50 protein-coding genes, 2 pseudogenes and 1 riboswitch (1 of these 53 running past the window's edge) are annotated in these 55,767 nt (G+C 72.9%); of the genes and pseudogenes, 14 read left to right on the forward strand and 38 right to left on the reverse strand.

Translation table 11 applies throughout. The annotated features are described in order from the left end of the window. Nucleotides 1-74: 74 nt before the first annotated feature. Nucleotides 75-1,022, reverse strand: coding sequence for a peptidoglycan DD-metalloendopeptidase family protein (locus tag ACGF1Z_RS04915; protein WP_392999921.1), 948 nt, complete (start codon nt 1,020-1,022; stop codon nt 75-77). Nucleotides 1,023-1,026: 4 nt separating this feature from the next. Then, nucleotides 1,027-1,178: riboswitch (cyclic di-AMP (ydaO/yuaA leader) on the reverse strand. Nucleotides 1,179-1,550: 372 nt separating this feature from the next. Here ACGF1Z_RS04915 and ACGF1Z_RS04920 point away from each other — a divergent pair. Next, complete coding sequence (locus ACGF1Z_RS04920; RefSeq protein WP_392999923.1) at nt 1,551-2,348, forward strand: tyrosine-protein phosphatase; 798 nt, start codon at nt 1,551-1,553, stop codon at nt 2,346-2,348. Nucleotides 2,349-2,364: 16 nt separating this feature from the next. On the opposite strand, the gene ACGF1Z_RS04925 is transcribed toward ACGF1Z_RS04920, so the two are convergent. The 18 genes from ACGF1Z_RS04925 to ACGF1Z_RS05010 all read right to left on the reverse strand — a co-directional run bounded on the left by ACGF1Z_RS04925 (nt 2,365) and on the right by ACGF1Z_RS05010 (nt 21,175). Continuing rightward, nucleotides 2,365-2,520: a DUF6126 family protein gene (locus ACGF1Z_RS04925; protein ID WP_382482696.1), complete on the reverse strand. Its 156-nt coding sequence runs from the start codon at nt 2,518-2,520 to the stop codon at nt 2,365-2,367. Nucleotides 2,521-2,539: 19 nt separating this feature from the next. After that, entirely contained in the window at nt 2,540-3,178 is a 639-nt protein-coding gene (locus ACGF1Z_RS04930; RefSeq protein WP_392999926.1) for a helix-turn-helix domain-containing protein, read from the reverse strand. A gap of 85 nt (nt 3,179-3,263) precedes the next feature. Continuing rightward, nucleotides 3,264-4,649 (reverse strand): aspartate aminotransferase family protein, encoded by a 1,386-nt coding sequence (locus ACGF1Z_RS04935; protein WP_392999928.1) that lies wholly within the window; start codon nt 4,647-4,649, stop codon nt 3,264-3,266. Nucleotides 4,650-4,658: 9 nt separating this feature from the next. Then, a complete protein-coding gene (hpnH, locus tag ACGF1Z_RS04940) occupies nt 4,659-5,681 on the reverse strand; it encodes an adenosyl-hopene transferase HpnH (RefSeq protein ID WP_376631195.1) in 1,023 nt (340 codons plus the stop codon). 7 nt (nt 5,682-5,688) lie between these two features. Continuing rightward, nucleotides 5,689-6,342 (reverse strand): 1-hydroxy-2-methyl-2-butenyl 4-diphosphate reductase, encoded by a 654-nt coding sequence (locus ACGF1Z_RS04945; RefSeq protein WP_392999930.1) that lies wholly within the window; start codon nt 6,340-6,342, stop codon nt 5,689-5,691. Further along, a complete protein-coding gene (shc, locus tag ACGF1Z_RS04950; RefSeq protein WP_392999932.1) occupies nt 6,342-8,327 on the reverse strand; it encodes a squalene--hopene cyclase in 1,986 nt (661 codons plus the stop codon). The genes ACGF1Z_RS04945 and shc overlap by 1 nt, the downstream gene beginning before the upstream one ends. 108 nt (nt 8,328-8,435) lie before the next feature. Further along, nucleotides 8,436-9,536, reverse strand: coding sequence for a polyprenyl synthetase family protein (locus tag ACGF1Z_RS04955; RefSeq protein WP_392999935.1), 1,101 nt, complete (start codon nt 9,534-9,536; stop codon nt 8,436-8,438). Next, the gene (gene hpnE, locus ACGF1Z_RS04960; protein ID WP_392999937.1) at nt 9,533-10,960 is read right to left on the reverse strand and encodes a hydroxysqualene dehydroxylase HpnE; all 1,428 of its coding nucleotides are present in this window, start codon (nt 10,958-10,960) and stop codon (nt 9,533-9,535) included. Before hpnE ends, ACGF1Z_RS04955 begins: the two co-directional genes overlap by 4 nt. Nucleotides 10,961-11,081: 121 nt before the next feature. Further along, nucleotides 11,082-12,032, reverse strand: a complete 951-nt coding sequence (hpnD, locus tag ACGF1Z_RS04965) for a presqualene diphosphate synthase HpnD (RefSeq protein WP_392999939.1) — start codon at nt 12,030-12,032, stop codon at nt 11,082-11,084. Continuing rightward, the gene (hpnC, locus tag ACGF1Z_RS04970) at nt 12,029-12,949 is read right to left on the reverse strand and encodes a squalene synthase HpnC (protein ID WP_392999941.1); all 921 of its coding nucleotides are present in this window, start codon (nt 12,947-12,949) and stop codon (nt 12,029-12,031) included. Before hpnC ends, hpnD begins: the two co-directional genes overlap by 4 nt. Before the next feature lie 346 nt (nt 12,950-13,295). After that, entirely contained in the window at nt 13,296-13,940 is a 645-nt protein-coding gene (locus ACGF1Z_RS04975; protein WP_392999943.1) for a TetR/AcrR family transcriptional regulator, read from the reverse strand. Nucleotides 13,941-14,079: 139 nt separating this feature from the next. Then, nucleotides 14,080-14,868: an ABC transporter ATP-binding protein gene (locus ACGF1Z_RS04980; protein ID WP_392999945.1), complete on the reverse strand. Its 789-nt coding sequence runs from the start codon at nt 14,866-14,868 to the stop codon at nt 14,080-14,082. Next, on the reverse strand, nt 14,861-15,790 hold the full coding sequence (locus ACGF1Z_RS04985) for an ABC transporter permease (RefSeq protein WP_392999947.1): 930 nt from the start codon (nt 15,788-15,790) through the stop codon (nt 14,861-14,863). Before ACGF1Z_RS04985 ends, ACGF1Z_RS04980 begins: the two co-directional genes overlap by 8 nt. 50 nt (nt 15,791-15,840) lie before the next feature. Further along, nucleotides 15,841-16,725, reverse strand: a complete 885-nt coding sequence (locus ACGF1Z_RS04990) for a glycosyltransferase family 2 protein (protein WP_392999949.1) — start codon at nt 16,723-16,725, stop codon at nt 15,841-15,843. Nucleotides 16,726-16,736: 11 nt separating this feature from the next. Further along, on the reverse strand, nt 16,737-17,552 hold the full coding sequence (locus ACGF1Z_RS04995) for a CDP-alcohol phosphatidyltransferase family protein (protein WP_392999951.1): 816 nt from the start codon (nt 17,550-17,552) through the stop codon (nt 16,737-16,739). Next, entirely contained in the window at nt 17,530-18,591 is a 1,062-nt protein-coding gene (locus ACGF1Z_RS05000) for an iron-containing alcohol dehydrogenase family protein (RefSeq protein WP_392999953.1), read from the reverse strand. Before ACGF1Z_RS05000 ends, ACGF1Z_RS04995 begins: the two co-directional genes overlap by 23 nt. Beyond that, nucleotides 18,579-19,328, reverse strand: a complete 750-nt coding sequence (locus tag ACGF1Z_RS05005) for a sugar phosphate nucleotidyltransferase (RefSeq protein WP_392999955.1) — start codon at nt 19,326-19,328, stop codon at nt 18,579-18,581. The genes ACGF1Z_RS05000 and ACGF1Z_RS05005 overlap by 13 nt, the downstream gene beginning before the upstream one ends. Continuing rightward, nucleotides 19,325-21,175 carry a DUF5941 domain-containing protein gene (locus ACGF1Z_RS05010; protein WP_393000332.1) on the reverse strand — a complete coding sequence of 617 codons (1,851 nt, stop codon included), beginning with the start codon at nt 21,173-21,175 and terminating at the stop codon, nt 19,325-19,327. The genes ACGF1Z_RS05005 and ACGF1Z_RS05010 overlap by 4 nt, the downstream gene beginning before the upstream one ends. A 415-nt stretch (nt 21,176-21,590) precedes the next feature. On the opposite strand from ACGF1Z_RS05010, the gene ACGF1Z_RS05015 reads away from it, so the two are divergent. The 3 genes from ACGF1Z_RS05015 to idi all read left to right on the forward strand — a co-directional run bounded on the left by ACGF1Z_RS05015 (nt 21,591) and on the right by idi (nt 24,725). Then, nucleotides 21,591-22,532 (forward strand): cation diffusion facilitator family transporter, encoded by a 942-nt coding sequence (locus ACGF1Z_RS05015; RefSeq protein ID WP_392999957.1) that lies wholly within the window; start codon nt 21,591-21,593, stop codon nt 22,530-22,532. Nucleotides 22,533-22,722: 190 nt separating this feature from the next. After that, nucleotides 22,723-23,976: a GNAT family N-acetyltransferase gene (locus ACGF1Z_RS05020; RefSeq protein ID WP_392999959.1), complete on the forward strand. Its 1,254-nt coding sequence runs from the start codon at nt 22,723-22,725 to the stop codon at nt 23,974-23,976. 140 nt (nt 23,977-24,116) lie between these two features. Next, nucleotides 24,117-24,725, forward strand: a complete 609-nt coding sequence (gene idi, locus ACGF1Z_RS05025) for an isopentenyl-diphosphate Delta-isomerase (protein ID WP_392999960.1) — start codon at nt 24,117-24,119, stop codon at nt 24,723-24,725. Between the two features lie 79 nt (nt 24,726-24,804). Here the strand turns inward: idi and ACGF1Z_RS05030 are convergent. Further along, nucleotides 24,805-25,251: pseudogene (locus tag ACGF1Z_RS05030) on the reverse strand (ATP-binding protein); the annotation flags it as partial. A 332-nt stretch (nt 25,252-25,583) separates the two neighbouring features. Here ACGF1Z_RS05030 and ACGF1Z_RS05035 point away from each other — a divergent pair. Next, nucleotides 25,584-26,327: an enoyl-CoA hydratase/isomerase family protein gene (locus ACGF1Z_RS05035; protein WP_392999962.1), complete on the forward strand. Its 744-nt coding sequence runs from the start codon at nt 25,584-25,586 to the stop codon at nt 26,325-26,327. 12 nt (nt 26,328-26,339) lie between these two features. Here the strand turns inward: ACGF1Z_RS05035 and ACGF1Z_RS05040 are convergent, their stop codons facing one another. Both ACGF1Z_RS05040 and ACGF1Z_RS05045 read right to left on the reverse strand, forming a co-directional pair. Further along, nucleotides 26,340-26,981, reverse strand: coding sequence for a DJ-1/PfpI family protein (locus tag ACGF1Z_RS05040; protein ID WP_392999964.1), 642 nt, complete (start codon nt 26,979-26,981; stop codon nt 26,340-26,342). 56 nt (nt 26,982-27,037) lie between these two features. Then, nucleotides 27,038-28,009, reverse strand: a complete 972-nt coding sequence (locus ACGF1Z_RS05045; RefSeq protein ID WP_392999966.1) for a GlxA family transcriptional regulator — start codon at nt 28,007-28,009, stop codon at nt 27,038-27,040. 274 nt (nt 28,010-28,283) lie between these two features. Here ACGF1Z_RS05045 and ACGF1Z_RS05050 point away from each other — a divergent pair, with 274 nt between their 5' ends. Further along, nucleotides 28,284-29,147, forward strand: coding sequence for a hypothetical protein (locus ACGF1Z_RS05050; protein ID WP_392999968.1), 864 nt, complete (start codon nt 28,284-28,286; stop codon nt 29,145-29,147). 125 nt (nt 29,148-29,272) lie between these two features. Beyond that, a complete protein-coding gene (locus ACGF1Z_RS05055) occupies nt 29,273-31,696 on the forward strand; it encodes a Tex family protein (RefSeq protein WP_392999970.1) in 2,424 nt (807 codons plus the stop codon). Between the two features lie 173 nt (nt 31,697-31,869). Here ACGF1Z_RS05055 and ACGF1Z_RS05060 read toward each other — a convergent pair whose 3' ends face one another. The 3 genes from ACGF1Z_RS05060 to ACGF1Z_RS05070 are packed head-to-tail and all read right to left on the reverse strand — an operon-like array spanning nt 31,870 to nt 34,371. Further along, nucleotides 31,870-32,274: a hypothetical protein gene (locus tag ACGF1Z_RS05060; RefSeq protein ID WP_392999972.1), complete on the reverse strand. Its 405-nt coding sequence runs from the start codon at nt 32,272-32,274 to the stop codon at nt 31,870-31,872. Further along, nucleotides 32,271-32,717 carry a 2-phosphosulfolactate phosphatase gene (locus ACGF1Z_RS05065; protein ID WP_392999974.1) on the reverse strand — a complete coding sequence of 149 codons (447 nt, stop codon included), beginning with the start codon at nt 32,715-32,717 and terminating at the stop codon, nt 32,271-32,273. The genes ACGF1Z_RS05060 and ACGF1Z_RS05065 overlap by 4 nt, the downstream gene beginning before the upstream one ends. A 16-nt stretch (nt 32,718-32,733) precedes the next feature. After that, on the reverse strand, nt 32,734-34,371 hold the full coding sequence (locus ACGF1Z_RS05070) for an ABC-F family ATP-binding cassette domain-containing protein (RefSeq protein WP_392999976.1): 1,638 nt from the start codon (nt 34,369-34,371) through the stop codon (nt 32,734-32,736). Between the two features lie 102 nt (nt 34,372-34,473). On the opposite strand from ACGF1Z_RS05070, the gene ACGF1Z_RS05075 reads away from it, so the two are divergent. Further along, a complete protein-coding gene (locus ACGF1Z_RS05075) occupies nt 34,474-35,475 on the forward strand; it encodes an FAD-dependent oxidoreductase (protein WP_393000334.1) in 1,002 nt (333 codons plus the stop codon). 296 nt (nt 35,476-35,771) lie between these two features. On the opposite strand, the gene ACGF1Z_RS05080 is transcribed toward ACGF1Z_RS05075, so the two are convergent. The 3 genes from ACGF1Z_RS05080 to ACGF1Z_RS05090 all read right to left on the reverse strand — a co-directional run bounded on the left by ACGF1Z_RS05080 (nt 35,772) and on the right by ACGF1Z_RS05090 (nt 39,515). Then, entirely contained in the window at nt 35,772-36,083 is a 312-nt protein-coding gene (locus ACGF1Z_RS05080; RefSeq protein WP_392999977.1) for a hypothetical protein, read from the reverse strand. Between the two features lie 118 nt (nt 36,084-36,201). After that, on the reverse strand, nt 36,202-37,518 hold the full coding sequence (locus ACGF1Z_RS05085) for a M14 family metallocarboxypeptidase (RefSeq protein ID WP_392999979.1): 1,317 nt from the start codon (nt 37,516-37,518) through the stop codon (nt 36,202-36,204). Next, entirely contained in the window at nt 37,515-39,515 is a 2,001-nt protein-coding gene (locus ACGF1Z_RS05090; protein ID WP_392999981.1) for a Xaa-Pro dipeptidyl-peptidase, read from the reverse strand. Before ACGF1Z_RS05090 ends, ACGF1Z_RS05085 begins: the two co-directional genes overlap by 4 nt. Before the next feature lie 200 nt (nt 39,516-39,715). Here ACGF1Z_RS05090 and ACGF1Z_RS05095 point away from each other — a divergent pair, with 200 nt between their 5' ends. Continuing rightward, nucleotides 39,716-41,254: a M1 family metallopeptidase gene (locus tag ACGF1Z_RS05095; protein ID WP_392999983.1), complete on the forward strand. Its 1,539-nt coding sequence runs from the start codon at nt 39,716-39,718 to the stop codon at nt 41,252-41,254. Nucleotides 41,255-41,626: 372 nt separating this feature from the next. Here ACGF1Z_RS05095 and ACGF1Z_RS05100 read toward each other — a convergent pair whose 3' ends face one another. Beyond that, on the reverse strand, nt 41,627-42,178 hold the full coding sequence (locus ACGF1Z_RS05100) for a GNAT family N-acetyltransferase (protein WP_392999985.1): 552 nt from the start codon (nt 42,176-42,178) through the stop codon (nt 41,627-41,629). A gap of 46 nt (nt 42,179-42,224) precedes the next feature. On the opposite strand from ACGF1Z_RS05100, the gene ACGF1Z_RS05105 reads away from it, so the two are divergent. Next, nucleotides 42,225-42,809 (forward strand): TetR/AcrR family transcriptional regulator, encoded by a 585-nt coding sequence (locus ACGF1Z_RS05105; RefSeq protein WP_392999987.1) that lies wholly within the window; start codon nt 42,225-42,227, stop codon nt 42,807-42,809. 144 nt (nt 42,810-42,953) lie between these two features. On the opposite strand, the gene ACGF1Z_RS05110 is transcribed toward ACGF1Z_RS05105, so the two are convergent. After that, nucleotides 42,954-44,045 (reverse strand): oxygenase MpaB family protein, encoded by a 1,092-nt coding sequence (locus ACGF1Z_RS05110; protein ID WP_392999989.1) that lies wholly within the window; start codon nt 44,043-44,045, stop codon nt 42,954-42,956. Between the two features lie 140 nt (nt 44,046-44,185). Next, a complete protein-coding gene (locus ACGF1Z_RS05115) occupies nt 44,186-44,674 on the reverse strand; it encodes a hypothetical protein (protein ID WP_392999991.1) in 489 nt (162 codons plus the stop codon). A 172-nt stretch (nt 44,675-44,846) separates the two neighbouring features. On the opposite strand from ACGF1Z_RS05115, the gene sph reads away from it, so the two are divergent. Together sph and ACGF1Z_RS05125 are read left to right on the forward strand one after the other, a co-directional pair. Beyond that, nucleotides 44,847-45,857 (forward strand): sphingomyelin phosphodiesterase, encoded by a 1,011-nt coding sequence (gene sph / locus ACGF1Z_RS05120; RefSeq protein ID WP_392999993.1) that lies wholly within the window; start codon nt 44,847-44,849, stop codon nt 45,855-45,857. Between the two features lie 548 nt (nt 45,858-46,405). Then, entirely contained in the window at nt 46,406-46,942 is a 537-nt protein-coding gene (locus ACGF1Z_RS05125) for an NUDIX hydrolase (protein ID WP_392999995.1), read from the forward strand. Here the strand turns inward: ACGF1Z_RS05125 and ACGF1Z_RS05130 are convergent. Beyond that, complete coding sequence (locus ACGF1Z_RS05130) at nt 46,905-48,293, reverse strand: helix-turn-helix domain-containing protein (RefSeq protein WP_392999997.1); 1,389 nt, start codon at nt 48,291-48,293, stop codon at nt 46,905-46,907. The genes ACGF1Z_RS05125 and ACGF1Z_RS05130 overlap by 38 nt on opposite strands. Nucleotides 48,294-48,509: 216 nt before the next feature. Between ACGF1Z_RS05130 and ACGF1Z_RS05135 the strand changes: the two genes are divergently transcribed. Continuing rightward, on the forward strand, nt 48,510-48,974 hold the full coding sequence (locus ACGF1Z_RS05135) for a DUF6415 family natural product biosynthesis protein (RefSeq protein WP_392999999.1): 465 nt from the start codon (nt 48,510-48,512) through the stop codon (nt 48,972-48,974). Nucleotides 48,975-49,578: 604 nt separating this feature from the next. On the opposite strand, the gene ACGF1Z_RS05140 is transcribed toward ACGF1Z_RS05135, so the two are convergent. From ACGF1Z_RS05140 to ACGF1Z_RS05160, 5 genes and pseudogenes are all read right to left on the reverse strand, one after another. Further along, nucleotides 49,579-49,968 (reverse strand): hypothetical protein, encoded by a 390-nt coding sequence (locus tag ACGF1Z_RS05140; protein WP_393000001.1) that lies wholly within the window; start codon nt 49,966-49,968, stop codon nt 49,579-49,581. Between the two features lie 464 nt (nt 49,969-50,432). Beyond that, nucleotides 50,433-51,362 (reverse strand): annotated as a pseudogene (locus tag ACGF1Z_RS05145) (IS5 family transposase). A gap of 52 nt (nt 51,363-51,414) precedes the next feature. Beyond that, nucleotides 51,415-51,873, reverse strand: a complete 459-nt coding sequence (locus ACGF1Z_RS05150; protein ID WP_393000003.1) for a hypothetical protein — start codon at nt 51,871-51,873, stop codon at nt 51,415-51,417. Nucleotides 51,874-51,984: 111 nt separating this feature from the next. Continuing rightward, complete coding sequence (locus tag ACGF1Z_RS05155; protein ID WP_393000005.1) at nt 51,985-52,467, reverse strand: macro domain-containing protein; 483 nt, start codon at nt 52,465-52,467, stop codon at nt 51,985-51,987. 89 nt (nt 52,468-52,556) lie between these two features. After that, nucleotides 52,557-53,717, reverse strand: a complete 1,161-nt coding sequence (locus ACGF1Z_RS05160) for a PP2C family protein-serine/threonine phosphatase (protein ID WP_393000007.1) — start codon at nt 53,715-53,717, stop codon at nt 52,557-52,559. A gap of 123 nt (nt 53,718-53,840) precedes the next feature. On the opposite strand from ACGF1Z_RS05160, the gene ACGF1Z_RS05165 reads away from it, so the two are divergent. Further along, entirely contained in the window at nt 53,841-54,629 is a 789-nt protein-coding gene (locus ACGF1Z_RS05165; RefSeq protein ID WP_393000009.1) for a MerR family transcriptional regulator, read from the forward strand. Here the strand turns inward: ACGF1Z_RS05165 and ACGF1Z_RS05170 are convergent. Continuing rightward, nucleotides 54,613-55,767, reverse strand: the 3' portion of a protein-coding gene (locus ACGF1Z_RS05170; protein WP_393000011.1) for a 3-hydroxyacyl-CoA dehydrogenase NAD-binding domain-containing protein. Its footprint extends 1,035 nt past the window's final position; the window shows 1,155 of its 2,190 coding nt (coding positions 1,036-2,190); its start codon lies off the right edge, out of view; it ends in the stop codon at nt 54,613-54,615. The two genes, ACGF1Z_RS05165 and ACGF1Z_RS05170, sit on opposite strands and share 17 nt — an antisense overlap.

The raw sequence follows: 55,767 nt of genomic DNA on the forward strand, positions 1-55,767 counted from the left end.
ATACGCCGGAGGTCCGGCACAGGGGTACCGGGCCTCCGGGGTGTCGGCGTCACCGACGCGGTACTGACGTGATGTCAGATGCTCACGCCGTGCTGGCGCAGGGCGGCCACCGGGTCGATGTCGGAGCCGTAGTCCGGACCGGTCCGCATCTCGAAGTGCAGGTGCGGGCCGGTGACGTTGCCGGTCGCGCCGGAGAGGCCGATCTCCTGGCCGCCGGTGACGGTCTGGCCGGCGGAGACGGAGATCGAGGAGAGGTGGGCGTACTGCGAGAAGGTGCCGTCGGCGTGCTGGATGACGACCTGGTTGCCGTACGCGCCGCCGTCGCCGGCGGAGTAGACGGTGCCGGGGCCGACCGCGTGGACGGTGGTGCCGGTGGAGGCGACGAAGTCGATGCCGGTGTGGTAGCCGGAGGACCACATCGCGCCGGCGGTCTTGTAGGCGGTGCCGACGCCGGCGCCCGCGATCGGGGCGACCCAGCCGGAGGAGGAGGGCGTACCGGCCGAGGAGGACGACGACGAGGAGCTCGCGGCCGGGGCCGGGGCCGAGCTGCGCTCGCTGCTGCGCGAGGCGCGGGTCGCGTCGCCGGAACCCTTCTGGGCGTGCTCGGCGGCCGCCTTCGGGTGGTGCGTGGCCTTGGCGGTGTTCTTGGCGCCGAGGGTGAGCTTCATGCCCGGCAGGATCAGCGACGGGTCGCCGCCGACGACCTGGCGGTTGTCGCGGTAGAGCTTCTGCCAGCCGCCGGCGAGGTGGTGCTCGGTGGCGATCTTGGACAGGTAGTCGCCGCGGACGACGGTGTACGACTTGGGGGCCGAGGCCGGGGCCTTGGCCGGGGTCACGGCGGCGGGCGCCACGACGGCGACGGCCTGCTGCGGAGTGACGGCCGGGGCGGCCTGCTCGGCGGCGTGCGCGCCGGTGGCGCCGATGAGCGGGAGGGCGACGACGGCCCCTCCGGCTCCGGCGGCCACGAACCCGCGGGTGATCGGGTTGGCCTTGGGGCGGCGGTGCTTACCCTTCACGGGCATGGCGAATTCCTCTCCGTCGCCTGCGAGGTGAGCTGTCGGGTTCGGACGGGAGATGTCCGGCCGCTGTTCGCGACTTCACCCCGAGCCGTCCTTCATCGAGGGATCGGCGTGGTACCTGGGTCCCCCGCTCCTGCCGCGTACGGGTGGGTGCGGACTCCGGTCGGCGGCAGGATTAGGCGGTCCGTCCGGATTGAGCGCGACGCTAGACGAGCGGGGCCGACGGGAACAAGCCACCGTTTTTCCGCCAGTGCCGATCCCGGGAATTGCGGCCGGAATCACGGTCACCCTCCGTGGATGACGGTCCCTCGATTTCCCTTTCCGGAAGGGAATTTGGAAAAGACGATCAGGCACGGTCCGTCACGTCTATGACGCTGCTCACGCCCCGGAGCTCATCTCCCAAGGAATCAGGGCGCGTTACCGCTAAACCCTCAATTCGGACAGAACACCCATTCCCTCCCGAGGGGGTGCGTGCGGGGCCTCCCACCTGGATGATTGCCCCAGGAACCGATCTCGAGACCAGGAGCAACCGTGACGCAAGCGACGACCGAGCCCGAGCTCACCGGCGTACGCAACTTCCGCGATGTGGGCGGGCTGCCGACCGTGGACGGCCGGTCCGTGCGCCCCGGACGCCTCTTCCGCAGCGGCCACCTGGCGCACGCCACGCCCGAGGACGCCTCGTTCCTCGCCTCCCTCGGCCTGCACACCGTCTTCGACTTCCGCAACGACGCCGACCGGATCTTCGAGGGGGACGACGTCGCCCTGCCGGGCGTCCGGAACGTGAACATACCCCTGAGCGATCCCGCCGACGGGAAGGAGTTCTGGCAGATGGTGCGCCAGGGCGACCTGACGCAGCTGCGCGGGCTCCTCGCCGACGGCAAGGCCGCCGCCCGCATGTCCGCTTCGTACCGGAAGATGATGGTCGAGCGCACGGCGGAGCACAGCCGGGTGCTGCACGCGATGGCCGGGGAGAGCGTCCCCGCCCTGATGCACTGCGCCGCCGGAAAGGACCGGGCCGGCCTGTCCGTCGCGATCTCCCTGCTGGCCGTCGGCGTCGAGCGCGAGGCCATCGAGGCCGACTACCTGAAGTCGAACGCCCCGCACCGCCGCTACAAGGTGCAGCGCAGCTCCACCGCCCCTGACGGCATGTCGCCCGAGGTGATGGAGCTGCTGAGCCCGCTGTTCGACGCGCGGGTGGAGTACCTGCGGGCCGCCTTCGACACCATCGACACGACCTGGGGATCGGTGGACGCCTACCTCGTCCAGGGCCTCGGGGTCACCCCCGAGACCCGGGAGCGCCTGCGCGAGCAGTTGCTCTCGGAGGCCTGATCACGGCCGGTCCCCGCTACTGATTCTGCCCGCCGAGCATGAAGAGCAGGTAGAGGAAGCCGGCGAAGAGGTGCCCCGCGACCAGGTACGCGAAGAGACGGAGCACCAGCCCCTTGGGGAACTTGCCGGCACCGCGCTCCTCGCCGGTGACCGGTGCGGACTTCTCGGACATAACACGACCTTTCGGATTGTCAGCGCCGGTGCGGGGTTCCGTCGCCGAGACACAGCTCGGCGACGGGACTCTGCAGGAGGGTGTGGACGAAGAGCAGTTCGGCTCCGGCACGGGTGGCGGCGCCGATCCGGTGCGGGGTGAGCGAGTCGAAGTGCGCGCTGTCCCCCGGGTCGAGGACGTGCACGGCCTCGCCGAGCGCGAGGCGCACCCGCCCCTCGATCACGTGGATCCACTCCTCGCCGGGATGGACCCGCACGATGTCGGCGCGGGTGGCGTAGGGCACGTGCACGCGCAGGCACTGCATCGCGCGTCCGGCGCCGCCGGCCTGGCGGTAGATCCAGCCGTCGGCCTCGACCGGCTCGGAGCGGCCGGCCCGGACGACGGGGTCGCGCTCGGGAGGCACCTCGCCGAGGAGCTCGGACACCGTCGTACCGTAGATGCGGGCGAGGGCGAGCAGCATCGGCAGCGAGGGCTGCCGGTTCCCCGTCTCCAGCCGGGACAGATGGGCGGGCGAGAGGCCGGCCCGCTGCGCGGCGGCCTCCAGGGTGAGCCCCCTGCGGCGGCGCAGGGCCCGCAGCTGCGGGGCGACGTCCGGCAGGACGTCCGGCGCGGCGCGGTCGGCGGGTTCCGGGGCGGTGTCCCCGGGGACGTGGTCCATGTGTCCATTCCGCCAGGATCGTGCCTCAGAGGCAAGTTTCTTGCCTCTGAGGCAAAGCCCAGGGGGCGGTTCCGGACGTCCTCCGTCAGCGCTGGGCGACGGCCTGCCTGACCAGCGTCCTCCCGAAGTCCCACATCAGTCCGCCGCCCCCGTGGGCGTCGTCCATCACCGCCGTGAAGGCGGTGACGAAGCGGTCCACGTCCGCCTCGTCGATGACCAGCGGGGGGATCAGTTTGATCACCTCCAGATGGTCTCCCGACACCTGGGTCAGGATGCGGTGGCGCTGGAGCAGCGGCACCACGACCATCTGGGCGAAGAGCCCCTTGCGGGCCGCCTGGAGCATCGTCCAGCGGCTGCGCAGGCCGAGCGAGGAGGGGCGGCCGAACTCGATGCCGATCATCAGGCCCCGGCCCCGGATCTCCTTCAGCAGCTCGTAGCGCGGTACGAGCTCGCGCAGCCGCCCCGCGAGCAGATCGCCGATGCGCCGGACGTGCGCGACCGTGCCCTCGGACTCCATCACCGACAGCACCGCGAGCCCGGCCGCCATGGCCTGTGCGTTCGACCCGAAGCTGGCCGAGTGGACGAGCACCCGGTCCATCGACGAGTAGACCTTCTTGAAGATCCAGTCCTTCCCGAGGGTCGCCCCCACCGGCACATAGCCGCCGGAGAGCGCCTTGGCGACGCAGACCAGGTCCGGCTCGACGCCCTCCTCGTGCTGGTACGCGTAGAAGTCGCCGGTCCGCCCGAGGCCGGTCTGCACCTCGTCCGCGATGAGCAGGGCGCCGTGCCGGTGCAGCAGGTCCTGGGCGGCACGCAGGAAGCCGGGCGGGGCCTCGTGGACCCCCTTGCCCTGGACGGGTTCGACGACGAAGCCGGCGACGTCGCCCTTGCGCAGCTCGCGTTCCAGGGCGTCGAGGTCGCCGAGCCCGATCGGTGTGTCGGGCAGCAGCGGTGCGAAGCCCTCCCGGAAGCCCTCCTCGCCGTTGACCGAGAGGGAGCCGGTGGTGAGGCCGTGGAAGGCGTGGGAGCAGTAGACGATCCTCGGCCGTCCGGTGGCGTACCGGGCGAACTTCAGCGCGGTCTCGACGGCCTCGGTGCCGCTGTTGCCGAAGAACACCCGGTCGAGGTGCGGGCTGTGCGCGAGCAGCCGTTCGGCGAGCAGGCCCGGCAGCGGCTGGCAGTCGAAGCGGGTGAGGTCGGCGAGCTGGGCGTCGAGGACGTCGTGCAGCGCCTTGCGCACGACGGGATGGTGCCGGCCGAGGCCCATGACGCCGAAGCCGGCGAGCATGTCGAGGTAGTCGGCGCCGTCGGCGTCCCAGAAGTGGGCGCCCTCGGCCCGCTCGTACACCTTGTCGAAGCCGATGGTGCGGAGCATCCGGGGCAGCTGGTGGTTGAGGTGGCGGGCGTGCAGTTCGTAGCGCTCGCCACCCCGTTCGGCGAGCAGCGCCCGCAGGTCGAACTCACCGGTCATGGCGCTCGCTCACCCGTTGTTCCCGTTGACGGTCTCGCGGACCGCGCGCAGGGATTCCTTGAGCGAGCCCATGGTGGCGAGGACGGCGGTGGGCTCGTAGCCGCAGTGCGCCATGCAGTTGGCGCAGCGCGGGTCCTTGCCGCGGCCGTACTTGTCCCAGTCCGTCTCCTCGATGAGCTCGCGGTACGTCGGGACGTAGCCGTCGCTCATCAGATAGCAGGGGCGCTGCCACCCGAAGAGGGAGTAGTTGGGGATCGCCCACGCGGTGCACGGGAAATCGGCCTTGCCTTCGAGGAAGTCGAGGAACAGCGGCGAATGGTTGAGGCGCCAGCGCCGTCGGTTTCCGCCTGCGAACGCCTTCTTGAAGAGTTCCCTGGTCTGCTCGACACCGAGGAAGTGCTCCTGGTCGGGAGCCTTCTCGTAGGCATAGGCGGGCGAGATCATCATTTCGTCGACCTGGAGGTCGTCGTTGAGGAAGTTGAGCACCTCGATGATCGTCTGCGGGGTGTCGGTGTTGAAGAAGGTCGAATTGGTCGTGACCCGGAATCCGCGCCGCTTGGCCTCCTTGATCGCCGCGACGGCCTCGTCGAAGACGCCTTCCTTGGCGACCGATTCGTCGTGCCGTTCACGCAGGCCGTCGATGTGCACGGCGAAGGCGAAATACGGGGAGGGGGTGAAGTCGTCGAGCTTCTTGCGCAGCAGCATGGCGTTGGTGCACAGGAAGACGTACTTGCGCTTGGCGACGAGCTGGCGCACGATCTCGTCGATCTGCGGGTGCATCAACGGTTCGCCGCCGGCGATGGAGACCATCGGCGCCCCGGACTCCAGGACGGCACCGACCGCCTGGGCGACCGGCATGCGCTGCTTGAGCACGCCCGCGGGGTGCTGGATCTTGCCGCAGCCCTCGCACTTGAGATTGCAGGCGAACAGCGGCTCCAGTTCGACGATGAGCGGGAACTTGTCCCGCTTGCGGAGCTTCTGTTCGAAGAGGTAGGTCCCGACCCGGATGGACTGACGGAGCGGCATGGCCATAACTCGCTCACCTCCTGGGGAGCAGCAAAGAACGGTGCCATTCGAAGAATGCGGGAAGGACGGCACGAAGGACGCGGAAGGCCGATATTCCCCCGCGTACCGTGCCGATCCGTACCAGTTCGTGTTCCGGAGCGTCCACGACCACCCGGACGGCCGCAACCGGACGGGGCCCGGCGGCGGTGGCGGTCCGCAGCGTGGCGGCGGACTCCATGTCGACGGCGATCGCGCCGCCGGCCAGCAGCGCGGCCCGCTCGGGCCCGCGCACCACGTGGTCGGAACCGGTCAGCGGGCCGGTGTGCACGGTCCTCCCGGGCAGTGCCCGGGTGAGCGCCTTGACCAGCAGTTCGGCGCCCACGCAGGGGATGGTGCCCTCGGAGTCGCGGGTCTCCCCGGCGACGATCAGGTCGCCGGGGTGCATCCCCGGTGCGAGGCCCGCGCAGAAGCCGGAGGCGACGACGGCCGCGTCCCGCCAGGGCTCGCGGTCGAGGGCGCGGGAGACGGCCTGGCGCGCGTGCGCCGGGCCCATCCCGGTCCGGACCACGGTCACGGGCGCGGGCGCCCCGCCGCGGTCGCCGCTGCGCAGGGCGAACTTCTCGATGCCGAGCGCGCAGGCGACCAGCAGCGGGGGGACGGCGGCCGCTCTGGCCGGCTCCCGGGCCATCAGCCGGTCCCCCGGCCGTGGAGCACCGGCTCGCCGTTCACGTAGCGGCCGAGCGCGGTGAGCGGGAAGACCTGGCGGTAGAGGTGGTAGTTGATGGAGAAGTCCCAGGGGAAGCCGGTGCCCGTGAAGTACGGCTCGTCCCAGGAGCCGTCCTCCCGCTGGGTCGCCACGAGCCACCCGACACCCCGGCGGACCGACGCGGACTCCCGCTCGCCGGCCGCGAGCAGGGCGATCAGCGCCCAAGCGGTCTGGGAGGCGGTGGAGGCCCCGCGCCCCATTCCCGGGTACTTGCGGTAGGAGCGCAGGTCCTCGCCCCAGCCGCCGTCCTCGTTCTGTACGGACTCCAGCCAGCTGACGGCCCGCCGGATCGCCGGGTGGTCGCGGCCGATCCCGGCGGCGGTGAGGGCCGGGACCACCGAGCCCGTGCCGTACACGTAGTTGACGCCCCAGCGACCGAACCAGGCGCCGCTGGGCTCCTGTTCGGCGAGGAGCCAGTCGATGCCGCGGCGGGTGCGGGGGTGGTCGGCCTTGCCCTCGTAGGCGAGCATCTCCACCACGTGGGCGGTGACGTCGGCCGACGGCGGATCGATGACCTCCCCGAAGTCGCAGAACGGCAGCCGGTTGGGCAGACGGCTGGTGTTGTCGGCGTCGAAGGCTCCCCAGGCACCGTTGCGGGACTGCATGCCGACGGTCCACCGGGCGCCACGGCGGACGGCCGCCTCGACCCGCTCGGGTTCGGGGTGCCTCACCCGGCGCAGGGCGAGGATGACCTCCGCCGTGTCGTCGATGTCGGGGTAGTTGTCGTTGTGGAACTCGAAGGCCCAGCCTCCCGGCTGGAGCCGGGGCTTGCGCACGGCCCAGTCGCCCTTGCGGAGGATCTCCTCGCCGAGCATCCAGTCGACCGCCTTCACGAGCGCGGGGTGGTCGGGCCGGACACCGGCGTCGGCGAGGGCGATCGTGGCGAGGCAGGTGTCCCAGACCGGGGACTGGCAGGCCTCGACCATGCGGGAGCCGTCCTCGCGCCACACCGCGAAACGGTCGAGGGACTCCAGCCCGGCCCGCATCACCGGGTGCTGGAGGTCGTAGCCGAGGAGGTGCAGCGCGATCACCGAGTAGACGGCGGGCGGCTGGATCCCGCCCCAGCAGCCGTCGTTCTCCTGCCGTTCGACGATCCATCGGGCGGCGACGTCCATGGCGGTCTTGCGCAGCAGGCGGGGGGCCAGCTTGCGGTAGAACCGCAGTCCCTTGTCGGCCCGTTGGAAGAAACCGTCCCAGCTGAAGGCGGGCGCGAGGGGACGGGCGGGGCTGGGCCGGGCCGGGTCGGTGTGGAGCTCGTCCAGCGCGAAGGGGGCCGGGCGTACCGGCCGCTTGGCGGAGACGACCGTGAGCGGCACGATCGTCTGCCGGGCCCAGCAGCCGAAGTCGTAGATGTTGAGCGGGAACCAGCTGGGCAGGAAGATCAGTTCGGGCGGCAGCTCGGGCAGGTCGTCCCAGCGCCACCAGCCGAAGAGGGCGAGCCAGATCCGGGTGAAGACCCGGGCCTCGGCGATGCCGCCGTGCTCCCGGATCCAGGCGGAGGCCCGGGCCATGTGCGGGTCGTCGGGGAGGTCTCCGGCGAGCCGCAGGGCGACGTAGGCCTCGATGGTGGCGGAGAGTTCGCCGGGCCCCTCGTAGAAGGTGGCCCAGGTGCCGTCGGCGCGCTGCCGGCCGCGGATGTGGAGGGCGGTCGCGCGGGTGGTGTCCGGGTCGAGGATCCCGAGGAACTGGCGGAGCAGCAGGTCCTCGGCGTCCATGGTGACGTTGGTCTCCAGGTCGCCCTTCCACCAGCCTTCGGCGTCCTGGCGGCCGAGGAGGTGGTCGACGGAGCGCTCCGCCGCCCTGGCGGCGGCCTCGTCGAGCGCTCCGGTGCTGGCGATGGTCGTTTCGCTGGCCGCGGCTGCTCGGGGTCCCACGGCCCCGGCGCTTCCGTCGGTCGTCGCTGTCATGGCTTCCCCTTCGTGCAGTAGCTCTACTTCTGCTTCTTCGGGTCTGCCGTCGGCCGGTGCCGGGTGGCACCGGCCGGCGACTGCGAACTCATATCAGAGTGATGGTGATCATCTCTTCCGTACGACGACGAAATCGGCCAGCGCGGTGAGCTGGGCGCGGACATGGGCCGGCAGATCCACGTCGTGCAGCGCCTCGATGGCGATGGTGTGCTGGCGGCGGGCCTCCTGCGAGGTCCACTCGCGGCCGCCGGCCTCCTCGATCAGGGCCGCGCGGAACGCGAACTCCTCCTCCGAGAAGGAGTCGAAGTCGGTGCTCTTGGCATCGGCGGCGAGCAGTTCGCCGAGCCGCTCGGAGGCGGGGCCGCCGGCCGCGAGGGCGGCGACCACGGGCAGCGACTTCTTGCGCTGGCGCAGGTCGCTCCAGGTCTGCTTGCCGGTGGCCTCCGGGTCGCCCCAGATGCCCAGGAGGTCGTCCACGGCCTGGAAGGCGAGGCCCAGGTGGTAGCCGTACTCCTCCAGCTTGTCGGCGGTGCGGTCGTCCGCGCCGCCGAGGACGGCGCCGATGGAGACGGCGCAGGCGAGGAGGGCGCCCGTCTTGTTGCCCTCCATCTCCAGGCACTCCTCGACGGTGACCCGCTCCCGGTGCTCGTAGGAGATGTCCTGGGCCTGCCCGTCGATGAGCTTGCGGGTGGCGGTGGTCAGCCGGCGGGTGGCGCGGCCCGCCTCGACGGTGCCGAGCTCCAGCAGCAGCTCGTTGGCGAGGGCGAAGAGGGCGTCGCCGACCAGGATGGCCTGGGCGGGGCCGTGCACCTTCCAGACGGTGTCGCGGTGGCGGCGCTGCTCGTCGCCGTCCATCAGGTCGTCGTGCAGCAGCGAGAAGTTGTGCACGAGCTCCACGGCGACGGCGCCGGGGATGCCGACATCGGGGGCGGCGCCCGCCGCCTCGGCGGAGATCAGCGCGAGCGCCGGACGGACGGCCTTGCCGCTGTCCCCCTCGGCCGGGTTGCCGTGGGCGTCGATCCAGCCGAAGTGGTAGGCGGCGACGGTGTCCATGGGCGCCGCGAGACGGTCGACGGCCGCCCGCATGACGGGCGTGGACAGCGTCCGGCCCCGTTCCAGCAGTGCGGCGACGTCCGCGGTGTCGACGGCCGGATCTCCCGGGGGCACAGTCGGCACGGTCTCTCCTCTAGTTCCGGTACTCACACTCATGCCGCCTCCTGCAGCGGATGTTCGTAGCGGCGGCCGAGGGCGGAGAGCGCGGCGGCCGCGGCGCTGAAGCCGCTGCGGACCGCACCCTCCATGGTCGCGGGCCAGCCGGTGGCGGTCCAGGCGCCGGCCAGACAGAGGCCGGGGACGTGGGTGCGGGCGCCGGGGCGGAGCCGGCCGACGCCAGGGGTCGGGGCGAACGTGGCGGTCCGCTCGCGGGTGACGAAGAAGTCACGGATCCCCGCGCCGCGGGCGGCGGGCAGCAGCCGCTCCAGCTCGGGGAGGTAGCGCTCGCGGAGCGCGGCGACGGTCTCGTCGATCTCGTCCTGGGCGGCGGACTGCGAGATCGCGAGGTACTGGCCCGGGCCGCGCAGGCCGGAGGAGTCGGTGCGGTCGAAGACCCACTGCACCGGGGAGCCCAGGGCGGCGAAGAAGGGCCGGCGCAGGACCTTGCGGTCGTAGATCACGTGCAGGTTGAGGATGGGCGCGGTGCCGATGTCGAGGAGCCGGTCGGGATCGTCGAGGGCGCCCTCGGGCAGCAGCTCGCGGGTCTCCCGCTGCGGTACGGCGAGGATGACGGCGTCGGCCTCCAGGGTCTCCCCCGGCACCTCGACGGTCCAGCGCCCGTCGTCGGCGCGGGCGATCCGCTCGGCCTTGGTCCGCAGTTCGGTGCGGACGCCGAGGGAGTCGAGGGCCTTGCGGGCGCGGGTGTCGTGCAGCTCGCCGAGCGGGACGTGCGCCCAGCCGATGTCGGCGGCGCCCTTCTCGGAGAGCAGCCCGGTCTTGAAGACCATCGCGGCGAGGCCCATGGAGGCGTGCGGGGCACTGGCGTTGAGGGTGGGGATGCCGACGAGGTCCCACAGGGCCTCGACGGCGCGGGCGGACTGCCCGTGGCGGCCGAGCCAGGTGCCGAAGTCGATGCCGTCGAGGGCCGGGTCGGCCGGGTCGAGCTTCTTCAGCGCGAGCGCGGCCCGCCCGACGCTCGCCCGCTCGGCGAGGGAGAGATGCGGGTAGGTGGCGAGGCTGCGCGCCAGGTGCAGCGGTACGGGCAGGCCGTCACGGCGCAGCCGTCCGAGCCGCGGCCCGCGCGGGTGCCGGACGTCGAGCACGGGCACGTCGAGGCGCGGCTGCAGGGGGGCGAGGCCGGCGCCGTCGACCCGGTCGAGGAACCAGCGGTACGCGGTGCAGCAGCGCAGGTAGACGTGCTGTCCGTTGTCGACGGTGAGGTCGCCGCGCTTGAACGAGAAGGCGAGGCCGCCGAGCCGGGGGCGCCCTTCGAGCAGGGTGACCCGTACGCCGCTCTCGGCGAGCTGGAGCGCGCTGGTCACGCCGGCGAGGCCGCCGCCGACGACGACGGCGTGCGGCCGCCGGCCGCCGGGGCCGGTCGGGGACGTGGTGCCCGTGCGCTCGGTGCGGTCGGCGGTCATGCGTCCTCCCCTCGGAACGTCGTCGTCAGGGACGCGCCACGGGCGCTGCGGGTTGAGACCTCGCGGCCGGCGACCGGGCGGGGGCCGGAGTCGCCGAAGTCCGCTCCGGCACGGGCGGCGCTCACGCGGGCCTCCTGACCGTGCGGCGGGAGATGTGCCGGGCGTCGAGTCCGGAGAGACCGCGGACGGCGACGTAGGCCTTCTCGTGGCCGGGGAGCGAGACACGGCCGCGCAGCACGGCCCCGGGGTCGCGTTCGATCCGGTCGAGGAGGCGGCGGTAGATGCCGGCCATGGCGGCGACGCAGGCGCCGCTGCGGCGGTCGAGCATCGGCAGCAGGCGGTAGCCCTCGGCGAAGAGGGCGCGCGCCCGGCGGACCTCGAAGTGGACCAGGCCGGCGAAGTCGGCGCCCGCCGGCGGGGTGGCGCCGGCGAAGCCGTCGGAGCAGCCGAACTTGGCCAGGTCGTCGGCCGGCAGGTAGGTGCGGCCGTTCCCGGCGTCCTCGCGGACGTCCCGGAGGATGTTGGTGAGCTGGAGGGCGAGGCCGAGGGTGTCGGCGTACTCGGAGGCCCGCTCGGCGCCCGGCGCGCCGGACTGGGTGCCGAAGACGCCGAGCGAGAGCCGCCCGATGGCACCGGCCACGCAGCGGCAGTAGACCTTGAGCTCGTCCCAGGTCTCGTAGGTCTCGCCGCGCACGTCCATGAGGACGCCGTCGATCAGCTCGTCGAGCCCGCCGAGCGGGATCGGGAAGCGGCGGGCGGCGTCGGCGAGCGCGACGGCCACCGGGTCGATGTCGTCCTCGGCGACCTGCCCGGCGTGGACGCGACCGAGGATCGCGCGGGTCGCCTCCAGGCGCTCCTTCTTCTCGGCGGGCGGGAGCGGCCCGTCGCCGATGTCGTCGACGCGCCGCGAGAAGGCGTAGAGCGCCGACATGGCCTGCCGCTTCTCGGCCGGCAGCAGCCGGATCCCGTAGGCGAAGTTGCGTGCCTGCTGACCGGTCACGGTCTCGCAGTAGCCGTACGCGGCCTGGACCGGCGCGGACGGCTGCGGCTGTCCCTCCACTGTCCGGCTCACCCCTCTCTCCGCGCCGCGAGCAGGACGGTGCCCGCGCGGCGCATCAGACTCGGTTTGGTGGCCTTCGGCGGCCCGGGCAGGACGTCGAAGCCGGCGGCGGCGATCGCGTCGAGTGCCGCGTGGCCTCCGGCGGTGAAGCCGGCGAGCAGCAGCCGGAGGCGCCCGTGGACGCTGCCGACGAGCGGCGTCCCGGCGTCGAGCAGGGTGCGGGCCCGGTCGGCCTCGAAGGCGATCAGCGCGCGCACGGAGGCGCCGGCGGTGGGTCGGGCCAGGTCGTCCTCGGTGACGTGGAAGCGCTCGAGGTCCTCGGCGGGCAGGTAGATCCGGTCGGCCGCGAGGTCCTCGGCGACGTCCTGGAGGTGCTCGACGATCTGCAGTGCCGTGCAGATCTCGTCGGAGCGGCGGATGCGTTCGGGGGTGGCGGTACCCGTGATGCCGAGGACGAGCCTGCCGACGGTGTTCGCGGAGAGCTCGCAGTAGGCGAGGAGGTCGCCGTAGGTCTCGTAGCGCCGGACCATCTGGTCCTGGCGGTTGGCGGCCACGAGGCCCAGGAACGGCTCCGGGGGTAGGCCGCAGCGCTCGACGGTGGGGCCGAGGGCGCGGAGCAGCGGGTGCCGGGGCGGGCCGTCGGCGGGGTCGAAGAGGCGCAGCAGGTCGGTCTCGAAGGCGTCGAGCATCGCGAGCCGGTCGCCGGCCCGCTCGGGCGGCACGCCGAGGTGGCGCGCGTCGGCGCCGCCGGGGGCGAGGTCGCCGTCGCCGATGTCGTCGACGAGCCGCGCGAAGCCGTAGACGGCCATGAGGTCGTCACGCCAGGCGCGCGGCAGGAAGAAGGGGGCCACGGGGAAGTTCTCGTCCGCGGCCTTGCCGAGTGTGGTGCGCGAGGCGGCGTCGGGGCGCGCCTGCCGGGTTCCCGTCACCGGCCGCTGCCCGACGCGGGGACGGCGACACCCTCGTGGAGCTGGAGATTCTGCGTCATGGCCGTCACATCTCCCGTTCTACACTGCGGATCCGACCCATCCTATTTCGGACACGCCGCCGACCCCTGCCCGTGGCCCACCGCGTGGTGGCCGGGGGCCGAGGGGTATCGCCCCACTTGCCGCGAAACAGACCGTTACAGCTTACGTTGTACGAGGCCGTGTGCCGCGCCCGGGGGCCCGGGGCGTGGCGACGGCGTCGAGGGGCGGGTCAACCTTCCCTAAGCGGTCGGAAGTTCACGGTCTCGTGACCTTCCCGGGGGGCGCGTGGCGACCGCGGCGGGGAGCCTCAGGGGGCTCGGGTGCCGGAGACCACCATGGCCAGGGTGGATTCGACGACGTCGTCCCTGCGCTGGGCCGGCAGCCGGCGCAGCGGGCCCTCCAGCAGCAGGAGGGACAGTCCGTGCACGGCCGACCACGCGGCGGCCTCGGCGGCGGGACGGGTCGTGCGGGGCGGGCGCGCGGTCGCGGCGAGGTCGGCGAGGGCGTCGGTGAGCAGGGTGAAGGCGCGCACCTCGCCGGCGGGGGCGTCGGGGTCGGTGCAGGGGCCGGGGGCCTCGGAGCGGGGCGCGCCGAAGGCGGAGCGGTAGAGGCCGGGCTGCTCGACGGCGAAGGCCACGTAGCCGCGGCAGAGGGCGGCGAGCCGGGCCTCGGCGGCGAGGGCGGGGTCGTCGGCGCCGGGGACGCGGGCGGCGGTCCGTTCCATGGAGTCGGCGAGCGCCCGCCGGGCGTGGTCCCGGACGGCCGCGAGGAGCTCGCCGCGGCCCTCGAAGTGCCGGTAGGCCGCGGTGGGCGAGACGCCGACGCGGCGGGCCGCCTCGCGCAGCACGATCCGCTCGGGGCCTCCTTCGACGGCGAGGCCGACGGCCGCGCAGATGAGGGCGTTGCGCAGATCGCCGTGATGGTAGGTCTTTCCTCCGGAGATCGCTGCCATGCGCTCATCCTGCCCGATGTTGACCGCATGAACATTCCGGGCGGCCTCGCGACGCGCGAGAACCGGACGCTTCCGGACACGGAACCGCCCCCGCCGATCGGATCGGCGGGGGCGGCGGAGAGCGCGTTCGACGGCGGGGCTACTTGCCGGTCTCGCGCTCGTAGGCGGCGATGACCTCGTCGGTCGGGCCGTCCATGAGCAGCTCGCCCTTCTCCAGCCAGAGCACCCGGTCGCAGGTGTCCCGGATCGACTTGTTGCTGTGGCTGACCAGGAAGACCGTGCCGGCCTCCTTGCGCAGCTCGCGGATGCGCTCCTCGGAGCGGATCTGGAACTTGCGGTCACCGGTCGCGAGCGCCTCGTCGATCATGAGGACGTCGTGCTGCTTGGCGGCCGCGATGGCGAAGCGGAGCCGGGCGCCCATGCCGGACGAGTAGGTCCGCATCGGCAGCGAGATGAAGTCGCCCTTCTCGTTGATGCCGGAGAAGTCGACGATGTCCTGATACCGGTCCTTGATCTCGTCGCGGCTCATGCCCATCGCGAGGCCGCCGAGGATCACGTTGCGCTCCCCGGTGAGGTCGCTCATCAGCGCCGCGTTGACACCGAGCAGCGAGGGCTGCCCGTCGGTGTAGACCTTGCCGCTCTCGGTGGGCAGCAGGCCCGCGATGGCACGCAGCAGGGTCGACTTGCCGGATCCGTTGGTGCCGATCAGGCCGATGGCCTCGCCGCGGTACGCGGTGAAGGTCACCCCGCGCACGGCGTGCACCTTGCGCACACCGCGTTCGGCGTCGCCCTTGCGGCGGCGGACGATGCGGCTCAGGGCGGCGGTGGCGCTGCCCTTGCCGCCGGCGCCGCCGTTGACCCGGTAGACGATGTGGACGTTGTCCGCGATGACGGTGGGCACGCGGCCCTGGGAGTCGTGGTCAGCCACGGCCGTACCTCTCCTCGGCCTTCCAGAAGTAGACGAAGCCGCCCACTCCGATCACCACGGACCAGGCCACGGTGACGAACCAGACGTGGGGCGGGAGGTTCGAGCCCCCGTAGCCGTCGATCAGCGAGAACCGGATGAGGTCCATGTGCAGGGCGGCGGGGTTGTACTGGAGCAGGTCGGCGATCCACGCCGGCTTGTCCTCCAGCATCACGGGGATCGAGAACATGACGCCCGACGCGTACATCCAGGTCCGCATGATGAACGGCATGAGCTGCGCCAGGTCCGGCGTCTTCGCGCCCATCCGCGCCACGATCATGGCGAGGCCCGCGTTGAAGACGAACTGCAGCACCAGGGCCGGGATCATCAGCAGCCAGCTGAGCGACGGGTAGCTGCCGAAGGCGACGGCGACCGCGACGAGGACCACCATCGAGAAGAGCAGCTGCTGGAGCTGCTGCAGCGCGAAGGAGATGGGCAGCGAGGCCCGCGGGAAGTGCAGGGCCCGCACCAGCCCGAGGTTGCCGGAGATGGCGCGGACGCCGGCCATCACCGAGCTCTGGGTGAAGGTGAACACGAACACCCCGGTCACCAGGAACGGGATGTAGACCTCCCGCGACATGCCCCGGTCCGCACCGATGATCACGCCGAAGATCAGGAAGTACACCCCGGCGTTCAGCAGCGGCGTCACCACCTGCCACAGCTGGCCGAGCTTCGCCTGGCTGTACTGGGCGGTGAGCTTCGCCTGGGAGAAGGCCAGGATGAAGTGGCGTCGTCCCCACAGCTGGCGGACGTACTCCGCGAGCCCCGGCCGGGCGCCGCTGACGGCGAGGCCGTACTTGGCGGCCAGCTCGGCGGAGCTCAGGCCGTCGTCGGCGGACGGTCGGGCGCTTGTCACGACCCCACCGTCCTGGGATGTGTCACTCACAAGTCGAAACTTTCGTGTTCAAGATGCGCGGCAAGTCGGGTACCACGATGTCAGACCACGGGCGGGCGTCCCAGTCGGGTCAGCCGCCACACCGTACGCCACTTCATGGGGTGCCGAGGTCCGCAGGAGGCCTTCCAGCCCTCCCGGAAACCGCCGAACCAGGCCTTGAGAGCGGGTACGGAGGGTCGCCGTGCCAGGGTGAGCAGCAGCCAGACGCCGAGATAGACCGGCACCAGGGGTGCGGGAAGATTGCGGCGCGCCAGCCACACCCGGTTGCGGGCCACGTTGAAGTGGTACGTCGCGTGCCGGGACGGCGGGGTGGTGGGGTGCAGCAGCACCATGTCGGAACGGTAGTCGATCATCCAGTCGGCGTCGAGGGCCCGCCAGGCGAGATCCGTCTCCTCGTGCGCGTAGAAGAACGCGTCCGGCAGGCCGCCGACCTCGGCGAACACCTTGGTGCGCACGGCGTTGGCGCCGCCCAGGAAGGTGGTCACGCGCGAGGAGCGCATCGGGTCCGCGGCGCGCAGCCGCGGCACGTGCCGGCGCTGGGTGAGACCAGTGTCCGGATCGGCGATCCGGAAGCTGATGATGCCCAGCCGCGGGTCGGCGGTGAAGGCCTGCCGGACGAGCTCCGCGGTGTCGTCGTTGGCGAGCAGGCCGTCGTCGTCCAGGAAGAGCAGGGCGTCGACGTCGGAGCCGCCGGGGCCGAAGGCCTCGATGCCGGCGTTGCGCCCGGCGGGGATGCCCACGTTCTCGGGGAGCGTCACCGACCGGACGCCCTCGGGCAGGTCGGTGATCTCCACGCCCTGGCCCACCACGACGGTCTCGATGGCCTCGCCCTGCTGCCGGGCGACCGAGTCGAGCAGGGCGCGCAGGTCGTCGGGCCGGTTGCCCATGGTGATGATCACCGCGCCGAGCTTCAGGGAGGCGGTCATGGTGGGCGTCCTCACTTCAGCCTGCTGGAGGCGAGGATCGACACCAGGTGGAGCACCGTCTGGAGCATCGCGATGCCGGCGAGCACGGCGACGCCGAGCCGGGTGAAGAAGAGGTCGCCCTGGATCCGGTCCACGATCGCGAGGACCAGGATCAGCAGGGAGGCCTCGATCCCGAGGATCAGCCGGTGGAACTTGAGCGCGGCGGCGGCCCGGCGGGCCAGCGCCATGCCGGAGGAGCGCGGCTCGGCGGCGGACTCCTTGACCGGCGGCAGTCCGCCCTGGTGGCGGGCGACGCCGACGAGGTCGGTCTCCGCCTTGATCAGGATGGCGCCGAGCGCGGCGAGGGTGCCGAGGAAGGCCCAGAGCCAGTCGATCCGGCCGCCGCCCCACAGGTCGGCGGCGCGCAGGCCGAAGCCGACCAGGACGGCCGCGTCGCACAAGTAGGCGCCGACCCGGTCCAGGTAGACGCCGCCGAGCGAGAACTGCTTCTTCCAGCGGGCGACCTCGCCGTCGACGCAGTCGAGCAGCAGGTAGAGCTGGACCATGACCACGCCGAGGACCGCGCCCCAGATGCCGGGCACGAGCAGCGCGGGGGCGGCGAGGACGCCGCACACCGTCATCAGGTACGTCAGCTGGTTGGGCGTGACGCGGGTGGTCACCAGCTGCCGGGTGATGCGCAGCGAGATCTCGCGCATGTAGAGCCGGCCACCCCAGTGCTCGCCGCTCCGCCGGTCCTTCACACCCGGCGGGTGGACGACGGGGCGCAGCTCGGCCACCGACGGCTTCCGCGTGGACGGGCGGTGCTCAGCTACCGATGAGTTTTGCATAGTCGGCGTACGCGTCCCTGATCTGGTCGGTGGACAGGTCGAGGTGCTCGAGGATGGTGAAGCGGCCCGGCCGGGTCTGCGGGGCGAACTCCACCGCCCGGACGAACTCGTCGACGGTGAAGCCCATCTCCTCGGGCAGGACGGGCAGGCCGTGCCGGCGCAGCGTGGCGACCATCAGCGCGGACTCGTCACGGGCCCCGCGCAGGTGCATGGCGAAGGCGGCGCCGAGGCCGCACTGCTCGCCGTGGCTGGCCGCGCGGGTGGGGTAGAGCAGGTCGAAGGCGTGGCTGATCTCGTGGCAGGCGCCCGAGGAGGGGCGGCTGTCTCCGCTGATCGACATGGCGATGCCGGACATGACCAGACCCTCGGAGAGGGTGACCAGGAAGTCGTCGTCGCCGACGCCGCCGGGGTGCCGGAGCACCGCCTCGCCGGCGCTGCGGGCCATGGCGGCGGCCAGGCCGTCGACCTTCTCGCCGGTCTCGCGGTGGGAGAGCTCCCAGTCGGCGATGGCGGAGAGGTTGGAGATCGCGTCGCCGATGCCGGAGCGGACGAAGCGGATCGGGGCGTCCCGGATCACGTCGAGGTCGATGACCAGGGCGATCGGGGTCGGGACGCCGTAGGAGCCGCGCCCGTTGTCGTTGTCCAGCGTGGAGATCGGCGAGCAGATGCCGTCGTGCGAGAGGTTGGTGGCGATGGCCACCAACGGCAGGCCGACCCGGGCCGCCGCGTACTTCGTCACGTCGATGATCTTGCCGCCGCCGAGGGCGACGACCGCGTCGTACCGCTTGCCGCGCATGGCGTCGGCGAGCTTGACGGCCTCGTCGATCGTGCCGCCCATGACCGGGTACCAGTCGGCGTCCGGGAGCTCGGGGGCGAAGCGGTCACGCAGCTTCAGGCCGGAGCCGCCGCTGATGGCGACGGCGATCCGCCCGTTGCTGGAGATCCGCTGGTCCGCGAGGAGCGCGGACAGGTCGTCCAGCGCTCCTCCGCGGATGTCGACGACGACCGGCGACGGAATGAGCCGGGTCAGTACTGGCACGCGATGTCACGGCCCTTCGCCAGGTCGTCGTGGTTGTCGATCTCCACCCACTTGACGTCGCCGATGGGGGCCACGTCGACGGTGAAGCCGCGGTTCACCAGCTCCTGGTAGCCGTCCTCGTAGTAGAGGTCGGGGTCGCGCTCGAAGGTGGCCTTCAGGGCGTCGGCGAGCTCCTCGGCGGCGTCGGCCTCGATGAGGGTGACACCGATGTACTCGCCGGTGGCGTCGGCCGGGTCCATCAGCTTGGTGATCTTCTGGACGCCCTTGCCCTCGGCGGTGACGACCTTCATCTCCTCGTCGGCGAGGTTCTTCACCGTGTCGAGGGCGAGGATGATCTTCCGGCCCTCGCCGCGGGCGGCGAGCAGGGTCTTCTCGACGGAGACCGGGTGGACGGTGTCGCCGTTGGCGAGGATCACACCGCGCTTGAGGACCTCACGCGCGCACCACAGGGAGTAGGCGTTGTTCCACTCCTCGGCCTTGTCGTTGTCGATCAGCGTGATCGAGACGCCGTACTCGGCCTCCAGGGCCTCCTTGCGCGCGTACACGGCCTCCTTGCGGTAGCCGACGACGATCGCGACCTCGGTGAGGCCGACCTCGGCGAAGTTCTTCAGCGTGAGGTCGAGGACGGTCAGGGAGCCGTCGCCCTCGCGGTCCACGGGCACGAGGGCCTTCGGAAGCGTGTCGGTGTAGGGGCGCAGACGCCGTCCGGCACCGGCTGCCAGTACGAGGCCAATCATGCTGTCTCTCCTTCGTCGTGTACGGCGGGTGCTCCGGAGGAGACCCAGAAGCGGATGGACTCCACGAGCACCACGAGGCCCACGGCGACCGCGAGGGCGGTGAGGGCCGCGGTGAAGTCGTTGCCGCGGTTCGCCAGCAGGGCGGCGAGAACGGTCACCACGAGCGTGCGTCCCTCGTGGCCGCCGATGGTGCGCACCAGCCAGGCGGGCGGCGCGCCGGTGCCGCCGCGAATGCGGTACACCGTGTCGTAGTGATGGTAGGCGACCGCCGCCACCAGCCCGAATGCGGCGGGCAGGGCCTGGGCGGAGTCCGCCTTCGCGGCGAGCGCGAGCACGGTGACGTACTCGGCGGCCCGGAAGAAGGGCGGGACGAGCCAGTCCAGGGCGCCCTTGAGCGGGCGGGCGACGGCGAGGCCGGCGGTCATCACGTAGATCACGGCGACCGGGATGAGACGTACGTCTCCGGACGGCAGGGCCAGTGCGCCGGCGACCATCACGACGGCGCCGAGGGCGGCGACGAAGACCGGCGCGACGACGCCGGTCCGGCCGCGCAGCAGGCGCGCCTGGAGCTCGGCGAGCGGGCCGGAGTCGGCGAGGTCGGCGAGCGCGCGGGCGGCGCTGTCGGTGCGGGGCGCCTTGCGGGTGAGCGAGCGCAGGACCCGTCCGGCGGTGGTGTAGCAGGCGCCGAAGGCGCAGCCGGCGATCAGCGCCCAGAAGACGATCCGGGGGCTGGTGGTGGCGGTGAGGACGGCGATCATCGCCCAGCGCTCGCCGATCGGCAGGATGATCATGCGGCGGGCCCAGACGGTCCAGCCCACGCTGTCGAGCCGGCTGGAGAGCGCCAGGCCGTTCCTGGCGCCCCCGTTCGCCCCGGCCGCTGTGGCGGCGCCCGCCGCGGCCGCACCGCCGCTGTTCGCCTCGTTGAACGAGAAGTCCACGACATGCCGGCACGTCATGATCACCATCGCGCCGAGCGCGAGGGCCCAGACGTCGTCGCCGTCGCGGGCGGCGCCGAGGGCGAGACCGGCGTAGAAGGCGTACTCCTTGGCGCGGTCGAAGGTGGCGTCGAGCCAGGCGCCCATCGTCGAGTACTGCAGGGAGTAGCGGGCGAGCTGCCCGTCGGTGCAGTCGAGGACGAAGGAGAGCAGGAGCAGGAGGCCGGCGGCGACGTAGCCGGCGCGGTCGCCGGTCGCGGCGCAGCCGGCCGCGACCAGCGCGGTCAGCAGCGACGCGGTGGTGACCTGGTTCGGGGTCAGGCCGCGGCGCGCGCACCAGCGGGCGATGTAGCGCGAGTACGGGCTGATGAAGAAGGTGGTGAAGAAGCCGTCGTGGGCCTTGACCGCGGAGCGGAGCCGTACGGCCTCCTCGTCGACCGCCTCGACGGCGCTGCGCGCCTCGTGGCGGGCCTCGGGGTCGGCGGGCACGGCGGCCACGAGGGTGCCGAGCTGCGGCCGGTGGACGGCGACGCCGTCGGCGGCGAGCGCCTCGGCGAGGGTGTCCGGGAGACTGTCGACGACCGTGTGCGGAGTGCCGGGGCCACCGGGCGCGGCGGCGGCCGTGCCGAGCGCGCGGGCCAGCGCCGGGCGGGCCTCGGGCTGTGCGGTGAGCGCGCCGGGCGCGGCGGCGGCCGGGAAGCGGGGGTCGGTGAGGGCCAGCCGCAGGGCGTGGAGGTGGCCGACGAAGCGCGGGTCCACGACGGCGACGCGCTGACCGGCGGGTACGCCGGCGAGCAGGGTGCCCGTCTCATGGGGGCCGGAGGCGACCTCGACGGCGAAGCCGAGGGACCGCAGATCGGCGTCGAGCGACGATCCGGGTACCGGCGGACCGGTGAGGATGGCGGTCGACAGGACGAACTCACTCCTTGGAGCTGACGGACGGGCCGGCGGGGCCCACGACACGGCCCCGGGCGCGGTGATGCGGCCCGGCACCGGGCGGCGGCACGTCGGCTGAGGCTATCGGATGACGGAAGCGCGAGTTCACCGAGGTTTCGCGGGACGGCCTCCCCCGGGCCGCCGCGCGTCCGCGCGGGTGCGCACGCACTGGGGAGATCATCATGGGCGATCGGCGGTCCGGCCCACAAACCGCGGCGGCGGGGGTGGTGGCCCGGGGTTTCGGGCCCCTCCGGCCGGATTCACATCCTCGCAGGTCAGAGCATATGACAACGGTGTTCAGTACCGTGTTGCACATACCCCCCACCCGTAGTTCACTGGCGAATCGGGGACACCACCGAGAACACCGTCGACACGACCGGGAGGCCTTGGCATGGGGGCTGGACACGACCACGGACACAGCCACGGCGGGCCACCGCCGACGGGCACCGCGGCCCTGGCCTACAGGAACCGACTGCGGATCGCACTCGGCATCACGCTCTCCGTGATGGTGGTGGAGATCATCGGCGGCGTCCTCGCCGACTCGCTCGCCCTGATCGCCGACGCGGCCCACATGGCGACCGACGCCCTCGGCCTCGGCATGGCACTGCTCGCCATCCACTTCGCCAACCGGCCGCCCACCGGCAACCGCACCTTCGGCTTCGCACGGGCGGAGATCCTCGCCGCGCTGGCCAACTGTCTGCTGCTGCTCGGCGTCGGCGGCTACGTCCTCTACGAGGCGGTCCAGCGCTTCCTGGAGCCGGCCGACACCCGCGGCGGACTGGCGATCGCCTTCGCGCTGATCGGCCTGGTCGCCAACCTCGTCTCCCTCTCGCTGCTGATGCGCGGCCAGAAGGAGAGCCTGAACGTGCGCGGCGCCTATCTGGAGGTGCTCGCCGACGCGCTCGGTTCGGTGACGGTGATCGTCTCCGCCACGATCATCCTGCTCACCGGCTGGCAGTACGCGGACCCGATCGCCTCGATCCTGATCGGCCTGATGATCGTGCCGCGCACGGTCAAGCTGCTGCGGGAGACCCTGGACGTGCTCCTGGAGTCGGCGCCCAAGGGGGTCGACATGGCGGAGGTGCGGGCGCACATCCTGGCCCTGCCGGGCGTCGAGGACGTGCACGACCTGCACGCCTGGACGATCACCTCGGGCATGCCGGTGCTGTCGGCGCACGTCGTCGTGGCGCAGGACGTGCTGGACGCGGTCGGCCACGAGAAGCTGCTGCACGACCTCCAGGGATGCCTGGGCTCCCACTTCGACGTCGAGCACTGCACCTTCCAGCTGGAGCCGGCCGGTCATGCCGAGCACGAGGCCGGGCTCTGCCTCTGACGGGGACGGGTTGCTAACCTGGTGCCGTACGCACGTGAGCAGGGAGAGGAGCTGAGGTTGATGACCGTCGCGATGGAGGCCGCCCGCAGCGGCGGCACCCGGTCGTCCCTCAGCTACCGGGTCTCCGGCTGACCTGACGCTTCGCACGTCCGCCGTCGGCCGGGACCCCCTCACCCAAGGGTTTCCCACGTTGTCCGACAACACCCAGGCGCTTCACGACGCCTTCTTCGCCCTGCACCACGGTCTGCCGCGGCAGGGCCCCGGTTCCGACACCACCACCCGCCGGCTGCTCGCGCTCGCCGGCCCGCTGCCCGCGCGTCCGCGCGTGCTCGATCTCGGCTGCGGCCCCGGCCGTTCCGCGCTGCTGCTCGCGGCCGAGGCGGGCGCCGAGGTGACCGCCGTCGACCTGCACGAGCCGTTCCTGGCCGAGCTGCGGGCGTCCGCGGCCGCCCGCGGGCTCGACGACCGGGTCCGCACCCTGCGCGCCGACATGGGCGCTCCCGGGCTACCCGACGCCTCCTTCGACCTGATCTGGGCGGAGAGCTCGGCCTTCGCGATCGGCTTCGACCGGGCGCTCGCGGAGTGGCGCCGACTGCTCGCACCCGGGGGGACGCTCGTCCTCACCGAGTGCGTGTGGACGACCGAGCACCCCGCTCCCGAGCCCCGGGCCTTCTGGGAGGAGCACTACCCGCTCCGTACCGTCACCGAGAACGCCGCCGCGGCGGTCGCGGCCGGCTACCACGTCCTCGGCACCGTCCTCCAGCCGGAGGGCGACTGGGACGAGTACTACGGACCGCTCCACGCGCGGGCCGAGGCGGCCGACACCGCGCTGCCCGGCATGGCCGAGGCCGTCGCCGGGGCGCGGGCCGAGATCGCGCTGCGCCGCGCGCACGGCGGTGACTACGGCTACGCGGGCTTCGTCCTGCGGCCGGCCGACCCGCGGTGGCGCACCCGGGAGGAGACCGCCGCCGACGTCCCCGTCGTACGGGAGATCAACGCGGCGGCCTTCCCGACCGCCGCGGAGGCCGGCCTGGTCGACTCCCTGCGCGCCGACGAGGCGGCCTGGCTGCCGGGCATGTCGTACGTGGCGGAGACGCCGGACGGCACGGTCGCCGCGTACGCGCTCATCACCCGCTGCCACGTCGACGGGGTCCCGGCGGCGGCCCTCGCACCGGTCGCGGTGGCGCCCGCCCACCAGCGGACGGGCGCAGGCCAGGCCGTCGTCCGGGCGGTGCTCGACGCGGCGCGGCTGCGCGGCGAGCGGCTCGTGCTGGTGCTCGGCCACCCGGAGTACTACCCACGGTTCGGATTCGTACGTGCGTCCGCGTATGGGATCAAGCCAGCCTTCGAGGTCCCGGACGAGGCCATGATGGCGCTCGACCTGGCCGGTTCCGGGCCCGTGACCAGGGGCACGATCTCGTATCCGGCGGCTTTCGGGGTCTGAGCGGCGGCCGCTCCCGTCGCGCCGGGTGTACTCCGGTGCGGTGGGAGCGGTCATGTCCGGCCGCCGAAGTACGGACAAGCCGCTTTTGTACGGCAGACTGAGGTGGCCCCTCAGGGCGAGGACCGAAGCGAAGGATGGGTATGCCGAGCACATCAGCCACCGTGGCCCAGAGCTCCTCGAACGGCGTCCGGCCGGTCGGGGACGAGGCTCCGATCATGCTCGAACTGGTCGACGAGGACGGCGTCACGATCGGTACGGCGGAGAAGCTCGCCGCACACCAGGCGCCGGGGCAGCTGCACCGCGCCTTCTCCGTGTTCCTCTTCGACGAGACGGGCCGGCTGCTGCTCCAGCGGCGGGCGCTCGGCAAGTACCACTCCCCGGGCGTCTGGTCCAACACCTGCTGCGGCCACCCCTACCCGGGCGAGGCGCCCTTCGCCGCCGCCGCCCGGCGCACCTTCGAGGAGCTGGGCGTCTCGCCCTCGCTGCTCGCCGAGGCGGGAACGGTCCGCTACAACCACCCGGACCCGGCCTCGGGCCTGGTGGAGCAGGAGTTCAACCACCTGTTCGTCGGCCTGGTGCAGGCCGCGCCGCAGCCGGATCCCGAAGAGGTCGAGGAGACCGTCTTCGTGACCGCGGCCGAGCTCGCCGAGCGACACGCGGCCGCGCCGTTCTCCGCCTGGTTCATGACGGTGCTCGACGCGGCGCGTCCGGCCGTCAAGGAGCTGACGGGTCCGTCCGGGGGCTGGTGACCTCCGGCGCGGTGCCGGGCAACGGCCCCGGCACCGCGTTCGGCAGCACCGGTCCGGTCGGCGCCTGACCCGGTACGAAGGGGTTCAGGGGCAGCGCCGCCCAGATGATCTTGCCGCCGCTCGCGGTGTGCTCCACGTCGCAGGCGCCGCCCGACTCCAGGGCGATCTCCCGGACCAGCAGGAGGCCGCGGCCGCCGGTCTGGCCCCAGTCGGCCTCCAGGGCCTTGGGCCGGTAGGGATGGTTGTCCTCGACGGACACCCGGATCCACTCGGCTCCGATGGCCACCTCCACCGCTATCTCCGGGGAGAGCAGCGCGGCGTGCTTCACCGCGTTGGTGACCAGTTCGGAGACGATGAGAAGCAGTCCCTGGACGGTGTCGTCGTGGACGGGGACGCGCTGGCGGACCAGCAGGTCGCGTACGGCGTGCCGGGCCTGCGGCACGGACACGTCCACCGCGGGAGCGGTGAACCGCCAGACTCCTTCGTAGGACGGTGGCCGGGCGGGGACGCTCCCGCGGCTCTCCATAGTCCGGCTCCCACCCTCGTGCTCGATTGTCGCCACAGGTCGAGTCTTGGGAATCGGCAGGTACGCCTCGGGATACTGACCAGAAGTCGACACTTATCGACCGACTTCTGATCAGGTGAGTATGCCAACGTCAGTTGTTCGACTGGTCCTGATCCTCTGCTGACGACTTCGGAGGACGGGTCGCCGATGTGACCATATGGAGGATACGGCGCCCCGCTTGCCTCCCGACGGGCCCCGGACCGCGGCACGGGCGGGAGCGAGCAGGCCCGCGCGAGCCCTCCGCGCACCCCTTGCCGGTCGTGGCGGGAGGGTGCCCGGTTACCATCCGGCGCATGGAGCCCCAGCTGACCGTCGGCGTCGTCGACGAGGTCGCCACCCTCGTGATCGCCAACCCCGCCAAGCGCAACGCCATGACCGCCGGCATGTGGCGGTCCCTGCCCGGGCTGCTCGCGCCGCTCGCCACCGACCCGGCCGTACGCGCCCTGGTCCTGACCGGCGCGGGCGAGACCTTCTGCGCCGGGGCCGACATCTCGACCCTGCGCGAACCCGGCGACGAGCAGCAGACCCTCGCGGTCCTGGCCGAGGAGGCGCTGGCCGCCTTCCCCAAGCCGACCCTCGCCGCGATCCGCGGCTTCTGCGTCGGCGGCGGCAGCCAGCTCGCCGCCGCCTGCGACCTGCGGTTCGCCGAGGAGGGCACCCGATTCGGCGTGACCCCGGCGAAGCTCGGCATCGTCTACCCGGCCTCGTCCACCCGCCGCCTCGCCTCCCTCGTCGGCCCCTCGACCGCCAAACACCTGCTGTTCTCGGGCGAGTTGATCGACACCGGACGGGCGCTGCGGACCGGGCTCGTCGACGAGGTGCTCCCGGTGGGCGCCCTGGACGAGCGCGTCGCCGAGTACACCCGCACCCTCGTCTCGCGCTCGCTGCTGACCCAGGCCGCCGCCAAGGAGTTCACCGACGGCCGCACCGACCGGGACGCGCACTGGGCGGAACAGGCACGCGGGAGCGGCGACACCGCCGAGGGCGTCGCCGCCTTCCTGGAACGCCGCCCGCCCTGCTTCACGTACGGCCTCTGACACCCCCTCCCGTCACTCCTGGACGAGCACCCTCTCGGCCTGGCCGCGCCAGTGCTCGACGATCGCGGCCGGGGCCTTGGCCGGCGAGCCCGCGTCGTACGGGGGCTGCGGGTCGTACTCGGTGAGCAGCTGGACCGTCTGGGCGGTCGCGTCGCCGGCGATCCGGCCGAGCAGGTGCAGGGCCATGTCGATGCCGGAGGAGACCCCGGCCGCCGTGACGTACTTGCCGTCGAAGACCACCCGCTCACCGGTGGACTCGGCGACCAGCGGCGCGAGGTCGTCCAGGGCGAGCCAGTGGCTGGTGGCCCGGCGCCCGGTCAGCAGCCCGGCCCCGGCGAGCACCAGGGACCCGGTGCACACCGAGGTGGTCCAGGTGCTGGTGGCGTCGGCGTTCCGCAGCCAGTCGAGGATCTCCCGGTCGCGCATGGCCTCGCGCGAGCCGGGGCCGCCGGGGACCAGGACGATGTCCGGCCGCGGCACGTCCCCGAGCGCCTTGTCGGCGACCAGCGCGAGACTGCCCTGGTCGTTGCGGACCGGGCCGGGCTCCTTGGCGACGAAGACGGTCTCGGCTCCGGGGAGCCGGCCGAGGAGTTCGTAGGGGCCGACGGCGTCGAGCGTGGTGAAACGGTCGTAGAGCAGAACGGCGATCTGCATGGTGCTCCTCTGTCCGATGCGGATGGGGTGAGGTGGAGGGGCCTTTCGGCGGTACGTCACTCGACGGGGGCGTGGAAGCGGCGCCGGTAGTCCGCCGGGGCGGTGCCGAGCGCCTTCACGAAGGCGCGGCGCATCGCCTCGGGCGTGCCGTATCCGGCGGCCCGGGCGACCTCCTGGACGCCCTGGACCGACTCCTCCAGGAGCCGCCGGGCGTGTTCGAGGCGTACGCGGTCCACGTAGCGGCCGGGGGTCGTGCCGGTCTCGGCCTGGAAGGCCCGGGCGAAGTGCCGGGGCGAGAGCCGGGCGCGGGCGGCGAGCGCCTCCACCGACAGGTCGTCCTCGGGGTGCTCGGCGATCCAGTGCTGCAGGTCGCGCAGCGGTTCCCGGCGGGCGGTCTGCGCGGAGAGCTGGGCGCTGAACTGCGCCTGGTTGCCCGGCCTGCGCAGGAACACGACCAGGTGGCGCGCGACGGTCAGGGCGGCGTCCCGGCCGAGGTCCTCCTCGACCAGGGCGAGCGCGAGGTCGATGCCCGCGGTCACCCCGGCCGAGGTGGCGAGCCGGCCGTCCCGGACGAAGATCGGCTCCGGGTCCACCTCCACCTCGGGGTGACGACGGGCCAGCTGGTCGCAGGCCACCCAGTGGGTCGTCACCCGGTGTCCGTCGAGCAGCCCCGCATCGGCCAGCAGCAGCGCGCCGGTGCAGACCGAGACGAGCCGTTGCGCGTCCGGGGCGTGCCCGCGCAGCCACGCGATCAGCGCCGGGTCGGGGGCGCGGGTGCCCTCGCCGCCCGGCACGAGCAGGGTGTGCGGGGGCCCGTCGGCGACGGCGGCGGCGAGCGTGGTGTCCGGCAGCAGCCGCAGTCCGCTGTGGCTGCGGACCGGGCCGCCGTCCAGCGAGGCCGTACGGATCGGGTAGGCGTCCGGCCGGCCGGCCGCACGGGCGGCGCCGGCGAACACCTCCACGGGGCCGGTGACGTCGAGGCTCTGCACGCCCTCGAAGAGGACGACGAGGACGGGTCGCTGCGTCATGAATTCATCCTTGGCGGCGCCGGGTAGGGCCGCAATGACGAGCTCCCCACCTTTTCTGCCACGGCGGGGGCCGCCGGGGACACCGCTTCCCGACCGGCGGCGGCCTGCGGGAGCCGGGGCCGGCCGGCCGTGCCCGGCTCCTGCTCCTGCTCCGGCTCCGTGCCGGACGTTCCGCGGGTCCCCGGACGGGCGGCGGCCTGATCCGGCCTGCGGCACCGGGCCCGGCCGGCCCGGGGATTCCCGCCGTACCGACCAGTAGGTAATGTGCGGCAGCATGACGAACCTGCCGCACCGCGCGGGCCGCCGCTGCGCCCACCCCGTGAACCTGCTGCACGCGACGCTGTTCTTCTCGCCGGACCTGGACGCCGAGTTCCGGCGGCTCGGCATCGAGGATGCGAGCGCGAAGCGGCTGGCCGCGCGCAGCGCCCCGCTCGGCGCGGTGGGCGCCGGAACGGTCGCCGCGACGTTCTACAACTACAACCACGCCTTCCTCGCCCGGCGCCTGCCCGGCGTCTGGGCGGTCGCCTCCCCCGCCGAGGTCCTCGACGCCCGGCTGCGGGCCGTGGACGGCACGCTGCGCCGGCTGCTCGGCGAGGACGCGATCGCCTCGCCCGAGATGGCCGAGGCCGCCGAGCTCGCCCTGCGGGCCACCGAGGCGTGCACCCGGCACGCCCGCCCGCTGTACGCCGCCAACGCCGACCTGCCGGTCCCGGACGCCCCGCACCTGCGCCTGTGGCACGCCACCACCCTGCTGCGCGAGCACCGCGGCGACGGACACCTCGTCGCCCTGGTGAGCGCCGGCCTCGACCCGGTGGAGGCGCTCGCCAGCCACACCGCCACCGGCAAGGGCATGGCCCCGCGCTGGGTGCTCGGCACCCGCGGCTGGGGGCGCGCCGACTGGGACGCGGCCCGGGAGCGGCTGCGCGAGCGCGGGCTGCTCGACGCCGAGGGCGAGCTGACCGAGATGGGCGTCGCGCTGCGCGAGGCCCTGGAGGACGAGACCGACCGCCTGGACGCGGCGCCGTACGAGCACCTGGGCGCGGACGGCGTGGCCCGGCTCACCGAGCTGGCCCGCGGCTTCCTGGTGGCGGCCGTCGGAGCGGGCGCGTTCCCGGGCGACCTGACCGGCAAGGCGTAGCCTCCGCACAGGGCCGCCGGCGGGCGCGGGCCGGCCACGGGGGCGGGTCGGTTACCGCGTACGGGTGAGCGACCCGGCAGAATGCTTCCGCAAGCTTGAGGCACGAGAAGGCGGGTCGGGACATCGTGACGACGTCCATCGAGGCAAGGATCGCCGAGGAGCTCGGCGTACGCGAGCGACAGGTGAAGGCGGCCGTCGAACTGCTCGACGGCGGTTCCACCGTGCCGTTCATCGCGCGCTACCGCAAGGAAGCGACGGAGATGCTCGACGACGCGCAGCTGCGCACCCTGGAGGAGCGGCTGCGGTATCTGCGCGAGTTGGAGGACCGGCGGACCGCCGTCCTCGACTCCGTACGCGAACAGGGCAAGCTGACGCCCGAGCTGGAGGCGCAGATCCGGGCCGCGGACACCAAGGCCCGCCTGGAGGACATCTACCTGCCGTTCAAGCCGAAGCGGCGGACCAAGGCGCAGATCGCCCGCGAGGCGGGTCTGGAGCCGCTGGCCGAGGGGCTGCTCGCCGACCCGTCGGTGGACCCGCTGGCCGCCGCGGCCGCGTTCGTGGACCCCGGCAAGGGCGTCGCGGACCCGGCGGCGGCGCTCGAAGGCGCCCGGGCCGTCCTCACCGAGAAGTTCTCCGAGGACGCCGATCTGATCGGCGAGCTGCGCGAGCGGATGTGGAGCCGGGGCCGGCTGGTCGCCAAGGTCCGGGAGGGCAAGGGCGACGACAAGGAGGGGCCGGGCGCGAAGTTCGCCGACTACTTCGACTTCGCCGAGCCGTTCACCGCGCTGCCCTCGCACCGGATCCTCGCCATGCTGCGCGGCGAGAAGGAGGACGTCCTCGCGCTGGAGCTGGAGCCGGAGGAGCCCGCCGACGGCCCGGCGGGCACCGCGTCCCCGTCCTCGTACGAGCCGATCATCGCGTCCCGCTTCGGGGTGGCCGACCGCGGCCGCCCCGGTGACAAATGGCTCCTGGACACGGTCCGCTGGGCCTGGCGCACCCGGATCCTGGTGCACCTCGGGATCGACCTGCGGCTGCGGCTGCGGACGGCCGCCGAGGACGAGGCGGTCCGGGTCTTCGCGGCGAACCTGCGCGACCTGCTGCTCGCCGCGCCCGCGGGGACGCGCGCGACGCTGGGGCTCGACCCCGGTTTCCGTACCGGCGTGAAGGTCGCCGTGGTCGACGCGACCGGCAAGGTCGTGGCCACCGACACGATCTACCCGCACGTCCCGGCGAACAGGTGGGACGAGTCCCTCGCCAGGCTGGCCCGGCTCGCCAAGGAGCACGCGGTCGAGCTGGTCGCCATCGGCAACGGCACGGCCTCCCGTGAGACCGACAAGCTCGCCGGCGAACTCATCGCCAAGCACCCGGAGTTGCAGCTCACGAAGGTGATGGTGTCCGAGGCCGGGGCCTCGGTGTACTCCGCCTCCGCGTTCGCCTCGCAGGAACTCCCCGACCTGGACGTCTCGTTGCGCGGTGCGGTGTCCATCGCCCGGCGCCTCCAGGACCCGCTGGCCGAGCTGGTGAAGATCGACCCGAAGTCCATCGGGGTCGGCCAGTACCAGCACGACCTGTCCGAGGTGAAGCTCTCCCGCTCCCTCGACGCCGTCGTCGAGGACTGCGTGAACGGCGTCGGCGTCGACGTCAACACCGCCTCGGCGCCGCTCCTTTCGCGCGTCTCGGGCATCGGCGCGGGCCTCGCCGAGAACATCGTGTCCCACCGCGACGCCAACGGCCCCTTCCGGTCCCGGAAGTCGCTGAAGGACGTGGCACGGCTCGGACCCAAGGCCTACGAGCAGTGCGCGGGCTTCCTGCGCATCCGTGGCGGCGACGACCCGCTGGACGCGTCCGCGGTGCACCCGGAGGCCTACCCGGTGGTGCGGCGCATGGTGAAGGCGTCGGGCGGCGAGGTCGCCGCGCTGATCGGCAACACCGGCGTGCTGCGCTCCCTGCGGGCCGACGAGTTCGTCGACGAGACCTTCGGTCTGCCGACGGTCACGGACATCCTGAAGGAGCTGGAGAAGCCGGGTCGCGACCCGCGCCCGGCGTTCAGGACGGCCACCTTCAAGGACGGCGTCGAGAAGATCTCCGACCTGGTGTCGGGCATGGTCCTGGAGGGCGTGGTGACCAATGTCGCGGCCTTCGGCGCCTTCGTCGACGTCGGCGTCCACCAGGACGGCCTCGTCCATGTCTCGGCCATGTCGAAGACCTTCGTCAAGGACCCGCGGGACGTGGTGAAGCCGGGCGACGTGGTGAAGGTGAAGGTCCTCGACGTCGACATCCCGCGCAAGCGGATCTCGCTCACCCTCCGGCTGGACGACGAGGCGGCGGCCGCCGAGTCGGCGCCTCCCCGGCGGGACCGCGGGGACCGCGCCGACCGCGGCGGGCGCCCGCCGCAGCAGCGCCGTGGCGGCGGGGGCGGAGGCGGTGACCGCAACCGCGACCGCGCGTCCTCGGCCCCGGCTCCGGCGAACAGCGCGATGGCCGACGCCCTGCGCAAGGCCGGCCTCCTGAACGAGGGCGGCGGCCACGGCAAGCGGCGCGGCCGCTGACACGCTGAAGGGCCCGGCCGGCCGGGCCCTTCAGCGTTCCCCGGGGAGGGGCGGGCATCCGCCTCGACGGGCGCCCGGCGCCTTTCTTCCCGCCCTCCCCCGCGAGCCGAGCGGGGACGGCGCGGCCGCGTTTCGCGTCGCCCGCCGCGGCGGTGTCGTCCCCGCGGGGGCGTCTACGGCACGAAGCGGAGGGCCCAGTCCGCGCGGTTCGCGACGGCCAGGTCGTCGTCCCGCGTGAGCGGCTGGAGCAGCTCCTGGGCGGCCTTCGGATCGGCGTGCACCAGGTCGACGATCTCGGCGGCCAGGCCGTCCTGGTCGTCGCCGAGGTCCACCGCGGAGGCGCGCACGAGCAGCGGGAGCCGGTCGGTACCGCCGAGCGAGGCGATGACGCCGCCGAGGAGCTCGCGGGAGTAGGAGTTGCGCTCGGCGACCGCGCGGTCGAGTTCGGACTCGAGGCGCGGGAGTGCGCCCCGGTCGCCCGATGCCGCGATCTCGTCGGCGACGTCGATCGTCTCGTCGAGATCGGCGTCGAGGTCGTCCAGCATCTCGATGAGCCGGGTCACGCGGTCGTCGGTCATGGTGCCTCCTGGAATGCGCCGTCCACGAGGACCGGAACGGCCGTCGACGAGTCGATCTCTGCGGCCACCTCCACGTCCTGCGGATAGCCGTTCTCGTACAGTTCACGACCCGAGTCGCAGCCGTGCAAGGCGGCGACCGGGTCCTCCGTGGCCGCCCGCAGCGTCGCCGCGGTCGCCCCGGGTGTCAGGATCCGCCCGGCCGCGCGCAGCGCGTCGAGCACCGCCCCGGCGCCGCGGAGGTCCTCCAGGGCGGGGCGCAGGGAGCCGTCCGGCCACCGTTCGCCGGAGGCGACGACCACGGCGGGGCGCTCGGCGGTGCCGTACCCGTGCCCGACGAGCCGGTCGGCGAGGGCCGTGCGGTCGCGGAGGGAGGCGGCGCCGCCGGGCGCCCGCCCGGCGGCGGCCGCTGCGGAGGAGGTGAGCCCGTCCGAGGACGGACTCACCGCTCGGCCGTTCGGCTCACAGTTCGGTCACCTTGCCGTCCGCGACCTCCAGGCGGCGCGTGACGTGGACCGCGTCCAGCATCCGGCGGTCGTGGGTGACCAGGAGCAGCGTCCCGTTGTACGAGTCGAGTGCGGCCTCGAGCTGCTCGATGGCCGGCAGGTCGAGGTGGTTGGTCGGCTCGTCGAGGACGAGCAGGTTCACCCCGCGGCCCTGGAGCAGGGCGAGCGCGGCGCGGGTGCGCTCACCGGGTGACAGGGTGGTCGCGGGCCGCAGCACGTGGTCGGCCTTGAGGCCGAACTTGGCGAGCAGGGTGCGGACCTCGGCCGGTTCGGTGTCGGGGACCGCGGCGCAGAACGCCTCCAGGAGCTTCTCCGTGCCGTGGAACAGCTTGCGTGCCTGGTCGACCTCGCCGACGACGACGCCGGGACCGAGGACCGCGTCGCCCGCGTCCAGCGGCAGCCGGCCGAGGAGGGCGGCGAGGAGGGTGGACTTGCCGGCCCCGTTGGCGCCGGTGATGGCGACGCGGTCGGCCCAGTCGATCTGGAGGGTGACGGGGCCGAAGGAGAAGTCGCCGCGGCGCACCTCCGCCTCGCGCAGGGTCGCGACGACCGCGCCGGAGCGGGGCGCGGCGGCGATCTCCATGCGCAGCTCCCACTCCTTGCGGGGCTCCTCGACGACGTCGAGACGCTCGATCATGCGCTGGGTCTGGCGGGCCTTGGCGGCCTGCTTCTCGCTGGCCTCGCCGCGCAGCTTGCGCCCGATCTTGTCGTTGTCGGTGGCCTTGCGGCGGGCGTTGCGGACGCCCTTGTCCATCCAGTTGCGCTGCATCAGGGCGCGCGACTCGAGGGCGGACCGCTTGTCGGCGTACTCGTCGTAGTCCTCACGGGCGTGCCGCCGCGCGGTGTCCCGCTCCTCCAGATAGGCCTCGTAGCCGCCGCCGTAGAGGGTGATCTGCTGCTGGGCGAGATCGAGTTCGAGGACCTTGGTGACCGTACGGGTGAGGAACTCGCGGTCGTGGCTGATCACGACGGTGCCGGCGCGCAGCCCCTTGACGAAGGCCTCCAGCCGCTCCAGACCGTCGAGGTCGAGGTCGTTGGTGGGCTCGTCGAGGAGGAAGACGTCGTAGCGCGACAGGAGCAGCGAGGCGAGACCGGCGCGGGCGGCCTGGCCGCCGGAGAGGCCGGTCATCGGCTGGTCGAGGCCGACGGTGAGGCCGAGGGAGTCGGCGACCTCCTCGGCGCGCTCGTCGAGGTCGGCGCCGCCGAGGTCGAGCCAGCGCTCCAGAGCGACGGAGTAGGCGTCGTCGGCGCCGGGCGCGCCGTCGACGAGGCCCTGGGTGGCCTCGTCCATGGCGACCTGGGCGGCGGCGACGCCGGTCCGGCGGGCCAGGAATCCCCTCACGGTCTCCCCCGGGCGCCGCTCGGGCTCCTGCGGGAGGTGCCCGACGGTGGCGGTGGGCGGCGACAGCCGCAGCTCCCCCTCCTCCGGGGTGTCGAGGCCGGCGAGCAGCCGCAGGAGCGTGGACTTGCCGGCTCCGTTGACGCCGACGAGGCCGATCACGTCACCGGGGGCGACGACGAGGTCGAGCCCGGCGAAGAGGGAGCGGTCGCCGTGTCCGGCGGCGAGGTTCTTGGCGACGAGGGTGGCAGTCATCAGGGGATGAATCCTACGTGTGTCGCCGGCCGAGGTGCGGGGGTACGGTCCGGGCGTGGGTGCGGCACGGGGGCGGGGAGGGAGACCGGGATGGGGAGCGGGATGCGCACGGGGACGGGGACGGGCAGCGGTGGGGGTGCGGCCCCCGGTGACGAGGTGCTCGTGGTGGGCGCCGGCGTCGTCGGTCTGACGACGGCCGTCCGGCTCGCGGAGCGGGGCCTGCGGGTTCGCGTCTGGACGCGGGACCCGGTGGCGGGCACGACGTCGGCCGTGGCGGGCGCCCTGTGGTGGCCGTACCGGATCGAGCCGGAGGCACGGGTCGCCACCTGGTCGCTCGCCTCGCTCCGGGTCTACGGGGAGCTGGCAGCGGACCCCGCCGCGACGGGGGTCCGGCTGGTGCCGGGGGTGCACGCGGAGACGGTCCTGGACGGGTTGGGCGAGTGGGCGAAGGAGGTCGACGGCCTCCGGCAGCTGCCCCCGCGGGAGGTGCCCGGCCCGTACGGCACGGGCTTGGCGGCGCGGCTTCCGCTGATCGACATGCCGGTCCATCTGGCCTGGCTGCGGGGCCGGTTGAAGTCGCTGGGCGGAGTCGTGGAGCTCCGCGCGGTGACGGACCTGGCCGAGGCGGCGGCGGAGGCGGCCGTGGTGGTGAACTGCGCGGGGCTGGGGGCGCGGGACCTGGTGCCGGACGGCGGGATGCGGGCGGTGCGGGGGCAGCTGGTCCTGGTGGAGAACCCGGGCGTGGAGACGTGGTTCACGGCGGCGTCGGGGACGTCGAGCGAGACGACGTACTTCTTCCCGCAGCCGGGGCGGCTCGTCCTGGGCGGCACGGCACAGGAGGACGCCGAGAGCCCGGACGCCGACCCGGCGACGGCGGCGGCGATCGTGGCGCGCTGCGCGCGGATCCGCCCGGAGATCGCGGGGGCCCGCGTCCTCGGCCACCGCGTCGGCCTGCGCCCGGCCCGCGACGCCGGCGTCCGGCTGGAGCCCCGGCCCCGGCCGGACGGCGGCCTGCTCGTCCACAACTACGGACACGGCGGGGCGGGGGTCACCGTGGCGTGGGGGTGCGCGGACGAGGCGGCGGGGTGGGTGACCGGCGGCTGAGACGACGGAGCGGGGCTCGCGGGCGGGGCGCCCTGCCGGGCTCCCGGCGAGGGGTTGCACGCGGACGCGGCGCACACGGGGCGGTCCGGTCCGGGGGCAGGCCCGGACTGCTCGCCGCTGTCGGGAGGCGAGCGCCGGGCCGATGGAACGGCTCGCGTCGCACCGAGGCGCGTCCACCGTCGGGCGCGGCAACCCGACCGGCCGGCCGGAGCCGCGGCCGGGCACCCCGCACACGGCGCCGGCCGCCGCGTGGGTGGTCCCCACGGGGCGGCCGGCGCACGGCATCCCTCCGCGGTCTAGCGCGGGAAGGGCTTCGGCGTGCTGTCGTCCGCGTCGGAGCAGGCCCGGGCCTTGCGGTCCAGCGCGTCGGCCTTGGCGCGGGCCTTGCGGGCCTCCGCCGTGGCACCGAGACGCTGCAGCTTGGCGGCCTTGCTGCGGAGCTCGGCGGCCTCCTTGTGCAGCTTCTCGACGTTGCAGGTGACCGTCTTGCCGGCGGCCTGCGCGGCCGGGGCGGTGGCGGTCTGTCCGAGCAGCAGGCCCCCGGCCAGCAGCATCGTCGCGGCGAGAGCCGACAGGGTACGGCGGCGCAGCGGTGTCGCGTTCGTCATGGTTTTCACTCCACGTTCCGGACCGTGGCGGTCCGTTCAGGTATGGTCGATACCGGCTGGTAACCATAACTCGGAATGATCATGCGCCTCGCCCGCGGCGAGCCCGGTCACCAGCTCCTCAACATGTCTCCACACGCTCTCCGCGAGTCAGCGCAAAGGCCGCCTCCGGATCCAGGAGCAACGGCACGAGCGCGCGCAGCGACTGACGCAGCGGTACGAGCGCACCGCCGCCACTCTCCCCTCGCACGGCCACGCCGTGCAGGCGCAACACGTCTGCCACAGAGGCGTACTGAGTCTGCGTCAGGCGGTAGGCGCAGGGCGGGTCATGGAGGATCTCGGCGGGTTCGGCAGGGTCGTTGTCGGCGCCGCCCAGGAGGATCGGACCGCGGTCGGCGAAGCCGGTGTGCCGGGCATGCGCGGTGGCCGCGGTCAGTGGGCCGCGACGCGCGTCGAGGTAGGCGAACGCGCCCTGGAGGGCGGCGCGCTGGGTGGCGACCCGGCGGCGGTGGTTGCGGGCGGGGTCGCTCTGTTCGCCCGCGGTGAGCGCGTCCTCGCGCGTCTCGACGAGCAGGCCGACCGCGTGCTTGAGGCCCGCCGCGTTGCGCAGGATGCGTTCCTGGCCGTCGCCCGCGACCTGCTTGACCGGTTCACCGGTGACGGGGTCGGTCCAGATGCCGTAGATGCCGCTGCTGTATCCGGAGCGGCCGGCGGCCGGGCGTACGTACGCCTCCGAGAGCGTGCGGGACTCGCCGTGGACGCGCGGGTCGGTGTTGAGGTTGCGCGGCCAGAGGGCGAGCAGGTCCTTGTCGTAGTAGGGCGGGGTCGCGCTGTACTCGTGGAGGTCGTAGACGAGTTCCGGACGCCGGTCCCGGATGAGCGCGGCGAGTGCCCGCCCCTCGGCCGTACGCAGGGCGATGTGGTCGCGGTTGATGTCGACGCCGTCGCTGTTTCCCCGGGTGTCCGCCTCCCGGCCGTCGGGATTGGCGGTGGGGACGACGAGGAGGGTCGTACGGGCGAGGAAGCGCCGGGTCCCGGGGTCCCGCGCGTAGGCGAGGTCGCGCAGGGTGCTCAGGCAGGCCTCCCGGCCGGACGGTTCGTCGCCGTGCTGGGAGCAGATGAGGAGCACGGTGGTCGGGCCGGCGCCGAGCACGGCCAGCCGGAGCGGTCGCCCCTGCGCGGTGGTCCCGATCCGGCGGACGGAGACGTGGGGGCCGGACCTGTCGACGGCGTCGAGGAAGGCCGTCTCCTCCGAGCCGGTGGTCCAGCGCGCCCCGTCGGTCGCCTCGAAGCCGGTGCGCGGGACCTGGACCGGCGGCACGGACGCGGTGCCGGTGCCGGCGGCGTGGGTCGGGGTCGCGAGCAGCGGCAGGGCGAGGGCGGCGAGGCCCGCCGTGACGGTGAGTACGCGCCGGGGGGTGCGGTGGGTGCGGCTCATCGGGCCTCGCCGGGGATCGGGGCGCCGCTGCGCGGGAGCGCGTGGGCGCCGGTCGGGGTGACACCGTGCTGAACGGCCGCGCCCGTCGGGAGGTCACCGGCCGTGGCCCGGTCGAAGGCGCCGGCCCCGCCGAGCAGCGGCACGGCGGCCCGGGTGCGGGCGAGGTCGAGGGTGAGGGCGGGCCGGGTCGACGGCGGATCGAGCAGGTCCCTGTCCGTGCCCGCGACGATCAGGGCGAGGCGGTGGCCGGCGGGGACGACGTGGTCGGTGGGGGCCAGCTTCACGGTGAGCGTGTAGGGGCGGCCCGGGGTCAGGGGGCGGCCGGCGCGCGGATCGGCCCAGGTGCCCAGGTCCGCCCAGCCGCGGCTGACGACCGTGTACGGGACGTCGGCGGTGCGGGCCCTCGTCTCCTTGTAGCAGGCGCTGTCGCCGTCCGTGCTCGCGCCCCAGCAGGTGCGCTCGGTCAGGGTGGTGATGCCCTCGCCCGGTTCGGCGTAGGCCCGGATGGTGGCCGGGCCGAGGTCGACGAGGACGGCCGTCAGGTGCGCGCTCGTGGTGGTGGGCGTGGCCGTGACGGTCACCGTGGAGGAGCCGGCGATCCGCAGCTCGCGAACGAGGGGGCGGGTGGTGAACCCTGCCTTCGCGGGGGTGGACCGGTCGATGTCAGCGGCCCAGTCGAGCTCCCCCCGTGCGGGGTCGTCGGTGAAGGCCGCGGTGCTGCCGCGGGGGGCGGGGGTCCGCCCGAGGACGCCGACTCCGGGGGCCGCGCCGGGCGCGGGGCGGAGCACGGCGGGGGCGGTGCCGCGCGGCGGCCAGCTCCGGTCGGTGGTCCAGCGGTCCGGGGCGCGCTCGATGTCGGCCATCGGCTCCCGGTCGATGCCGTTGTCGTAGCCGAGCAGCTCGTGGTCGAACCAGCGGTGCAGCGTGCGGACCCAGTCGGCGCGCCGGAAGTCGAAGGGGTCGACGTGGCCGGTCTGCGCCAGCCAGATCTTCCGCGTGACGCCGTGGCGGGCGAGGGCGTCCCACCACTGGCCGAACTGGTTGGCGCGCACGTTGAGGTCCTGCTGTCCGTGCACGACGAAGACGCTGGCCTTCACCTTCCCGGCGTCGGGCACGTAGTTCCGCTCGCTCCAGGCGGGGGTCCAGTCGCCGCTGTACGGGGTGGCGGCGGCGATGCGGTCCTGGACGGCTTCGCAACGGGCCCTGGAGTCGGGGTGGTTGACGTAGTCCGACAGCCAGGTCGGGTTGGCGTCGTAGAGCGGGGCGCCCTGGGAGTGGAAGTAGTCGTACCAGGAGGAGATCGCCCCGATCGGGACGACGGTGCGAAGACCCGCCACGCCCGTGGCCGCGACGCCGTTGGCGACGGTGCCGTCCCAGCTCTTGCCGATCATGCCCACGGCGCCGGTCGACCACGTGGTGGCGTCGGCGCGCCGGTCCCCGGTGCGGGTGGTGTAGCCGGGCGCGCGGCCGTTCAGCCAGTCGACGACGGCCTTCGCGGACCGGATGTCGGCGCGTCCGCCGACCTCGTCACAGCCGTCGGAGCGGTTGGTGCCGGCGAGGTCGACGGCGGCGAAGGCGTAGCCGCGCGGCACGAAGTAGTTGTCGTAGTGGAGCGGGAACCCTACGGGCCGGCCGTCTGCGTCGTACGTCTTCTTCTGGCCTTCGTTGCCCCGACCGCAGCAGGCGTAATAGGGGCTGGCGTCCATGATGACCGGAATCCTCCGGCCGGCCGCGGCGGGTTCGCGCGGGCGCACGATGTCGACGGCCACGCGGTCGGTGCGCCCGTCGGCGTCGCCGTCGGCTCCGGTGTCCACCCAGACGGACTCCCGGACGGCCGCCGCGTACGCGTACACCGGCTGCGACTCCCGTACGGGCGGGGCCGCCTGGGCACTTCCGGAGGGAGCGAGCAGGAGGGCGGCGAGGGCGGCCGCGGCGACGGCGGACAGGGGTCTGCGGGACGGACGGGCTCCGCGGGTTCTCCGCACACGTATCGGCATGGGCGGAAGGTACTCCGGAGGACTCCTGTGCAAAAGAGTGCCGCGTCGGACATCCGGTACGGGAGATTCATGTCGGCCGAATGGCGATCATGTGACAGGGGGTGCTCTGGACGTGACGCGGTGTCGGAGGCCTGAATAGTGTCGCCAAGGACCGACGACCACCCGTGCGTCTTGTGATTCTTTCGACTTGGGGAGCACCTGTGCACCGCAGAATCATCGTTCCGAGCGCCCTCGCGGCCTCCCTGCTGCTGGCGATCCCGGCATCGGCGGCCGACTTCGAGAAGGGCGCGCCGGGCATCGGCGACTCCTACTACCCCGCCAGCGGCAACGGCGGCTACGACGTCTCCCATTACGACCTGCGCCTGAAGTACCAGCCCGCCACCGACCTGTTGGAGGGTACGGCGACGATCCTCGCCACCACGACGCAGAACCTGTCCCGCTTCAACCTCGACCTCGGCCTGAAGGTCGAGGAGGTGCGGGTGAACGGCCGCGTCGCGAGGTTCGCCACCTCCGGCGACCACGAGCTCGAGGTCACCCCGGCCACTCCGCTGGAGAAGAACAAGCCGGTGACGATCGTGGTCCGTTACGCGGGCAAGCCCTCCGAGGTGAAGATAGGCGGCTGGTCCGCCTGGGCCCGCACCCCGGACGGCGGTGTCGCCGCGCAGGAGCCGGACTCGGCCGTGTGGTGGTTCCCGTCGAACGACCACCCACTCGACAAGGCGACCTTCGACGTCTCCGTCCTGGTGCCGGACGGCCACCAGGCCATCAGCAACGGCGTGTTGCAGTCGCAGTCCTCGAAGCTGGGCTGGACCCGCTTCAACTGGCGCTCCAACAAGCCGCAGGCGACGTACCTGGCCACGCTCGCGGTCGGCAGGTTCGACATCACGACCGACCGGACGGCGAACGGACTTCCGGTCCTCAACGCCTACAGCAAGGACCTGGGCGACAACGGCGGAGCGGCCCGCGCCTCCGTCGAGCGCACCACCGAGGTCGCGGAGTGGCTGGAGTCGGTCTTCGGGCCGTACCCGTTCAACTCCCTCGGGGGTTACGTGCCGAACGTGACCAGCGGCTTCGCCCTGGAGACGCAGACCCGGCCCTTCTACAGCCCGCGGCAGTTCGCCAACGGCGCCAACGTCTCCGTCGTCGTGCACGAGTTGGCCCACCAGTGGTACGGCGACAGCGTGTCGGTGGCCGACTGGAAGGACATCTGGGTCAACGAGGGCTTCGCCCGCTACAGCCAGTGGCTGTGGTCGGAGAAGGAGGGCGAGGGCACGGCCCAGGAACTCGCCGACTACGTCTACGGGGCCCACCCGGCCGACGACCCGTTCTGGACGGTGAAGCCCGGCGACCCGGGTGCGGACGACCAGTTCCACCTCGCCGTGTACGACCGGGGCGCGCTGGCGCTGCAGGCGCTGCGCAACGCGGTCGGCGACGAGGACTTCTTCGCGATCCTGAAGGGCTGGCCGCAGGAGCACGCGTACGGCAACGCGCACGTGGCCGACTTCGTGAAGTACGCGGAGCGGGTCTCCGGCAAGCCGCTCGCGGGGCTCTTCGACACCTGGCTCTACCAGCCGGTCAGGCCGGCGGCCCCGGCCGCCTCGGCGGCGGGCCCGGCCTCGGGCCCGGCGGCACGGTCCGGACGGGCGGCGAAGACCGTGAAGCCGGCGCAGCAGCCGAAGTCGTGGAAGAAGATCGCGGAGACGAACACGATCCACGAGAGCGAGCACGGCACGCACTGACACTCGCCCACGCGCCCGGCGGCGCCTTCGTCCCGCGGTCGGGCGGGACGGGGGCGCCGCCGTCCTGCGCCGCCGTCCTGCGCGCGGGGCCGGGCGCCGTCGCGGGGTGCGGGAGGGGGCCGCGGGAGAAGCGCCTTCGTCCCGCACCAGAGGGCGGGAGGGGACGACGGGCGGGGGACGTCCCGCGCCTCCCGCGCGGCCGGCGGCGCCCCACCCCGCCCCGGCGACCCGCCCGCAGCCCTCGGACCCGCCCGAGAGCCGTCGCGGCCCACGTCCCCGGCGGCACGTCCCGCCCACGTGACCCGGCGGCGCCCGTCACGCCTGCCCTGTCCCCCGTCCTGTGACGCCCGCACCGGGGGCCCGCGCGTCCCGTCACGCCCGCCGGGCGTGCCATTCCGCGGCGAGGATGCCCCAGATCTGCTTGTCGTGACGTGCACCGTCGTACGGCCAGGCCTCGCGACGGACGCCTTCGAGCGTCATGCCGAGGCGCTCGGCGACGGCGCCGCTCCGGTCGTTGTCGGCGCGGCAGTGCCACTCGGCGCGGTGCAGGCCGCGCTCCACGAGCGCCCAGTCCAGGAGCACGGTGCAGGCCTCGGTGACCAGGCCGTGCCCCTCGCCGGCCGGTTCGAGCCAGCAGCCGAGTTCGCAGGTGCCCCACGCGGCGTCGAAACCGGTGAACATCACGCCGCCGACCAGCGTGCCGTCCCGCCAGATGCCGAAGAGGCGGCCGCCGTCCTCGGCCTGACGCCGGCCGTAGCGGACCAGGGTGCCCTGGGCGCCCTCGACGTCGGCGGTGACGAAGCCCGGTCCGACCCAGGGCCGGATGTGCTCGCGCGCCCGGTCCATGTGGGCGGCGAACTCCTCGGCGTGCCAGGACTCGAGCGGCCGGAGGACGGCGTCGTCCCGCAGCGGGAGGGAGAACATGGGACCCCATTCACACAACAAACGTTATGGCTATTACCGTAGCAGCATGCCACGCACCAAGGGCGATCACGAGGCCCGTCGTCGCGAGGTCTCCGAAGCGGTCTGGCGGGTCCTGGCCGCACACGGCTTCGGCGGCCTCACCATGCGCGCCGTCGCCGCCGAACTCGGCTCCACGACAGGCCTGTTGACCCACTACTTCCCGGCGAAGCGCGATCTGGTCGCGCACGCGCTGGACCTGCTCGACGAGCGCACCGCGGCGCGGCCCAGGCGCTCGGCGGGGCAGGGCCTGGCCGCCCTGCGCGCCGCTCTGCTCGACATCCTGCCGCTCACCGCCGAGGCCACCGCGAGCAACCGGATCTGGGTCTCCTCCTGGGACACCGCGCTCGCCGACCCGGCGCTGAGCGAGGCCTACGCCGGCAAGTACGGGCGCAGCCGGGACCGGCTCGCCGCCCTGGTGGCGACGGCGCAGGAGCGCGGCGAGCTGCCCGCGGGCGACCCGGCCCGCGTCGCGGCCGGCGCCCAGTCCTTCACCCTCGGCCTGGTGGTCCAGGCCCTGTTCGACCCCACGGCCTATCCGCCCGAGACCCAGGTCGCGCTCCTCGACGCCTACCTGGACTCCCTGGCGGCGTGACGCCGCAGCCGCGACCCCGCCGACCGCCCCGGCATCCGGCCGGCGGCGCCGTGGTCACGCCCCCGCCGCACGGCCCCCTGCGCCGTCCTGGCCCGAGCCCTCCCCCGGCCCGAACGCAGGCCGGCGCCCGATGGTACGGCGACGTCACCGCCCGGTACGGACTCCGGGCCCACCGCGCCGGGCCTCCGGAAGGGCCTCCCGCCGGGCCTCCTGGCGTGCCTTCCGGGCCAGCGGGAGGTAGCGCAGCCGCTCGGGGAGCAGCGGCACGACGGCCCGTACGACCCGGGTGAAGCGGCGCAGCCGCCGCTCCTGGGCGTCGGTCCACTCCAGGCCGATCGCCTCCCGCGCATCGGGCGGCATGAGACCGACGGTGAGGAAGAGCCTGGCGCGCAGGAAGGGGCCGCGGAGCAGCGGCCACAGCGCCCCGAGGGCGAGCCGTACGGGCCAGGGGCCGCGGTCGGGGGCCGGTACGGGCTGGTCGGTCGCGATCAGTTCTCGGACCACGGCGGTGGCCTCGATCTCCTCGGCCAGGACACGGCGGTAGTACGGCCAGAACTCCTCGATCGTCTGCGGCATGTCCCGGTCGTGGATGCCGAGCACCCGGCCGACCTGCAGCCACTCCGCATAGAGCTGCCGCTCCTGGGCCTCGGTCAGCGGCCGGGCGAGGTAGCCGAGGCCGTGCCGGTAGACGGGATAGCCGGTGGCGTGCACCCAGGCGTAGTAGGCGGGGGTGAGCGCGTGGTAGCGGCGGCCGTGCGCGTCGGTGCCCTGGATCTCCTTGTGGAGCGCGCGCAGCCGGCGGCCCTCCTCGGCCGCGGCCTCGCCGCCGTAGATCCACAGCTGCAGGGAGCGCAGGGAGCGCTCGCCGCGCCCCCAGGGGTCGGTGCGGAAGACCGAGTGGGCGTCGACACCGGCGCCGACGGCGGGGTGCGCGACCTGCAGGGTGAGGGCGGCGGGCAGCATCAGCAGCGCCCTGACGTCACCGGCGACCGTCCACAGCACGCCTCCGACGGGCGGCGGCACGGGCTCGTCACGGCCGGAGGCACGGACGGCCCGCTGCCCGGGTCCGTCGGCGACGGGGCCGGGCGCGGAGGCCGGGTCGGCGACCTGGCCGGGGCCCACGGAGGAGTCGCACTCGGAGTCGGGTGCGGCGTCGCGCCCGGAGGCGGGGTCGGGTGCGGCCGGACCGCCGTCGGCGCGGCGCGCCCCCTGGGCCGGGTCCTGCGGGCCGGGCATGTGTTCGTCCTCCCTGAGGCGGTCTCCCCCGGGCATTGTCCCCCGGCACCGAGGTGGCGCGGCGGGGCCGCCCATGACGCGGGGCCGCGCCCCGGGCTCGACGGCCCGGGGCGCGGCCCCGTACGGGTGTGCGCGGTGCGTCAGGAACGCTCGGCGCCGACCGGCTCGCCGATGATGCGACCGGCGAGGGAGCGGGCCCAGGCGTCGACGTCACCGGCGAGCTCGCGCTCGGCGGCCTCGCGCTCGGCGGCGATGCGCTCGTGACCGGCGGCGAGGATGGCCTCGCGCTCGCGCAGACCCTCGGCGCGGGCGGCGGCGATGGCCTGGGAGCCCTCCTCGGTGGCCTGCGAGCGGATGCGGGCCGCGTCGTGGCGGGCCTCGGCCAGCTCGGCCTCGTACTGCTCGCGGATCGCGGTGGCCTCGGCGCGCAGGTCGTCGGCGCGCTCGGTGCCGCCTTCGATGGCGTCCTCACGCTGGGTGAGCGTGCGGTTGATCTTCGGCAGGATCCCCTTGGCGAGGATCAGGAAGGTCAGGGCGAAGAGGACGGCACCGAGGATGAGCTCAGCCCAGACCGGGTTCAGGGGGCCCAGGTCGGTGGGGAAGATCTGCGAGTTCTGCGCGAGGGTCATGGGCGGCATCTTACCTGGTCGCAAAACTCGCAATTCAGACAGACGGCCGAGAGTTGGCGCGTTCGTGCGAGCGGCGCAAGATTTCCGGCACCCAATGGCTACCGGAAGGTAACCAGGTCTGATCTGATGTGCGGCGCCGGTCCAACCCCCCACTCTGATCCGGGAGTTCACAGTGTCGTTCGCAGCCATCCGCCGTATCCCCGGCGCCGCCCTCTCCGTCGCGCTCGCCGCGGCCGCCCTGGGCGCCACCGCGCCCGCTGCGTCGGCCGCCGCCCCGGCGACGACGGCGGGCACCGCCGCGGGCCCGCAGCTGAAGGTGCTGACGTACAACGTCTTCCTCTTCTCGAAGACGCTCTATCCGAACTGGGGCCAGGACCACCGCGCCGCGGCCATCCCCGCCGCGCCCTTCTTCCAGGGCAACGACGTCGTCGTGCTCCAGGAGGCCTTCGACAACTCCGCGTCCGACGCCCTCAAGGCGAAGGCCGCCGCGCAGTACCCCTACCAGACGCCGGTCGTCGGCCGCTCGAAGTCCGGCTGGGACGCCACCGGCGGCGCCTACTCGACGACGACGCCGGAGGACGGCGGCGTGACGCTGCTCAGCAAGTGGCCGATCGTCCGCAAGGAGCAGTACGTCTACAAGGACGCCTGCGGGTCCGACTGGTACTCGAACAAGGGCTTCGTCTACGCGGTCCTCGACGTCAACGGCACCAGGGTCCACGTGGTCGGCACGCACGCCCAGTCGACCGACTCGGGCTGCTCGGCGGGCGAGGCGGCGCAGATGCGCAGCCGCCAGTTCAAGAACATCGACGCCTTCCTCGACGCCAAGAACATCCCGGCGAACGAGCAGGTGATCGTCACCGGCGACATGAACGTGGACTCGCGCACGCCCGAGTACGCGTCGATGCTCGCCGACGCGGACCTGGCCGGCGCGGACGCCCGCACCGGCCACCCGTACTCCTTCGACACGGCGCTGAACTCGATCGCCCACGACCGCTACCCGACCGACCCCCGCGAGGACCTCGACTACGTCCTCTACCGGGCCGGCAACGCCCGCCCGGCGAACTGGACGAACACGGTGATACCGGAGCAGACCGCGCCGTGGACCGTCTCCAGCTGGGGCAAGCAGTACACCTACTCGAACCTGTCCGACCACTACCCTGTCGTGGGTACTGTCGAAAAGTAAGCGGCGTGGCCGGTAGGGTCCACGCAACGAGCTACGGCCGAGATTCCGGCTCCGGGGCAGCCCACCCGCATACGACTCGCACACCACCTTGTCTGCGCAGACCTCGACCCGGCGGATCAGTTTCCCCAGGATGATCCGCTTCGACTGCACGCTGATCGTGTCCCACTCGGCCGGCAGGCCGCGCACCACCTCCCGGAACGGGACGGGGCTCATCGGCTCTTCCGGCTCCGTCGGCAGGGCATCGAGTTCCTTCTGCAGCCCAATCAACTGTGCGGCGAAACGGTCGCGCGTCCGGAGGTTCGTGTCTCGGGGGATATCCCCGAGTGCATGCCCTTCGGTCGCGCGGTCGATCGCTGCCGAGATCTTGGAGCTCTCGACCTCGATCGCTTGGCGTCGCCCGGCGACATCCGGAGACTGCCGAGTTTTCGGCAGAACCACCTCGCCGGCGAGGATCACGTCGAACTCAGCGCTCCCCTCCTTCAGCGCCTAGAACGGGCCATGCACCCTCGTTTCCGTGCCGGTCATGGTCTGTGCGAGGGTTGGCACCCATGAGCGAGTGGACAGTTCACGGGGCCCGCCCCCTCTACACGAGCCCCTGGGTGAGCCTCGACCTCGTCGACGTCGAGCCCCCCGGCCACGACCGATACGAGCACCACCTGATCAAACTCGCACCCGTCGCCGCCGTCGTCATGCTCGACGACGAAGGCCGGGTCCTGTTCATGTGGCGACACCGGTTCGCCACCGGCTCATGGTCGTGGGAGATCCCGTCCGGCATCGTCGAGGACGGCGAGACGCCCGAGGCGGCGGCACTGCGCGAGGTGCTCGAAGAGACCGGCTACGAGATCACCCCCGAGCAGCTCACCCCGCTCGCCTACAACGAGCCCATCGGCGGCATGTGCAACGCCGTGCATCACGTCTACCTGGCCCGCGGCGCCCGCAAGACCGCCGAACCGGTCGACACCCACGAGGCAGACCGGATCGAGTGGATCGCCCTGGAAAAGGTGCAGGACATGATCGACGCCCGGCAGATCGTCGCCGGCGTCGCCGTTACGGGGCTGCTTCAACTGCTGGCACGCCGCCCGTGACAGCAGGCGCTGCGGCGACGAGCTCCTGCAGGTCCCGCACGGGGGCCGCAGATGCCTCGCGCACCGGGATCGCTGCCAGTACCTCGCGGGCCCGCGAGATCACGATCCCGGTGAAGTGCTCGGGCGGCAGCCCCAAAAGCAGACTTTCCGTGGCGCGGCACGCGACCGACACCTCGCCCACCGCGACCAGGCTCTCCGCCTCATCCATCGAGATCAGCGCCTGATCAAGGTGCTCCGTCGGCGAGTACAGTCCCCTCGCCCGCTGCAGCGCCGCCTGTGCATGCCGGGTGTCCCCGAGTGTGGTCCACATGCTGCCGCCGTGCCACACGAGCTGCCGCTCGGTGTACCCGTAGGCCGTGTCGGACGTGTCCGCCGCCCCGAGCCGCGCGAACGCAGCCTCGGCGAGCGCGAGGGCATCCTGCGCCTCCCGGGCCCGCCCCATCCTGGCCAGGGCCCGCGCCTCCAACGCGGGAGCCCACGCAGCGGTAGCACACACCGCCGAGCCGGCGACGAGCCGCGCCCGCTCGGCGAGCTGCAGCGCCGCCGCGGGCGCACCGAAATAGAACGGGATCACGGCCTCCCGGGCAAGCAGCCACGCGCGCAGCGCCCGGTCGCCGGTCTCTTCCGCGAGCATCTGCCCGAGGTGATACCAGGAACGCGCCTCGCGGTGCTCCCCGAGGGCGACAAGAGCTATCCCCGTCGTGCCGGCGAGCTGCGCCGCGATCCGACACAGCCGCGCCCGGACGTCGGCGGGCTGCCTGCCCGTGAGTAGGCCCTTGACGGTGTGAAAGTCCGCGACGGACCCGGCGAGCAGCTCGGCCGGCGGCAGGATCTGGTACTCGTGCCCGTGCTCGGCGGCGCTGCGTTCCAGCTGATCAAGAGTCGTCTCGGCGACTGACCCGCCGAGGAGCGCCGACGCGCTCACCCGCAGTTCGGCGAGGGACATCGGCCCCGCCGGCGCCTCGGGCCGCCGCGCCGTAGTGGTGGTGCGCGGCACGGGCACCGTCGGCGCCGGCTCGTCGGGGGCGGGCGTGTAGTCGGCGCCGAACCCGAGCCGGTCGGCGCGCGTGCGGTACATGCGGCACAGCCGGTCGAGGTTCTCGTCGTTGGGTCGCCCCTTGCCGCGCTCCCAGCTCGACAGCTGTTGCACGGTGACACGCGCGCCGAGCGCCGCCAACTGCCCGCGAGCATCCGCGAGGGTCCAGTCGTGCGCGAGGCGATGCGCCTGCAGCAGCCCGCACTCGGTCTCGCTGTCGATGGCCGCGGCGGTCTGCCACGGTGTCCAGCTCTCAGCGTCGGCTCGGGCCACGATCGCTCGGGCCGTGCTCCGCTTTCCGTCACTGCGCGACATGAAGCCTCCCGAACTCAAAGCAATTGCGCGCCGGCCCTGATCGGCGCCGATTTCACAGCCGTGCGATGAACACCACGCCCGAATCACAGCGAGTCCGTGACGAGCAGCCGATTTCATCGCCGGGCAGCCATGGCGCGCGCTCGGCGACCGGCGCAGGATCCAGGCCGTGCGGCACCGCAAGAGCCGCACCGGTCACGCGATCACCAGGAGCGATGCATGCGCGAGCACGAGCACAACAGGCCGGACGACACCGTCGAGGTCGACCTCGGCGCCCTGCTCGTCGACATCTCCGACCTCGTCGAGGACCACGTCGAGAAGGCGGCCGCGCGCGACATTTCGCACGCCCTCGCCATGGTCTCTCTGCCCAACGACGCCGCCCTCGCCGCCCTCACAGACCAGCTGCTGACGCACTGCAAAACCCTGGCCGTGGGCGTCACCCTCATCCCCGAGGACCGATGCCCGCCGCAGGCCGCCGCAGCTGTCCGGACATGGCGCAAGCTCGTGAAGGACGGCCCCGACGACGGGACGTTCGGGAACTGGCACTACGCACGGGCCCTCGCCCGAGCCGCTCGGGACATGCTGAAGGGCATCCGCGTGAACCGGACGCAGCGGCCGGAGCAGCCGGCGACGTTCGTCGGCCGGAAGACGATGCCGCCGCTCCCCGCCACCGAGCAGCCGTGACCGAACGAGCCCGGCAGGCGCTGTACATCGCGATCACGCTCGGCATGCTCGGGGCCCTCGCGATCGGGATCCTTCGGTGAGCGGCCCCCTCCTGCGGCCCGAGTGCGAGTTCGGCGAGCACTCGTGGTGCAAAACGGACGAGGTCCGCACGTCGTACGGCGACCTCGCCATGCCGGCCCGCCGATGTGACTGCCAGTACCATCGCACCGAGCCGCGACCACTACCCGGTGACGGGCCAGGTGGGCTGATCCCGCCGGGCGGTGGACCGGCCGTAGGCGCGGTCCAGCGCCCGGCGGAGGCGCCGTCGGGTACGCCCCGCCGGACGGCGAAGGCGCCGTCCGGCTCAGGCGAGCCCGCGGCGCCTTCGCGCGTCCGCGCCGCTTGTTACCCGGAGCGGGTCGGGCCGGCCCTTCGGACCGGGCCGGGCCTCCGCAGAGCGGCCCGGTCCGAAGCACCCGCCTCCGAAGCACCCGCCCCAGCCGGGCCCCGCAGACTCCTCGCCTGTCCGGCCGATCATGGGGTGAGGGTGAGCAACGAGACCAACAGCATCGTCTGCCTGCGGGCGACGGCAGGCGCGGGGCGCCGTCACCCGCGCCCGGTTCCGTCAGTTGGAGGACGTGGCGTCCTCGGCCGCCCGGACCTTCTTAACGCAGGCATCGTCGAAGGCGTCCAGACTGAGCGTTCGATTGTCGGAGAACAGGCGGTACTCCATGACTACGGTCCAGCCGCGCTTCTTGAACACCGCCTCCACCACGTGGACTGTGCCGTCCGGCGCCTTTCGCTCATTGCGCTTCTTGGCCTCTGTCCACCCACGGCCGGTAAACGCGGCCGCCAGGGCGTTGGTCCGGTCCACGTCCAGCGTGGAGGCGGCTGTGTCGAACCCCTTGTAAGCGACGACGCACGCAGCCAGGGGGTACTCGGACGACTCCGGCATCGAAGCCACTTCCGGATCGCTCGGCGGCGCCCCGACGTCCCTGGTGATGCCGTCGAGCACTAGGCGCATCTTGGCCTTGGTGATCGGACCGGAGTCTTCCGGCCTCGCTGTAATGGGGGCGGAGGGAGCCGCAGACGTCCCGTTCACATGCCGATCGATACCATCGCCCCCGCAACCGGCCACTCCGATCGTCACTGCCGCCATAGAGACGACAGCCCACCCCACCCTGTTCACACGCATCCCCTTCAGCGCACGAGAGACGAATACCCCCGTGATCAGGGAAGGAGTGTGACACGAGGCGCCGACGGCCCAGGAAGCAGGTTCGCCTCGCCTGTCCGCTGCACTTGCGGATGCCGCGCACTCCAGGTTGAGTGACGTCGCCCCCTTGGGGACTCGGCTACGTGTGGAGGACGGCGAGGTCATCTGCACGGAGATCGCGGACGCGATCGTGGGTGATTTGGCTGCTCTCGTTAGCAGGGCCCGGCGCCAGAACCAGAGCTTCTACTGCTGGGTTGCATAGCAGTTCATGTCCGGAGCCAGATCGTGACGGCCGCGGCGGTGGCAGTGCCGAGGTAGACGTAGCCGCGCTTGTCGTACCGGGTGGCGACGGCCCGGGACTGCTTCAGGCGGTTGATTGCCCGCTCGATGGTGTTGCGCTTCTTGTAGCGGTCCTCGTCGAAGCCGGGCGGCCGTCCGCCGCGGGAGCCTTTGCGCAGGCGGGCCGCCTGGCTGTCGGTCTCCTCTGGGACGGCGTGGTGGATTGCCCGCCGTCGCAGGTACTCGCGGATGGGGCCGTTGCTGTAGGCCCTGTCGGCCGCGAGGCTGTCAGGCTTCTTGCGTGGTCGTCCCGGGCCGAGTCTGGGCACTCGGATCTTCTCCAGGACCGGCTTGAACTGGGTGCAGTCCGCCCGCTGACCTGGTGTGACGATCAGGGAGAGCGGTCGGCAGCGGCCGTCCGCGCTCAGGTGAAGCTTGGTGGTGAACCCGCCACGCGAACGGCCCAGGCCCTCACCTCCAGCACCACCTCCACCAGGCGGGCGTACAGGCTCTGCCACAGCGTTTCGTCCTGGTGTTCTGGCCTTTCGGCCCCCTTTGAGCTGGGCGCCGGCGGTGGGTCGGTGCGGGCGCCCGCCGCATGCTGATGCGCCCGCACGATGGTTGAGTAGACCGAGATGTCCCAGTCGATCTCACCTGCCGCGTCGGCTGCGGCCTGGACCTGCTGGAGCAGACGCTCCCACGTCCCGTCACCCGACCACAGCCGGTGGCGTTCATAGACCGTCTTCCACGGCCCGAACCGTTCGGGCAGGTCACGCCATTGCACGTCCGGTCCGCACCCGGTGCAGAATTCCGTCGATCACCTGCCGGTGATCCCGCCAACTGCCACGTCTATTGCGGACCGGCAGGAACGGCCGCAGCCGTTCCCACTCCGCCTCACTCAGATCACCCCGCCCCATGCCCACATCAACGACCCAGGTGCGTGGAGTCACATGATCGACCGGACAAGTCCTAGTAGGCACCCCCGTAGACGCCGTACGCCCAGAGGGCCACGACGCCTACCACGCACAGCAGGACCGCCCACGAGCCGATGCCCGTGTGGCGTCCCCTGCGCGGGCGGGCCGCCTTCGGCCGGGTCTTCGCCCGGGACGCGCGCGGAGCCCGGCCGGGCCGGGCGGCCCCGGCCGCCGAGGGCGCCGCGTCGGCGGCGGTCTCCGCGAGCAGCCGACGGCAGACCGCCGCCAGCTCGGCCGTCCCGGCCGTGAGGTCGACCACCACCTCCAGGCGGGCGGGCGCGGTCGTGCCCCCGTCCAGGATCCGGCCGGCCCGGACCAGCGCCTGGTCCCTGCCGCCGGTCGGCGCCAGACTGATCCAGCGCCGCACATGGTCGCCCCTGATCACCACACCGCCACCGCGCTCGCGGTAGACGGTGTGCTCACGCCACAGGACCCCGGCCAACTCCGTGGCCATCTCCCTGAGTTGCGCCTGCATTTCCATCCCCCAGCCATCCCCCTGATTCGAACAGACGCATGACTCTAGCGTCCGTCGCCCCCCTGCCCCCGCCGGGGTGTACCGGTGCCCCTACGCCCCGAGGTCGTACACGGTCACGGGTATCCCCCGGGCCAGGAGCCGCTCGCCCACCAGTGGCTCGATGCGGGACCACTTCCCGCCCGCGAGCCCGCAGCCGATCCGGGGCATGTGCACGGAGGCCTCCAGTTCCACGGCCCGGTCGGCGAGCCGGCCGAGCGCCGCGTCGATGGCCTCGTAGCGCACGGGCACCCCGCTGCTCCGGCCCGTCCGTATCCCTCGCTGGCCCACCAGGTTGGCCACCCACACGTACGGCTCCACCTGCACGAACTGCGCCGCGCCGAGCCCGAAGTCGTTCCGGGCGCGCTCGCGGTGCCAGCGGCGGAAGGCGGCCTCGGGCTCCGGCCAGCGGCGCGAGACCGCCAGCACGAAGCCCTTGCCCCAGCCCCCCAGGTCGTTGCACACATGCGCGACGATCTTGACGCCCTTCCCCCGCGGCGCGGTGGCGTCCCCCTGTACGTACTCGATCGCGGTCATGGAGCCACCGTACGAAGCCGTACTGACAACGGGGCCGCCGGTGCGCATGCCCCCGCCCGCGCGCCCCTCCCCTCGGGCCGCAGCTCCGGCTACGGCTCGGGCTCCGGTGCCGGCCGCGCAGCCAGGCGCTCGACGGCGACCAGGGCCGCGTCGTCGCCGAGGTGCCCGCCGGCGTACGCCTGCAGGTCGGCCCGCAGCCGGCCGAGCAGGGTCGGCGGGTCGTCACCGGCCCAGGCCGTGAGCCGCTCCTCCAGCGGATAGAAGGCGCGCGAGGCGTCACGGGCCTCGACGACACCGTCCGTGTAGAGCAGGAGCACGTCGCCGACGCCGAAGGGGAAGGTCTCCACCTTCACGTCGGGGGCGAGGACGTCCGCCAGTCCCAGCGGCGGGCTCGCGTTCGCGGCGTCGAGGGCGGTCACCCGCCCCTCCCGGAGGAGCAGGGGCGGCGGGTGACCGCAGTTCACGAGCCGCACGACCGGCTCGTGGTCGGGGATGTCGAGGACCAGCGCGGTGACGAAGGCCTCCTCCGTGCCCTCGGCCGTCCCGTCGCCGCCGGATCCCGTCGGCGCTCCGTTCTCCGTCTCCTCGGCCGAGCCGACGCCGGCCTCCAGGTGCACCACGAGCTCCGGAAGCTCCTGCTCGCGGCGGGCGGTGACCCGGAAGGCGCCGAGGACGAGCGACGCCTCGCTGATGGCGTCGAGCCCCTTGCCGCGGGCGTCCCCGATCAGCAGGCGGGTGCCGTCCGCCGTGCGGGCCGCGGCGTAGAGGTCGCCGCCCATCTGCGCCTCCTCCTCGGCCGCGAGGTACACCGAGGCGATGTGCAGGGGGCCCGCGCGCCGGGGCAGCGGGCGCAGGACGACGCTCTGGGCGGCGTGGGCGATGGAGCGCAGCCGCGTCACCCTGCTCTCGTCCCGCTCCCGCAGGTAGGCGAAGAAGGTCGCGATGATCGAGATCAGGACGAGCGCGACGATCTGGTACGTGTGGTTGAGGTCCGTGAGGTTCGTCCTGGCCACCGCCACCGCCGACTGGGCGAACACCGCGACCGCCCCCACGAAGGCCGTCATCCGTGGCCCCGCGAACGAGGCCGTCACGGCGGGCGCGGCGATGAGGAACGGCCCCAGATGCACGTCGGGGGGCACCAGGACGTCCACCACCGTGACCGCCGCGATCAGCGCGAAGGGCGCGGCGAGCAGCAGCCGTCCGCCGCGCCGGGAGAGGCGCGGGACGAAGGCTCGCCGCCGGGGATCCATGGAAAAGGCATACCTCAGCCGAGGGGGGTGTGTCCTGTTGCCCGGGTACGGCCCGGGCCCGGGCCGTACCCGGCCCTTCCCCGCTCTTTTACATCACTGGTGAGACAGCAATACTGTTGAACCATGCAGCAGGCGAGCGACGAGGACCGGGGCGAGGGGCGGGCCGACGGGCCCGTCTACACCGTCGACGAGCTGGCGGCGCGGGCCGGGGTGACCGTGCGGACCGTGCGGTTCTACGGGACGCGGGGGCTGTTGCCGCCGCCCGTGATCGGGCCGCGCAGGGTCGGGCACTACGGGTCCGGCCATCTGTCCCGGCTCGCGCTCATCGAGGAGCTCCAGCGGCAGGGCATGACGCTGGCCGCGATCGAACGCTATCTGGAGCAGCTGCCGCCCGATCTCAGCGCCCAGGACCTGGCGATCCACCGTGCCCTCGTGGCGTCCTGGGCGCCGGAGTCGGCCGAGGAGATCACCCGGCAGGAGCTGGAGCGGCGGGCGGGCCGGGCGCTGGCCGACCGTGACGTCGACCGGCTGGCCGCGATGGGCGTTCTCGACAAGGGGCCCGACCCGGACGTGTTCCGGCTCGACGGCTCCCTGCTGCGGCTCGGCGTGGAGCTGCTCGACGTCCCGATCGAGCACGAGACGATCCTCGCCTCCCGGACCGTGCTGCTGGAGCACGCCCGGACCGCCGCGCAGGAGCTCGCCCGGCTGTTCCGGGAGCAGGTGTGGAACCCGTACCGGTTGAGCGGCGAGGACCCCGATCACCTGACCGCGATGAAGTCGCTCTCGGCGCACATGCAGCCGATGGTGATCCAGGCCCTCGTCACGGCCTTCCAGCGGTCCCTCAGCGAGGAGCTGAGGACCGCCTTCCGGACTCCTCCGCGTCCCGCTCCGGGCGCTACACCGCGTCCGTGAAGACCTCGCCCCGCTCGGCCTTCTCCAGCAGGAGGGCCGGCGGGTTGAAGCGCTCGCCGTAGGTGGTCGCGAGCTCACGGGCCCGCTCGACGAAGGCGGCGACCCCGACGCCGCCGGCGCCCTCGTAGCCGTTGATGTACTGGAGCACACCGCCGGTCCAGGCAGGGAATCCGATGCCGAGGATGGAGCCGATGTTGGCGTCGGCGACCGAGGTCAGCACGCCCTCCTCGATCAGCCGGACGGTGTCCAGCGCCTCGGCGAACAGCATCCGCTCCTGCATGTCGCGGAACGGGATCTCGACCTCGGGCTTGGTGAAGTGCTCGCGCAGGCCCGGCCACAGCTTGCCGCGCCTGCCGTCCTCGCCGTACTCGTAGAAGCCGGCGCCGCCGCTGCGGCCGGGGCGGCCGAACTCGTCGACCATGCGGTCGATGACGATCTCGCCGGGGTGCGAGACCCAGGTGCCGCCGGCCTCCTCGACGGCCTTCCTCGTCTCGTTGCGGATCTTCCGCGGCAGGGTGAGGGTCAGCTCGTCCATGAGGGAGAGGACCTTCGCCGGATAGCCGGCTTGGGCGGCGGCCTGCTCGACGGAGGCGGGCTCGACGCCCTCGCCGACCATAGCGACGCCCTCGTTGATGAAGTGGCCGATCACCCGCGAGGTGAAGAAGCCGCGCGAGTCGTTGACGACGATCGGCGTCTTGCTGATCTGGCGGACCAGGTCGAAGGCGCGGGCCAGGGCCTCGTCGCCGGTCTGCTCGCCCTTGATGATCTCGACCAGCGGCATCTTGTCGACGGGCGAGAAGAAGTGCAGGCCGATGAAGTCGGACCGGCGCTCGACACCCTCGGCGAGGACGGAGATCGGCAGGGTCGAGGTGTTGGAGCAGAGCAGCGCGTCGGGCTCGACGACGTGCTGGATCTCCTGGAACACCTTGTGCTTGAGCGAGGTGTCCTCGAAGACCGCCTCGATGACGGCGTCGCAGCCGGCCAGGTCGGCCACGTCGCCGGTCGGGGTGATGAGGGCGAGCAGCGCGTCGGCCTTCTCCTGGCTCGTACGGCCCTTGGCGACGGCCTTGGCGCACAGTTTCTCGGAGTACGCCTTGCCCTTGGCGGCGGCCTCGGCGGTGACGTCCTTGAGGACGAC

The sequence above is a fragment of the Streptomyces sp. NPDC048018 genome, assembly GCF_043202995.1.
Classification (GTDB): domain Bacteria; phylum Actinomycetota; class Actinomycetes; order Streptomycetales; family Streptomycetaceae; genus Streptomyces.

Excerpts from the sequence above, each read along its gene's own strand:
- ACGF1Z_RS05045 (WP_392999966.1), bottom strand. The coding sequence starts at position 28,009 with ATGACGCAGCGACCCGTCCTCGTCGTCCTCTTCGAGGGCGTGCAGAGC.
- ACGF1Z_RS05050 (WP_392999968.1), top strand. The coding sequence starts at position 28,284 with ATGACGAACCTGCCGCACCGCGCGGGCCGCCGCTGCGCCCACCCCGTG.
- ACGF1Z_RS05005 (WP_392999955.1), bottom strand. The coding sequence starts at position 19,328 with ATGATTGGCCTCGTACTGGCAGCCGGTGCCGGACGGCGTCTGCGCCCC.
- ACGF1Z_RS04990 (WP_392999949.1), bottom strand. The coding sequence starts at position 16,725 with ATGACCGCCTCCCTGAAGCTCGGCGCGGTGATCATCACCATGGGCAAC.
- ACGF1Z_RS05015 (WP_392999957.1), top strand. The coding sequence starts at position 21,591 with ATGGGGGCTGGACACGACCACGGACACAGCCACGGCGGGCCACCGCCG.
- ACGF1Z_RS04955 (WP_392999935.1), bottom strand. The coding sequence starts at position 9,536 with ATGAGTGTGAGTACCGGAACTAGAGGAGAGACCGTGCCGACTGTGCCC.
- ACGF1Z_RS05035 (WP_392999962.1), top strand. The coding sequence starts at position 25,584 with ATGGAGCCCCAGCTGACCGTCGGCGTCGTCGACGAGGTCGCCACCCTC.
- ACGF1Z_RS05100 (WP_392999985.1), bottom strand. The coding sequence starts at position 42,178 with ATGTTCTCCCTCCCGCTGCGGGACGACGCCGTCCTCCGGCCGCTCGAG.
- ACGF1Z_RS05070 (WP_392999976.1), bottom strand. The coding sequence starts at position 34,371 with ATGACTGCCACCCTCGTCGCCAAGAACCTCGCCGCCGGACACGGCGAC.
- ACGF1Z_RS04925 (WP_382482696.1), bottom strand. The coding sequence starts at position 2,520 with ATGTCCGAGAAGTCCGCACCGGTCACCGGCGAGGAGCGCGGTGCCGGC.
- ACGF1Z_RS04930 (WP_392999926.1), bottom strand. The coding sequence starts at position 3,178 with ATGGACCACGTCCCCGGGGACACCGCCCCGGAACCCGCCGACCGCGCC.
- ACGF1Z_RS05160 (WP_393000007.1), bottom strand. The coding sequence starts at position 53,717 with ATGGATCCCCGGCGGCGAGCCTTCGTCCCGCGCCTCTCCCGGCGCGGC.
- hpnE (WP_392999937.1), bottom strand. The coding sequence starts at position 10,960 with ATGACCGCCGACCGCACCGAGCGCACGGGCACCACGTCCCCGACCGGC.
- ACGF1Z_RS05080 (WP_392999977.1), bottom strand. The coding sequence starts at position 36,083 with ATGACGAACGCGACACCGCTGCGCCGCCGTACCCTGTCGGCTCTCGCC.
- idi (WP_392999960.1), top strand. The coding sequence starts at position 24,117 with ATGCCGAGCACATCAGCCACCGTGGCCCAGAGCTCCTCGAACGGCGTC.
- ACGF1Z_RS05130 (WP_392999997.1), bottom strand. The coding sequence starts at position 48,293 with ATGTCGCGCAGTGACGGAAAGCGGAGCACGGCCCGAGCGATCGTGGCC.
- ACGF1Z_RS05135 (WP_392999999.1), top strand. The coding sequence starts at position 48,510 with ATGCGCGAGCACGAGCACAACAGGCCGGACGACACCGTCGAGGTCGAC.
- ACGF1Z_RS05040 (WP_392999964.1), bottom strand. The coding sequence starts at position 26,981 with ATGCAGATCGCCGTTCTGCTCTACGACCGTTTCACCACGCTCGACGCC.
- ACGF1Z_RS05110 (WP_392999989.1), bottom strand. The coding sequence starts at position 44,045 with ATGCCCGGCCCGCAGGACCCGGCCCAGGGGGCGCGCCGCGCCGACGGC.
- ACGF1Z_RS04995 (WP_392999951.1), bottom strand. The coding sequence starts at position 17,552 with ATGCAAAACTCATCGGTAGCTGAGCACCGCCCGTCCACGCGGAAGCCG.
- ACGF1Z_RS04935 (WP_392999928.1), bottom strand. The coding sequence starts at position 4,649 with ATGACCGGTGAGTTCGACCTGCGGGCGCTGCTCGCCGAACGGGGTGGC.
- ACGF1Z_RS05090 (WP_392999981.1), bottom strand. The coding sequence starts at position 39,515 with ATGCCGATACGTGTGCGGAGAACCCGCGGAGCCCGTCCGTCCCGCAGA.
- hpnH (WP_376631195.1), bottom strand. The coding sequence starts at position 5,681 with ATGGCCATGCCGCTCCGTCAGTCCATCCGGGTCGGGACCTACCTCTTC.
- ACGF1Z_RS05075 (WP_393000334.1), top strand. The coding sequence starts at position 34,474 with ATGCGCACGGGGACGGGGACGGGCAGCGGTGGGGGTGCGGCCCCCGGT.
- ACGF1Z_RS05085 (WP_392999979.1), bottom strand. The coding sequence starts at position 37,518 with ATGAGCCGCACCCACCGCACCCCCCGGCGCGTACTCACCGTCACGGCG.
- ACGF1Z_RS04945 (WP_392999930.1), bottom strand. The coding sequence starts at position 6,342 with ATGGCCCGGGAGCCGGCCAGAGCGGCCGCCGTCCCCCCGCTGCTGGTC.
- ACGF1Z_RS05155 (WP_393000005.1), bottom strand. The coding sequence starts at position 52,467 with ATGACCGCGATCGAGTACGTACAGGGGGACGCCACCGCGCCGCGGGGG.
- ACGF1Z_RS05115 (WP_392999991.1), bottom strand. The coding sequence starts at position 44,674 with ATGACCCTCGCGCAGAACTCGCAGATCTTCCCCACCGACCTGGGCCCC.
- ACGF1Z_RS05105 (WP_392999987.1), top strand. The coding sequence starts at position 42,225 with ATGCCACGCACCAAGGGCGATCACGAGGCCCGTCGTCGCGAGGTCTCC.
- ACGF1Z_RS04915 (WP_392999921.1), bottom strand. The coding sequence starts at position 1,022 with ATGCCCGTGAAGGGTAAGCACCGCCGCCCCAAGGCCAACCCGATCACC.
- ACGF1Z_RS05165 (WP_393000009.1), top strand. The coding sequence starts at position 53,841 with ATGCAGCAGGCGAGCGACGAGGACCGGGGCGAGGGGCGGGCCGACGGG.
- ACGF1Z_RS05125 (WP_392999995.1), top strand. The coding sequence starts at position 46,406 with ATGAGCGAGTGGACAGTTCACGGGGCCCGCCCCCTCTACACGAGCCCC.
- ACGF1Z_RS05060 (WP_392999972.1), bottom strand. The coding sequence starts at position 32,274 with ATGACCGACGACCGCGTGACCCGGCTCATCGAGATGCTGGACGACCTC.
- ACGF1Z_RS04975 (WP_392999943.1), bottom strand. The coding sequence starts at position 13,940 with ATGGCAGCGATCTCCGGAGGAAAGACCTACCATCACGGCGATCTGCGC.
- ACGF1Z_RS05150 (WP_393000003.1), bottom strand. The coding sequence starts at position 51,873 with ATGGCCACGGAGTTGGCCGGGGTCCTGTGGCGTGAGCACACCGTCTAC.
- shc (WP_392999932.1), bottom strand. The coding sequence starts at position 8,327 with ATGACAGCGACGACCGACGGAAGCGCCGGGGCCGTGGGACCCCGAGCA.